Raw genomic sequence first — 57,671 nt, 5'->3', positions numbered from 1 at the left:
GCCGCCCTCCAGGCCAACGCCCTGGCCGTCGCCGCCTACCTGGGCTTCGCCGCGCTGTGGGCCGTCTGGGTGGTGCGCGCCGCCCGGGGCCGGCCGCCGCGGCCCGGACCGGGACCGGTCCACCTGTGGTCGCTGGGCGCGCTGCTGCTGGTCTTCACCGTTGTCCGGAACCTGCCGTTCGGTGGCTGGCTCCACCCTTGATCACCCCGCGAAATCCCAGGTAATGGGACCGGCGTCAACCGGATGCGTGGCCCCCGCCCTGCTGCGGATACCATCGGGAGAGGCCGTGAAGAAGTAAACCGTCTGGAAGGGGGCCGCTCGCGTGAGTGTGCTCGACGAGATCATCGACGGAGTCCGTGCCGACCTCGCGGAGCGGCAGGCGCGCGTCAGCCTCGACGAGCTCAAGGAGCGCGCGGCCAAGGCACCCGCCGCCCGGGACGGGCTCGCCGCGCTCAAGGGCGACGGCGTCAAGGTGATCTGCGAGGTCAAGCGCTCCAGCCCGTCCAAGGGCGCGCTGGCCGCGATCGCCGACCCGGCCGCGCTCGCCGCGGACTACGAGGCGGGCGGCGCCGCCGTCATCTCGGTCCTCACCGAGCAGCGCCGCTTCGGCGGCTCGCTGGCCGACCTGGAGGCCGTCCGCGCCCGCGTGGACATCCCCGTGCTGCGCAAGGACTTCATCGTCACCTCGTACCAGCTCTGGGAGGCCCGCGCGTACGGCGCCGACCTGGCGCTGCTGATCGTCGCCGCCCTGGAGCAGTCGGCCCTGGAGTCGCTGATCGAGCGCGCCGAGTCCATCGGCCTGACCCCGCTGGTCGAGGTGCACGACGAGGACGAGGTGGACCGCGCGGTCGAGGCCGGCGCCAAGGTCATCGGGGTCAACGCCCGCAACCTCAAGACGCTGGAGGTCGACCGCGGCACCTTCGAGCGCGTCGCCCCGGAGATCCCCGAGGGCCTGGTGAAGGTCGCCGAGTCCGGCGTCCGCGGCCCCCACGACCTGATCGCCTACGCCAACGAGGGCGCCGACGCCGTCCTGGTCGGCGAGTCCCTGGTGACCGGCAAGGACCCCAAGACCGCCGTCGCCGACCTGGTCGCCGCCGGCACCCACCCCGCACTGCGGCACGGCCGGGGCTGATCCCGCTAGGCTTGGCCCGATGCCCCTGCCGACGACCCCGACCACGCCCCGGGACCCGTACGCCCGCCTCGCGCGCGGCTGCCGCCCCCGGGGCTGCCGCGCGCCCGCGCGCCGGGTCCACGGCCGCCGGGTCCGCTACGTCATCGGCGACGAGCCGGGTCAGGTGAACGGGATGCGATGGCCTCGGCGCCTCCTCGGGGGCGCGGGGCTGCAGTGAAGGTGCGACTCCGTCGCGTGGGCGTGACCCGCCACGACGGAGCCGCGGTCGCCCGACCACCCCGCCCCCACGGCGATCCGTGTCTCCCTACACACTCACCGTGAGGTACACCCATGCCCAGCCAGTTCTTCCTCCCCGACCCGGAGGGCCAGGTCCCGAGCCCCGAGGGCTACTTCGGGGCGTACGGCGGCAAGTTCATCCCCGAAGCGCTCGTCGCCGCCGTGGACGAGGTCGCCGTCGAGTACGACAAGGCCAAGTCGGACCCGGAGTTCGCCCGCGAACTCGACGACCTGCTGGTCCACTACACCGGCCGCCCCTCGGCGCTCACCGAGGTCCCCCGGTTCGCGGCGCACGCCGGCGGCGCCCGCGTCTTCCTCAAGCGCGAGGACCTCAACCACACCGGCTCCCACAAGATCAACAACGTGCTGGGCCAGGCCCTGCTGACCCGGCGCATGGGCAAGACCCGGGTGATCGCCGAGACCGGCGCCGGCCAGCACGGCGTGGCCACCGCCACCGCCTGCGCCCTGTTCGGCCTGGACTGCACGATCTACATGGGCGAGGTCGACACCCGGCGGCAGGCCCTCAACGTCGCCCGGATGCGGATGCTCGGCGCCGAGGTCGTCGCCGTGAAGTCCGGCAGCCGCACCCTGAAGGACGCCATCAACGAGGCGTTCCGCGACTGGGTCGCCAACGTCGACCACACCCACTACCTGTTCGGTACCGTCGCCGGCCCGCACCCCTTCCCCGCGATGGTCCGCGACTTCCACCGCGTCATCGGCGTCGAGGCCCGCCGCCAGGTGCTGGAACAGGCCGGCCGGCTCCCGGACGCCGCGATCGCCTGCGTCGGCGGCGGCTCCAACGCCATCGGCCTCTTCCACGCCTTCATCCCCGACGCGTCCGTCCGCCTGATCGGCTGCGAACCGGCCGGGCACGGCATCGAGACCGGCGAGCACGCGGCCACCCTCTCCGCGGGCGAACCCGGCATCCTGCACGGCTCCCGCTCCTACGTCCTCCAGGACGACGAGGGCCAGATCACCGAGCCGTACTCCATCTCGGCCGGCCTGGACTACCCGGGCATCGGCCCCGAGCACTCCTACCTCAAGGACTCCGGCCGCGGCGAGTACCGCGCGGTCACCGACGCCGCCGCGATGGAGGCGCTGCGCCTGCTGTCGCGCACCGAGGGCATCATCCCGGCCATCGAGTCCGCGCACGCCCTCGCGGGCGCCCTGGAGGTCGGCCGGGAACTGGGCGAGGACGGGCTGATCGTCGTCAACCTCTCCGGCCGCGGCGACAAGGACATGGACACCGCCGCCCGCTACTTCGGGCTGTACGACACCGACGCCGAGGTCGCCGAGAACGCCTCCGGCAGCGCCGAGATCGAGGGGGACGCCAAGTGAGCGGGAACGTACGGCTGCTGGACGACACCCTCGCCGCCGCCAAGGCCGAGGGCCGCGCCGCCCTCATCGCCTACCTCCCGGCCGGCTTCCCGACCGTCGACGGCGGCATCGAGGCCGTCAAGGCCGCCCTGGACGGCGGCGCCGACATCGTCGAGGTCGGCCTGCCGCACAGCGACCCCGTGCTGGACGGCCCGGTCATCCAGACCGCCGACGACATCGCCCTGCGCGGCGGCGTGAAGATCGCCGACGTGCTGCGCACGGTCCGTGAGGCGCACGCGGCCACCGGCAAGCCGGTGCTGGTGATGACGTACTGGAACCCCATCGACCGCTACGGCGTCGAGCGGTTCACCGCCGAGCTGGCCGAGGCCGGCGGCGCCGGCTGCATCCTGCCCGACCTGCCGGTGCAGGAGTCGGCGCTGTGGCGCGAGCACGCCGAGAAGCACGGGCTGGCCACCGTCTTCGTGGTCGCGCCCAGCAGCAAGGACGGGCGGCTCGCCGAGATCACCGCGGCCGGCAGCGGCTTCGTCTACGCCGCCTCCCTGATGGGCGTCACCGGCACCCGGGAGACGGTCAGCTCGCAGGCCGAGGACCTGGTCCGGCGCACCCGCGCCACCACCGACCTGCCGGTCTGCGTCGGGCTCGGCGTCTCCAACCCCCGGCAGGCCGCCGAGGTCGCCGCCTTCGCCGACGGCGTGATCGTCGGCTCGGCCTTCGTCAAGCGGATGCTGGACGCCCCCGACCACGCCGCCGCCGTCGAGGGCGTCCGCGCGCTCGCCGGGGAGCTGGCGAAGGGCGTGCGCGGAACCGCGTAACCCGAACGGGTGGACCTGGGGCCGGGGAGGCGCGGTGCGCCTCCCCGGTTCGTTCTGCGGGGTGTGAGCGAGAAGAACCGTGAGGGAAAGCGCACCGCCCGCGAGCAACTGGCGGTCGAGCGTGAGAAGCACAAGCGCGCGGAGAAGCGGCGGCGCGCACTGATCGTCGGCACCGCCGTCGCCGGCGTCCTGGCGCTCGCCGCGGTGATCGGCGTGATCGCGGCGAGCGCGGGCAAGGACGAGGGCGGCGGCGAGGCGTCCGGCCCGGCCGTCGCGCCCTCGGGCGCCCAGGGCAAGGACGCACTGGCGATCCCGGTCGGCAAGGAGAGCGCCAGGTCCACGCTCACCGTCTGGGAGGACTTCCGCTGCCCGGCCTGCAAGGGCTTCGAGCAGGCGTACCGCTCGACCATCCACAAGCTGACCGAGGCCGGACAGCTCAAGGTCGAGTACCACCTGGCCACCATCATCGACGGCAACATGGGCGGCAGCGGCTCCCGCACCGCCGCCAACGCCGCGGCCTGCGCCCAGGACGCCGGGAAGTTCACCGCCTACCACGACGTGCTCTACGACCACCAGCCCGCCGAGACCGACGACGCCTTCGCCGACGAGGACAAGCTGATCGAGCTGGCCGGCAAGGTCGAGGGCCTCACCACCCCGCGGTTCCGCCGCTGCGTCACCGAGAGCACGCACGGCACCTGGGTGGAGAAGTCCGACGCCGCCTTCCAGAAGGGCGACTTCCAGGGCACCCCGACCGTCCTGCTGGACGGCAAGAGCATCTACGGGGACCGCTCGATGACCCCCGCGAAACTGGAGCAGATGGTGCGGGAGGCCAACGCGTAGCCGCCCCGCCGGCCCCGCCTGTTATGCACCCGTAGCCGGGCTGCCCGGCGCGGGCCCGGCCGGGCACGGTAGCGTCGACCCTGCCATGGAACTTGCCTACATCCCCAGCCCGTCGCGCGGAGTGCTGCACCTCGGCCCCGTTCCGCTGCGCGGCTACGCCCTCTGCATCATCATCGGCGTCTTCGTCGCCGTCTGGTACGGCAACAAGCGCTGGGTCGCGCGCGGCGGCCGGGCCGGCACGGTGGCCGACATCGCGGTCTGGGCCGTTCCCTTCGGCCTGATCGGCGGCCGGCTCTACCACGTCGTCACCGACTACGAGCTGTACTTCGGGGACGGCCGGAACTGGGTGGACGCCTTCAAGATCTGGGAGGGCGGCCTCGGCATCTGGGGCGCGATCGCGCTCGGCGCGCTGGGCGCCTGGATCGGCGCCCGGCGCCGGGGCATCCCGATGCCCGCGTACGCCGACGCCGTCGCCCCCGGCATCGCCTTCGCCCAGGCCATCGGCCGCTGGGGCAACTGGTTCAACCAGGAGCTGTACGGGCGGGCCACCGATCTGCCGTGGGCGCTGAAGATCACCTCGTCGGACGGCGGCCGGGTCCCCGGCACCTACCACCCGACGTTCCTGTACGAGTCCCTGTGGTGCGTCGGCGTCGCGCTGCTGGTGATCTGGGCCGACCGGCGCTTCACGCTGGGGCACGGCCGGGCGTTCGCGCTGTACGTCGCCGCGTACTGCGCGGGCCGCTTCTGGATCGAGTACATGCGCGTCGACGACGCCCACCACATCCTCGGCCTGCGGCTGAACAACTGGACCGCGCTGGTGGTGTTCCTGCTGGCGGTCACGTACATCGTGCTGTCGGCGCGGAAGCGGCCGGGGCGCGAGGCGGTGGTCGAGCCGGGGGCGGACGCCGACTCCGGTGCCGGGGAGGCCGGCTCCGACGCGGGGGAGACCGCGGTGGAGGAGCCCGCGGAGGCCGCGTCCGCCGAGGGCGAGCATGCTGACGGCGAGCCCGCCGGGGACGCCGTCGGCGAGGGCGATATCAAGGACGGGGCCGGGTCGGCGAAGAAGAGCTGACCGGCACCGCGCACGCGTGTCGGCGAGGGCGTCCGGAGCACTGCTCCGGGCGCCCTCGGCGTGTGCGTCAGGGCCGCCGGGACCGGGAGAGCGTGCGCTGGGCCGCCGCGACCACCGCCGCGTCGATGAACCGGCCGTCCGGCAGCGCCTGCGCCCCCTGCTCCCGGGCCGCCGCCTTCAGTACCGTCTCCGCTTCCTCCAGCTCCGCGGCGGTGGGCCGGTAGGCCCGCTCGATCACCGGCAACTGCCGCGGGTGGATCGCCGCCCGGCCGAGGAAACCCAGGGCGCGGCCGTGCGCGCAGGAGGCGGCGAGGCCCGCCAGGTCGCGGGTGTCGGGATGGACGGACTGGCAGGGCGGGGCCAGTCCCGCCGCCCGCGCCGCGACGATCACCCGGGAGCGCGACCAGTCCAGGCCGGTGTCGCCGGCCACCCCCAGGTCGGCGCAGAGATCGGCCTCGCCCAGGGCGATGCCGCGCAGCGACGGGTGGGCGGCGGCGATCGGGTACGCCCGCTCCACCGCGAGCGCCGACTCCAGCAGGGCGTACAGCGGGGGGCCGCCGGTGGCGTCGGCGACCGCGCCGATCTGCTCGGGCGAGGTCACCTTCGGCAGCCGCAGCCCCGACAGGCCGGGCAGCCCGGCCACCGCCTTCAGATCGGCCGCCGCCCAGGCGCCGCCCAGGGCGTTCACCCGGACGTGCACCGGCAGCAACTGCGGCCCGGACAGCAGCTCGGCGGTGGCCGCGCGGGCGTACTCCTTGCGGTCGGGGGCGACCGCGTCCTCCAGGTCGATCACCACCACGTCGGCGCCGGCCGCCAGCGCCTTGGCGACCACGTGCGGCCGGTCCCCGGGGGCGTACAGCCAGGTCAGCGGCGGCGGTGTCATACGGCGCCCGCCTCGCGCAGCAGTTTCAGATCGCCCGGGGTGAGGCCCAGCTCGGCGAGGACCTCCTCGGTGTCGGCGCCGTGCGGGCGGCCCGTCCAGCGGATCGCGCCGGGCGTCGCGGAGAGCCGGAAGAGCACGTTCTGCATCCGGATCGGGCCCAGCTCGGGGTCCTCGACGGTGGTGACGGTGTCCAGCGCCCGGTACTGCGGGTCGGCCAGCACGTCCCGTACGTCCTGCACCGGGGCGACCGCGGCCTCGGCCGCCTCGAAGGCGGCGAGCACCTCGGCGCGGGGGCGGCGGGCGATCCAGTCGCCGACCGCCGGGTCCAGGACGTCGGCGTGCCGGGCCCGGCCGGCGCCGGTGGCGAACCAGGGCTCGTCGATCAGCTCGGGGCGGCCCACCAGGCGCATCACCCGCTCGGCGACCGACTGCGCGGAGGTGGAGACGGCGACCCAGGTGCCGTCGGCGGTGCGGTAGGTGTTGCGCGGGGCGTTGTTCGCGGAGCGGTTGCCGGTGCGGGGCTGGACCAGGCCGAGCTGGTCGTACCAGAGGGGCTGGGGGCCCAGCACGGTCAGGATCGGCTCGATGATCGCCAGGTCGACCACCTGGCCCTCGCCGGTGCGGTCCCGGGCGGCCAGCGCGGTCAGTACCGCGTACGCCGTGGCCAGGGCGGCGATGGAGTCGGCGAGGCCGAACGGCGGCAGGGTCGGCGGCGCGTCCGGTTCGCCGGTGACCGCGGCGAACCCGCTCAGCGCCTCGGCGAGGGTGCCGAAGCCGGGGCGGTGCGCGTGCGGCCCGAACTGGCCGAAGCCGGTGACGCGGGTGAGGACCAGCCGGGGGTTGGCCTCGCGCAGGTCGTCCCAGCCGAGCCGCCAGCGTTCCAGGGTGCCGGGGCGGAAGTTCTCGACGACCACGTCGGCGGTGGCGGCCAGGCGCAGCAGGGTGTCGCGTCCGCCGGGCTTGGACAGGTCGAGGGTGATGGTCCGCTTGTTGCGGCCGAGCAGTTTCCACCACAGGCCGACGCCGTCCTTGGCCGGGCCGTGGCCCCGGGCCGGGTCGGGGCGCAGGGGGTGCTCGACCTTGACGACCTCGGCGCCGAAGTCGCCGAGCAGGGTGGCCGCGAGGGGTCCGGCGAAGAGGGTGGCGAGGTCCAGGACGCGCAGGCCGGTGAGGGGGGCGGCGGTGTCGGTCATGGGCGGGTGGCTTCCCGGTGGGTGAGGTGGGCGAGGGCGTCGAAGCCGGTGCCGTCGAGGCCGGCGACGGAGGTGGCGAGGCGGTTCTTGAGCGGGGCCGTCCAGTGGTCGCCCAGCGCGGCGGGGTCGCCGGTGAGCAGGGCGGCGACGCTGCCGGCCGCCGCCCCGGCGGAGTCGGTGTCCCAGCCGCCGGATACCGCGCGGCGGATGGAGCCGGTGAAGTCGCCGCCGGCGTGGGTGAGGGCGGCGGCGATCAGGGCGGTGTTGGGGATCGCGTGCACCCAGTGGTGGGTGGGGGAGTGCACGGCGTGCAGGGCGTCCACGACGGTGTCGAAGTCGTCGTGGGCGGCGGCCAGGTCCAGGGCGTCGCGGACGGCGCGGGCCAGCCGGGAGCCGGGCGGCACGACGGTGAGGCCGGTGCGCAGACAGGCGTGGACGTCGTGGGTGCCGGTGGCGGCGGTGGCGATGACGGCGGCGGTGAACATCGCCGCGTAGACGCCGTTGGCGGTGTGGGTGAGGGTCGCGTCCCGGTGGGCCTGGGCCGCGGCGGCGGCCGGGTCGCCGGGGTTGGTCCAGCCGTGCACGTCGGCGCGGATCAGGGCGCCGATCCACTCGCGGAAGGGGTTGCGGTGCCGGGCGGTGTCCGGGGGGTCGAGGCCGGCGAGGAGGTTGCGGTAGGCGACGCGTTCGGCGGTGAAGGTGCGGCCCGCCGGCAGTTCGTCCAGCCAGAGGCGGGCCACGTCGGCGGTGCGGAAGGCGCGGCCGTGCCGCTGGAGGAGCAGCAGGTTGAGCAGGGGGTAGTTCAGGTCGTCGTCCTCGGGCATCCCGTCGATGTTCTCGGCGAGGGAGGTGCCCGCCGAGCGGCGGTTCCAGGGGTGCGCGGCGGCCAGCTCCGGGGGCACGCCGCGGGCGGTGAAGTACCTGGTCAGGGGCCAGTTGCCGGTGGCGCGGGCGAGGCGGCGGATGCCGTCCAGGGGGAGTTTCTCCACGGGTTTGCCGAGCAGGCAGCCGACCGCCCGGCCGAGCCAGGCGGCCTCCAGGCGGCGCGGACCGAGCGGCTCGCCGGGCGGGAGCGGGGCGGGCCAGTCCGGGCAGCGGGCCCGGATGTCCGCCAGGCCGGTCGGCTCGTCCGCCGCCAGCGGGCTGGGCAGCCCGGCGAGTTCGTCGAGCAGCTCCTCGGCGAGCGACCGCAGGTACGGGGAGGCCGGCTCGGGGGAGGCGCCGGCGCGGGCGGGTGCCTCCCCGCCACCGGCGGCCCGCCAGCGCCGGGCGACCGCCGTCGCGTCCCGGCCGTCCTGCGCGGCCTGCCGCAGCTCGTGCCCGACCAGATCCTCGGGCTGCACCCAGGTCAGCCGGAGCATGGGTGACCTCCGGTCCGGCGGGGCGCCCGCAGGGGGACGGCGGGGTGGTGCGGGACGTGGTGGGCGGGGACGGCGGGGCGGTCCCGGGTCAGGCGGGGCACTGGTCGCCTCCCACCTCGGCGAACGCCCGTTCGTGTGCGCGTCGCCGGTGCACGTCCCGGGTGAAGACCTCCCGGGCCACCTCGGTGAGGGTGGCCGCGGGCGCCCACAGGTCCAGGCGGCTGGCCTCCGCGACCGTCTTCGCCCACTCCTCGGGGACCGGTGAACCCAGCGCCCCGGTCAGCGCGCCGGCCATGGTGGCGATGGAGTCGCAGTCCCGGCCGTAGTTCACCGCGCCCAGCACGGCGTGCCGGTGGTCGCCGCGGGCGACGATCACCATGCCGAGCGCGACGGGCAGTTCCTCGATCGCGTGCAGCCGCGACGGGCGACGGGCGCCCAGCGACGGGGCGCGGTAGTCCGGGCCCACCGTGTCGTACGGGGCGACCGCCGCCCGCAGCGGCGCCAGCGCCGACTCGAACTCCGTATGCCCCGCGGCGACTTCGCAGACCCGTTCGATGGCCGCGCGGGTGCCGTCCTTCGCCAGCGCCAGGGCGGCCGCGACCACCGAGTCCGGTGTCGCGCCGGGCGCGCAGGCCGCAGCGACCGCCGCCGCGAAGACCCCGGCCGCCTCCCGTCCGTACGACGACTGGTGCGCGCCCGCGAGGTCCAGCGCCTCGGCGTACGCGCCCGCCGGGTGGGCCGCGTTGACCAGGCCGACCGGGGCCATGTACATCGCCGCGCCGCAGTTGACGACGTTGCCGACGCCGGCCTCGCGCGGGTCGGCGTGGCCGTAGTGCAGCCGCGTGACGAGCCACTTCTCGGCGAGGAAGATCCGCTGGAGGGGCAGCGCCTCGGCCTCCAGCTCCGGGATCCAGCGCGGGGTGGTCATCAGGTCGGGCACCAGGTGCTCCGCGACCGCGTACGCGTCGAGGTGGTCGCGGACGGTGGCGTACACCCTGATCAGGGCGTGTGTCATGAGGGTGTCGTCGGTGACGTGCCCGTCGCCCTTGTGGTACGGGGCGAGGGGGCGGGCGGTGCGCCAGGCGTCGCCGTGCCAGGGACCGACGACGCCGGACACCCGGCCGCCGTGGCGTTCCAGGATCTGTTCGGGGGAGTAGCCCTCGACCGGGCCGCCGAGGGCGTCGCCGACCGCGGCGCCGACCAGGGCGCCGGTGATCCGTTCCGCGAGGGTGGCCGCTGCCGTCGAGGTCATGGTCCGCTGGGTCCTTCCGGTCGGGGCAACTGGGCGGCGGCGAGCAGCGCGGCGAGTTCCACCAGGTCGGTGCCGGTGAGCTGGGGCAGCACACAGCCGGAGAGGGTGCGGCAGGCGTCCCGCCAGGGCGCGGGGACGGCGGCGGCGCCGCCGAGCGCGCCGGTGAGGGCGCCCGCCAGGGCCGGGGCGGAGTCCGCGACCCGGGACAGACAGGCCGCCGCCGGGACCGCCTCCGCGAGCCGGCCGCCGGCGGCGGTGGCCAGGGCGAGGGCGACCGGGACGGTCTCGGCGGCGGCGATGCCGTAGCTGTAGACGTGGTCGACGATCTGGTGTTCCAGGAGCGGCACCAGGGCGAAGGTGCTGCCGGCGGTCGCCGCGAGGTCCAGCGCCTGGCGGGCGTTGCGGCCGATCTCCGTGCCCTCGGGCAGCTCGGCGAGCGCGGCGCGGACGCAGGCGTGCACGTCGGCGCCGGCGAGGGCGCGGGACAGCGCCGCCGCCATCGCCCGCGCGCCGTGCACGCCGTCGCCGTCCTGGGTGTAGCGGGCGTCGAACTCGGCGAGGTCCGCGGCGGTGTCCGGGTCGCCGGGGTGGGCGACGGCGAGGACACAGGCCCGGACGCAGGCGGCGTCGTCGAAGTAGTGCGGGTTGTCGTGACCGGTGGCGGGCGGGCGCAGCCCGGTGGCCAGGTTGCCGAGCCCGGCCCGCACGGAGATCCGGGCGCGCAGCGGCAGGACGGCCGACTCCACCTCGGGGGCGCGCTCCGCGGCGGCGGCGACCTCGGCGGCGACGGCGTTCCAGGTCAGGTCGATGGCCGCGCGCATCCGGCGCTCCCGGCCCAGGTCGCCGAGCGCCTCGTCGTCCCCGGCCCGCAGCACCGCCTCGGCGGCGAACACCGCCCACTCCGCGTCGTCGGAGGGCCCCAGCCGCAGCGGCTCCGGCGGCTGGTTCAGGGCGATGGGCACGGGCAGCGTGGTCGTCGCGTTCTGCTCCGCGAAGGTGTCCAGCTCCCGGGTCAGCCGCCGGGTCCACTCCGGCATCCGCGCGGCCCGGTGCCGCGCGGCCGGCCACCCGGCGGCGTCCCCGGCGGCCAGCCCGAGCAGGAGCCCCTCGATGCGGTGGTGGGCGGGACGGGGGTCGGCGGTGGGTGCGGACTCGGCCGCGTCTTCGCGTTTCGCCGCGCGTCCGGCCCCGCACGCGGGCGCGGGCGGCGGCGCCGCCACCGGCATGCCGGTGTACGCCGCCGTCGTGGGGAAGGCCGGAGCGGTACCCGGCGGGACCGGTGCGGCGACCGGGCCGGCGTACGCAGTCGGGGCCGGCCGGGGACGGGTCATCGGCGGGTCTCCGCCGGGTCGGGGGCGGGTGGGGTGAGCAGGTCCGCGAGGTCCAGGACGTGGTGGCCGGCCATGGCGGGCAGACAGGTGCCGCGGGCCGGGCCGATGGCCGCCGCCCAGGCGGCCGGGATCGCCGCGGCGCCGCGCGTCGCCCCGGCCAGCGCGCCCGCGACCGCCGCCGTCGTGTCGGCGTCGCGGCCCATGTTGACGGCGGTGAGCACGGCGTCCGCGAAGTCGCCGCCGGCCGCCGCGTACGCCCCGAAGGCGAGGGCGACCGCCTCGGGCGCCAGGTCGGTCCAGGGGTAGCCGCCGACCACCACCGCGGAGCGGACCGCGCGTTCGCCGCGGTGGGCGGCGGTCACCGCGCGGCGCAGCGACCGGGCGGTCCAGGAGTCGTCCGGGACGACGGCCAGCGCGGCGGCCACCACCGCGACCACCGGCGCCCCGGCCATCGCCGCCGCGACCCCCGCCGCCACCGCCTGGCCGCCGTAGAGGCCCTCGCCGTCGTGGCTGACCGAGCCGTCGACGGCGGCCAGCCGGGCCGCCTCGGCCGGGCGGCCCGCCGCGAACACCCCGTGGGGCGCCGCGCGCATGGCCAGCCCGTCGCTCCAGGCGTGCCGGTGCTGTGCGGAGATCGGCGCGGCCAGGCCCCGGCGCAGGTTCTCCAGGGTGCCGCGTTCGCTGAAGCCGGCGCCCCGGAACGGGCCCTCGTCGCGGTCGGCGATCCACTCGTGCCAGGCCGCCTCCACATGGGCCGGGGTGAGCCCCGCGCCGTGCCGGGCGAGCAGCAGCCCGGAGAAGATCGCGTACTCCGTGTCGTCGGTGCCGGCGGGCCGGTCGGCCACGTATCCGGTGATGCGGCCCCAGCGAGCGCGGATCTCCGAGGGCCTCAGGTTCTCGGCCGGGGCCCCGAGGGCGTCCCCGACGGCGAGGCCGAGCAGTGCGCCGCGCGCCCGTTCGCGGAGTGCGGCCGTGTTCCGGGGCGCGGTCGACGCGGTCGCTGTCATGCGGCCTCCTCTCCCTCGGCGGAACTGTCCCCGGTGCGCGGCCCGCCGCAGCCTGACCGGCCGCAGCATCACCCGGTCGACATATGTGCGGGCATGATCACGGATGAGCAAATCGGCGCAAAGCCGCAGGTTAGCCCAGCCTTTCCTTGCTGGCGCGAAGGGAATGGGCGGCGTACATTCGATGTTGTCGAGAAGTGGAATACGTCTAAAGAAGCTGAAGAAGCTGCTGGGGGAGCCTCCATGGCCATCATCGAGACCGAAGCGGCGCTGCACGAGGCGCACCGCGACAACCACACCCACCGGGATGTCAACGGCGGCTGGCTGCGCCCCGCGGTCTTCGGCGCGATGGACGGCCTGGTCTCCAACCTCGCCCTGATGACCGGTGTCGCGGGCGGCGCCGTCAGCCAGCAGACCGTGGTGCTGAGCGGACTGGCGGGCCTGGCCGCCGGCGCCTTCTCCATGGCCGCCGGCGAGTACACCTCCGTCGCCTCCCAGCGCGAGCTGGTCGAGGCCGAACTGGACGTCGAGCGCCGCGAGCTGCGCAGGCACCCGGCGGACGAGGAGGCCGAGCTGGCCGCCCTCTACCAGGCGCGCGGCGTCGAGCCCGGCCTGGCCCGCGAGGTGGCCCGCCAGTTGTCCCGGGACCCGGAGCGGGCGCTGGAGATACACGCCCGCGAGGAACTGGGCATCGACCCCTCCGACCTGCCCTCGCCGCTCGTCGCGGCCGTCTCCTCGTTCGGCTCCTTCGCGCTGGGCGCCGTCCTGCCGGTGCTGCCCTATCTGCTCGGCGCGACCGCGCTGTGGCCCGCGGTGCTGGTGGCGCTCGCGGGGCTGTTCCTGTCCGGCGCGGTGGTGGCGAAGGTGACGGCGCGCAGTTGGTGGTTCAGCGGACTGCGGCAGTTGGTGCTGGGCGGCGCGGCGGCCGGTGTGACGTACCTCCTGGGCAACCTGTTCGGAACGGCCGTAGGATAGCCCGGCCCGGACTTATGCGAGGGACCGCATAAGTACCCGTTACTCGTTGGTTTCGAGGGCGTGACCGCCGGGCATGAGCCGTAAGCGCTGCGGGCAACGGGGCCCGTGGCGTACCCGCGGGGCGGGCGAAGACGCCCCTCCCGCCCTTCCGGACCGACGGGCATCGATCTGTCCGCCGAGGTCCCCAGAGCCTTCCACCGCCGGGCGCGGAACCCCCGTCGCGACCCCCGCGGTGTCCGCATGTTGGAACGAAGTATCCGGTTCCCGAGAACCGCTCCATCATGTAACCTGCACGAAATTTTGTAGCCACGCAGAGGGCCAGCGTCGTCCCTCGGCACATGTACATATGCCAGATGACGACGACGGGAGAGCCGATGCGTACGCCGCGCCAGCCGTCCCAGCACTCCGCGAATGGCCGAAACTGGTCGTTCATGGATGCTCGCCCTGCTGCGCAGGGTATGTACGACCCCCGCAACGAGCACGACGCCTGCGGCGTCGGCTTCGTCGCCACTCTCACCGGCGAGGCGTCCCATACGCTGGTCGACCAGGCCCTCACCGTGCTGCGCAACCTGGAGCACCGGGGTGCCACCGGCTCCGAGCCCGACTCGGGCGACGGCGCGGGCATCCTCTCCCAGGTGCCGGACGCCTTCTTCCGCGAGGTGGCCGGATTCGAGCTGCCCGCCGCCGGCGGCTACGCGGTCGGCATCGCCTTCCTCCCGCAGGACGGCACCGAGGACGCCGTCTCGCGCATCGAGACGATCGCGTCCGAGGAGGGCCTGACCGTCCTCGGCTGGCGCGAGGTCCCGGTCGCCCCCGGGCTGCTCGGCGCCACCGCCCGCTCGACCATGCCGGTCTTCCGCCAGCTCTTCGTCACCGACGGGGCCTTGGAGGGCATCGCCCTGGACCGCCGGGCGTTCGTGCTGCGCAAGCGCGCCGAGCGCGAGGCCGGGGTCTACTTCCCGTCGCTGTCCGCGCGGACCATCGTCTACAAGGGCATGCTCACCACCGGCCAGTTGGAGCCCTTCTTCCCGGACCTGTCCGACCGCCGGTTCGCCTCCGCGATCGCGCTGGTGCACTCCCGGTTCTCCACCAACACCTTCCCGTCCTGGCCGCTCGCCCACCCGTACCGCTTCGTCGCCCACAACGGCGAGATCAACACGGTCAAGGGCAACCGCAACTGGATGGCGGCCCGCGAGTCCCAGCTCGTCTCCGACCTCTTCGGCGACCAGGAGAAGATCGACCGGATCTTCCCGATCTGCACCCCCGACGCCTCCGACTCCGCCTCCTTCGACGAGGTCCTGGAGCTGCTCCACCTCGGCGGGCGGTCGCTGCCGCACTCCGTGCTGATGATGATCCCGGAGGCGTGGGAGAACCACGACTCCATGGACCCGGCCCGCCGCGCCTTCTACCAGTTCCACTCCACGATGATGGAGCCCTGGGACGGCCCGGCCTGCGTCACCTTCACCGACGGCACCCAGGTCGGCGCGGTCCTCGACCGCAACGGCCTGCGCCCCGGCCGCTACTGGGTCACCGACGACGGCCTGGTCGTCCTCGGCTCCGAGGTCGGCGTCCTCGACATCGACCCCGCCAAGGTCGTCCGCAAGGGCCGCCTCCAGCCCGGCCGCATGTTCCTGGTGGACACCGCCGAGCACCGCATCATCGAGGACGACGAGATCAAGGCCGCCCTCGCCGCGGAGAAGCCGTACGCCGACTGGCTGCAGGCCGGCGAGATCGAGCTGTCCGACCTGCCCGAGCGCGAGCACATCGTGCACACCCACGCCTCGGTCACCCGCCGCCAGCAGACCTTCGGGTACACCGAGGAGGAGCTGCGCGTCATCCTGGCGCCGATGGCCAAGGCCGGCGCCGAGCCGATCGGCTCCATGGGCACCGACTCCCCGATCGCCGCGCTCTCCGAGCGGCCCCGGCTGCTGTTCGACTACTTCACCCAGCTCTTCGCCCAGGTCACCAACCCGCCGCTGGACGCCATCCGCGAGGAACTGGTCACCTCCCTGCGCTCCTCGCTGGGCCCCCAGGGCAACCTGCTGGAGCCGACCGCCGCCTCCTGCCGGACCGTCGTGCTGCCCTTCCCGGTGATCGACAACGACGAGCTGGCCAAGCTCATCCACATCAACGCCGACGGCGACATGCCCGGCTTCAAGGCCGCCACCCTCTCCGGCCTGTACCGGGTGCACGGCGGCGGCGAGGCCCTCGCCGCCCGCATCGAGGAGATCTGCGCCGAGGCCGACGCCGCCATCGACAACGGCGCCCGGCTGATCGTCCTCTCCGACCGGCACTCCGACGCCGAGCACGCCCCGATCCCGTCGCTGCTGCTCACCGCGGCCGTCCACCACCACCTCATCCGCACCAAGCAGCGCACCCAGGTGGGCCTGCTGGTCGAGGCCGGCGACGTCCGCGAGGTCCACCACGTCGCCCTGCTCATCGGCTACGGCGCCGCCGCCGTCAACCCCTACCTGGCGATGGAGTCCGTCGAGGACCTGGTCCGGGCCGGCACCTTCCTGCCCGGCATCGAACCAGAGAAGGCCATCAAGAACCTGATCTACGCCCTCGGCAAGGGCGTGCTGAAGGTCATGTCCAAGATGGGCATCTCCACCGTCGCCTCCTACCGCGGCGCCCAGGTCTTCGAGGCCGTCGGCCTGGACGAGCACTTCGTCGCCAAGTACTTCAACGGCACCGCCACCAAGATCGGCGGCGTCGGCATCGACGTCATCGCCCAGGAGGTCGCCGCCCGGCACGCCAAGGCGTACCCGGCCAGCGGCATCGCGCCCGCGCACCGGGCGCTGGAGATCGGCGGCGAGTACCAGTGGCGCCGCGAGGGCGAGCCGCACCTGTTCGACCCGGAGACGGTCTTCCGCCTCCAGCACTCCACCCGCTCCGGCAAGTACGAGATCTTCAAGAAGTACACCGAGCGCGTCAACGAGCAGTCCGAGCGGCTGATGACGCTGCGCGGCCTGTTCGGCTTCAAGTCCGACCGGCAGCCGATCCCGCTCGACGAGGTCGAGCCGGTCTCCGAGATCGTCAAGCGGTTCTCCACCGGCGCCATGTCGTACGGCTCCATCTCCCAGGAGGCGCACGAGACCCTCGCCATCGCCATGAACCAGTTGGGCGGCAAGTCCAACACCGGCGAGGGCGGCGAGGACCCCGAGCGCCTGTACGACCCGGCCCGCCGCTCCTCGATCAAGCAGGTCGCCTCCGGCCGCTTCGGCGTCACCTCCGAGTACCTGGTCAACGCGGACGACATCCAGATCAAGATGGCCCAGGGCGCCAAGCCCGGCGAGGGCGGCCAGTTGCCCGGCCACAAGGTCTACCCGTGGGTCGCCAAGACCCGGCACTCCACGCCGGGCGTCGGCCTGATCTCGCCGCCGCCGCACCACGACATCTACTCCATCGAGGACCTAGCCCAGCTCATCCACGACCTGAAGAACGCCAACCCCCAGGCGCGCATCCACGTCAAGCTGGTCTCCGAGGTCGGCGTCGGCACCGTCGCCGCGGGCGTCTCCAAGGCCCACGCGGACGTCGTGCTCATCTCCGGTCACGACGGCGGCACCGGCGCCTCCCCGCTCACCTCGCTCAAGCACGCGGGCGGCCCCTGGGAGCTGGGCCTGGCCGAGACCCAGCAGACCCTGCTGCTCAACGGCCTGCGCGACCGGATCGTCGTGCAGACCGACGGCCAGCTCAAGACCGGCCGCGACGTGGTCATCGCCGCGCTGCTCGGCGCCGAGGAGTTCGGCTTCGCCACCGCGCCGCTCGTCGTCTCCGGCTGCGTCATGATGCGCGTCTGCCACCTCGACACCTGCCCGGTCGGCATCGCCACCCAGAACCCGGTGCTGCGCGACCGCTTCTCCGGCAAGGCCGAGTACGTGGTGAACTTCTTCAAGTTCATCGCCGAGGAGGTCCGCGAGATCCTCGCCGAGCTGGGCTTCCGCTCCATCGAGGAGGCCGTCGGCCACGCCGAGGCCCTCGACGTCACCCGCGCGGTGAACCACTGGAAGGCGCAGGGCCTGGACCTGGCCCCGCTGTTCCACGTGCCCGAGCTGCCCGAGGGCGCGGTCCGCCACCAGGTCACCGTCCAGGACCACGGCCTGGAGAAGGCGCTCGACAACGAGCTGATCAAGCTCGCCGCCGACGCGCTCGCCGCCTCCGGCGCCACCGAGGCCCAGCCGGTGCGCGCCCAGGTCCCGATCCGCAACATCAACCGCACGGTCGGCACCATGCTCGGCCACGAGGTGACCAAGAAGTTCGGCGGCGCGGGCCTGCCCGACGACACCATCGACATCACCTTCACCGGCTCCGCCGGCCAGTCCTTCGGCGCCTTCGTCCCCCGCGGCGTCACCCTGCGCCTGGAGGGCGACGCCAACGACTATGTCGGCAAGGGCCTGTCCGGCGGCCGGATCATCGTCCGCCCGGACCGCGGCGCCGACCACCTCGCCGAGTACTCCACCATCGCCGGCAACACCATCGGCTACGGCGCCACCGGCGGCGAGATGTTCCTGCGCGGCAAGGTCGGCGAGCGGTTCTGCGTCCGCAACTCCGGCGCGACCGTCGTCGCCGAGGGCGTCGGCGACCACGGCTGCGAGTACATGACCGGCGGCCACGCCGTCGTCCTCGGCGAGACCGGACGCAACTTCGCGGCCGGCATGTCCGGCGGTGTCGCCTACGTCATCGACCTCGACCGGGACAACGTCAACGCCGGCAACCTGGACGCCGTACGCGCCCTGGACGACGCCGACAAGCAGTGGCTGCACGACGTGGTGCGCCGCCACGCCGAGGAGACCGGGTCCACCGTCGCCGGCAAGCTGCTCGCCGACTGGCCCGCCTCCGCCGAACGCTTCACGAAGATCATCCCCAGCACCTACCAGGCCGTGCTCGCCGCCAAGGACGCCGCCGAGCGAGCCGGACTCTCCGAGTCCGAGACCCACGAGAAGATGATGGAGGCGGCGATCAATGGCTGACCCGAAGGGCTTTCTGAACCACGGCCGCGAGGTCGCCGCGTCCCGCCCCGTCGAGGAGCGCGTGCGGGACTGGAACGAGGTCTACGTCCCCGGCTCCCTGCTGCCGATCATCAGCAAGCAGGCCAGCCGCTGCATGGACTGCGGCATCCCGTTCTGCCACAACGGCTGCCCGCTGGGGAACCTGATCCCCGAGTGGAACGACTACGCCTACCGCGAGGACTGGTCCGCCGCCTCCGAGCGGCTGCACGCCACCAACAACTTCCCCGAGTTCACCGGCCGGCTCTGCCCGGCGCCCTGCGAGTCGGCGTGCGTGCTCGGCATCAACCAGCCGCCGGTGACCATCAAGAACGTCGAGGTCTCCATCATCGACAAGGCGTGGGAGACCGGGGACGTCGCCCCCCAGATCCCCGAACGCCTGTCCGGCAAGACGGTCGCGGTGATCGGCTCCGGCCCCGCCGGACTCGCCGCCGCCCAGCAGCTCACCCGGGCCGGCCACACCGTCGCCGTCTACGAGCGCGCCGACCGCATCGGCGGGCTGCTGCGGTACGGCATCCCCGAGTTCAAGATGGAGAAGCGGCACATCAACCGCCGTATCGAGCAGATGCGCGCGGAGGGCACCCGGTTCCGCACCGGCGTCGAGATCGGCCGCGACCTGAAGGCCACCGACCTGAAGAAGCGCTACGACGCCGTCGTCATCGCCGTCGGCTCGACCACCGCCCGCGACCTGCCGGTCCCCGGCCGCGAACTCAAGGGCGTCCACCAGGCGATGGAGTACCTGCCGCTGGCCAACAAGGTCCAGGAGGGCGACTACGTCACCTCCCCGATCTCGGCCGAGGGCAAGCACGTCGTCGTCATCGGCGGCGGCGACACCGGCGCCGACTGCGTGGGCACCGCCCACCGCCAGGGCGCCGCCTCGGTGACGCAACTGGAGATCATGCCCCGCCCGGGCGACGAGCGGAACCCGCTCACCCAGCCCTGGCCGACCTTCCCCATGCTCTACAAGGTCACCTCGGCCCACGAGGAGGGCGGCGAGCGGATCTACTCCGTCTCCACCACCCACTTCGAGGGCGACGAGGACGGCAACGTCCAGTGGCTGCACATGACCGAGGTCGAGTTCACCGACGGCAAGCTGGTCCAGAAGCCCGGCACCGAGCGGAAGATCCCGGCCCAGTTGGTCACCCTCGCCATGGGCTTCACCGGCCCCGACAAGGACAACGGCCTCATCGAGCAGTTCGGCCTGGAGCTGGACGCGCGCGGCAACATCGCCCGCGACGCCGACTTCCAGACCAACGTGCCCGGCGTGTTCGTCGCCGGTGACGCCGGCCGCGGCCAGTCGCTCATCGTCTGGGCGATCGCCGAGGGCCGCTCCGCCGCCAAGGGCGTCGACCGCTACCTGACCGGCGCCAGCGACCTGCCCGCCCCGATCCGCCCGACCGACCGCGCCCTCGCGGTCTGACACACCCCCGACTGTCCCGTACAACGGCGTACGGAACACCGGACGGCGCCCGCCCCCTGTCCCCGACCGGACGACGGGGCGGGCGCCGTCGCACCACCCCGCCGGCCGGTGTCACGTGTCGCACTCCAGCACCGTCCGGCACAGCCCGCACCGCGCCCGCACCCGCCCCCGCACCGGCACCCGGATCCGCTGATGACAGGTCGGACACGGGAACGACACCCGCAGCGGCCCCCGCCCGTCCGGCGTGAACGCGTACGGCACGTCCCCGGCCGGCCCGGCGCCGCGGTCCTGGGCGTGCCGCCGGTCGCGCGCGTAGCGCCGCCGGCCCGCCCAGCCCGCCGCCGTCAGCGGCGGCTGCCGCCCGTCCAGCAGCGCCCGCTCCCGCCCCCGCACATACGCCGTGTACGCCTGCGGACTGGTGAACCACACCGACGGGTCCTCATCGAACACCAGCGCCCGCTTGGCCAGCACGTACCCGAACTCCTCCGGCGTCAGATACCCCAGCTTCTGCGAGGACGCCGCGTCCTCCCGGTAGGCGTCCAGCAGCAGCCAGCCCGCGCCCAGGTACGTCGTCACCGTGTCCGTCAGGATCTCGTTGTCCCGCACCCCCGGGAAGGACAGCCCCAGCCGGTGCAGATACACATGCGTCACCTCGTGCGCCAGGGCCGCGCCGATGTCCCGGCGATGGGTACGGAACCGGTCGTTCAGCTCCACGAAGTACTCCGGGCCCGCCGTCAGCTCCACGTTCGCCGCGTGGGACATCTCCCGGAAGGAGACGATCAGCCGGGCGTCCGGCAGCCGGTAGTGCCGCACCAGCTCCCGCGCCACCCGCTGCGCCCCCAGATGCAGGTCGTCGGTGTCGCAGAACGCCACGTCCGCCGGGGCCACGCTCACCGGGAAGGTCCGCACGCTGTCGTACGACAGTCGCCGGTACAGCGCGGTGACGGCGGCCCGCACCGTCTCCAGGTGGGGGTAGCCGTGCTCGACCGGTCCGTCGTTCGCCACGCCGCCACCCCCGGGACGTCTGCACCCGACTCCACTGTACGGCGGCGCCGAAGGACCGTCGCCGGTCCGTGAGACGGTACTCCCCGCCCCGCGGCCCGGCCCGTAGGCTGACCCGTCATGACCACCAGCAACACCGGTACCGATGCCGTCGACCCGGCCGTCCGCGAGGAACTCGCCCGGCTCCGCGAGAGCATCGACAACATCGACGCGGCCGTCGTCCACATGCTCGCCGAGCGCTTCAAGTGCACCCAGCAGGTCGGCCACCTCAAGGCCCGCCACCAGTTGCCGCCCGCCGACCCCGACCGCGAGGCCCGCCAGATCGCCCGGCTGCGCGCCCTGGCCGAGAGCGCCCGGCTCGACCCGGCGTTCGCCGAGAAGTTCCTCAACTTCATCATCGCCGAGGTGATCAGACACCACGAGCGGATCGCCGAGGACACCGGCCACGCGACGGGCCCCGCACCGCACTGATCCGGCCGCCGCCGCCCGCCCGGACGGCAGGGGGGAGTGACACCGGCGCGTGCGCGGGGCATGCTGCGCTGTGCACCCCCCAAGCCGGCCGGCGGGCAGCCGTCGCCGGTTCCTCGCCACCCGTACGGGTCGTGCACGAGGGAGGCTCATCGGGCCATGCCGCCGGATGCCGGGATACTCATCGTCGACGACCACGAGGACACCCTCTACGCCCTGGAGAGCGCCCTCACCCCGCTGGGCTACCGCCTGACCCGGGCCACCAGCGGCGACCAGGCGCTCAAGCAGGTGCTGCGCGGCCACGTCGGACTGCTCCTGCTGGACGTGCGGATGCCCGGCGTCGGCGGCCTCGACGTGGTCCGCTACATGCGCAAGGTCGCCCAGACCCAGCACATCCCGGTGCTCCTGCTCACCGGCTACGGCATCGACCACCACCTGAGCACCGCCGCCTTCCAGTTGGGCGTCGCCGACCTCATCGCCAAACCCGTGGACCCCTGGATCCTGCGCACCAAGGTCCGCTACCTCTACGACACCCACCAGCGCCGCCTCGCCCTCGAACGGGAACTGCGCGACCTGCGCGCCCGCGCACACGCCCAGGACGCGCCCCGCCCCGGCCTGCCCCACCCCGACGCGCCCGCCCCACCGGAGCGGCACGGGGCGCAAGGCGGGGCGCACGCGCCGGAACGCGCCGGGGAACGCATCGCAGAGTGCGCCGGAAAACGCCCCGGGGAGCGCGAACAACTGCACCGGGGCCGGACATAACCCCCGTACCGGACCCCGCCCCTGTGCCGCGCCCACCGCATCGGGCAGCATGGCCCGCATGTCCGTACTGACGCGCGACGAAGCGCAGACCCGTGCCCAGCTCCTCGATGTCCAGCACTACGCGATCGCCCTCGATCTCACCGGCGACGACGACACCTTCGACTCCCGTACCACCATCCGGTTCACGGCACGGGCCGGCACGGACACCTTCGTCGAACTCAAGCCCGCCGCACTGCACTCCGCCACTCTCGACGGACAGCCCCTCGACCCCGGCACCCTCGACGGCAACCGGCTGCCGCTCAAGGGCCTCACCGCCGGCGAGCACGAGCTGAGCGTCCACGCCGCCATGCGCTACTCCCGCACCGGCGAGGGCATGCACCGCTTCACCGACCCCGCCGACGGCGAGACCTACCTTTACACCCAGATGTTCATGGACGACGTCCAGCGCGTCTTCGCCGCCTTCGACCAGCCCGACCTCAAGGCCGTCTTCGACCTCACCGTCAAGGCCCCCGAAGGCTGGACCGTCCTCGCCAACGGCATCACCGAGCCCACCGGCGACGGCCACTGGACCGCCGCCCCCACCCCCCGGATCTCCACCTACCTCGTCGCCGTCGCCGCCGGGCCCTGGCACTCCGTGCGCACCGAGCACCGCGGCCTGCCCTTCGGCCTGCACTGCCGCCGCTCCCTCGCCCCCCACCTGGACGCCGACGCCGAGGAGATCCTCGACATCACCCGCGCCTGCTTCGACCGCTACCACGAGAAGTTCGACGAGCCCTACCCCTTCGACTCCTACGACCAGGCGTTCGTCCCCGAGTTCAACGCCGGCGCCATGGAGAACCCCGGCCTGGTCACCTTCCGCGACGAGTTCGTCTACCGCTCCGCCGTCACCGACACCGAACGCCAGACCCGCGCCATGGTCATCGCCCACGAGATGGCCCACATGTGGTTCGGCGACCTCGTCACCCTCACCTGGTGGGACGACATCTGGCTCAACGAGTCCTTCGCCGAGTACATGGGCTACCAGACCACCGCCGAGGCCACCCGCTTCACCGGTTCCTGGACCGAGTTCGGCGTCACCCGCAAGTCCTGGGGCTACGACGCCGACCAGCGCCCCTCCACCCACCCCGTCGCCCCCGAGGCCGTCCCCGACACCGCCTCCGCCCTGCTCAACTTCGACGGCATCTCCTACGCCAAGGGCGCCTCCGCCCTGCGCCAACTGGTGGCCTGGCTCGGCGAGAAGGACTTCCTGGCCGGCATCAACATCCACTTCTCCCGGCACCGGTTCGGCAACGCCGCCCTCGCCGACTTCCTCGACTCCCTGGCCGCCGCCACCGACCGCGACGTGCACGCCTGGGCCGACGCCTGGCTGCGCACCACCGGCGTCGACACCCTCACCGCGGCCGTCGACGCCCGCCCCGGCGCCTGGACCCTCGCCCTGCACCGCGACGGCAGCCGCCCGCACCGCGCCACCATCGGCGTCTACGACCGCGACCTCAACGACGGCCGCACCCTCGTCCTGCGCGAACGCTACGAGACGGACGTCCCCCAGGCCGCCCCCGAGACCCGCCCCGGCACCCGCCCCGCCCTCGTCCTGCCCAACGACCTCGACCACACCTACGCCAAGATCCGCCTGGACGAGCACTCCCTGGAGACCGCCCTGCGCGGCCTGTCCCAGCTCCCCGACGCCCTCACCCGCACCGTGGTGTGGAACGCCCTGCGCGACATGGTCCGCGACGGCGAACTCGCCCCCGGCGACTACCTGGCCACCGCCACCGCCCACCTCCCCGAGGAGACCGACCTCGCCCTCGTCCAGGGCGTCCTCGCCTTCGCCGGCACCCACATCGCCGACCGCTACCTCACCCCCGGACAGCGGCCCGCCGCCCTCGCCGACCTCACCGGCCTCTGCCGCGACATCGTCCGCCGCACCGAGGACGGCGACCACCCCGGGCTCCGCCTGATCGCCGTACGCCACCGCATCGCCACCGCCACCCGCCCCGACACCATCGCCGCCTGGCTCGCCGACGGCACCGTCCCCGGCGGCCCCGAACTCGACCCCGAACTGCGCTGGCGCATCCTCACCCGGCTCGCCGTCCTCGGCGCCACCGACGAGGCCGCCATCGCCGCCGAACTCGTCCGCGACCCCAGCGCCGCCGGCCGGGAAGGCGCCGCCCGCTGCCGCGCCGCCCTGCCCGACCCCGAGGCCAAGGCCCGCGCCTGGGCGGCCATGTTCGACTCCGACGACCTGTCCAACTACCTGTTCACCGCCACCGCCCAGGGCTTCTGGCAGCCGGAACAGGCCGACCTGGTACGCGCGTACGTCCCCCGGTACTTCACCGACGCCGTCGCCGTCGCCGCCCGCCGCGGCCCCGCCATCGCCGACGCGGCCGGCCGCTGGGCGTTCCCCGCCCACGCCGTCGACCCCGACACCCTCCGCCTCGGCGAGGAGTGCCTGCGCGACGCCGACCCCGTCCCGTCCCTGCGCCGCCGCCTCACCGACGAACTGGACGACCTGCGCCGCGCACTGCGGGTACGGGAGGCGCACGGGGAGTGACTTCTGCCGCGCGGGGCGGCTGCGGGTGATCGGTGGTCGCTCGCGCAGTTCCCCGCGCCCCTCGGGGGGCGCGGGCGTCCCGCGTGGGAGCTCGCCCGGCGGAATCCCCGTACGGGGAGTGACTCCTGCCGCGCGGGGCGGCTGCGGGTGATCGGTGGTCGCTCGCGCAGTTCCCCGCGCCCCTCGGGGCGCGCGGGCGACCCGCGTAGGAGACCGCCCGGCGGAAGCTCCCGCACGGGGAGTGACCCGGGAGCCCGCCCGGCGGAAGCTCCGCACGGGGAGTGACCCCCCGCCGCGCGGGGCGGCCGCGGGTGATCCGTGGTCGCTCGGGCGGTTCCCCGCGCGCCTCAGGGGGCGCGGGCGACCCGCACGGGAGCCCGCCCGGCGGAAACCGGCCGAAGCCTACACCCCCTCCGACACATTTTCCCCGCACGACAGTGCCCCCATTCGGGTACCGCTCGTTGGGCCTTCCGGACGCGGCCCCCGTCCCGCGCCCGGGAGGAACCCATGAGTGCCCCGCCACCCCTCGCCTCGGGCCCCGACGGCCCCGACGCCCTGCGGCCCCTGCTCGACACCGTCCTCGACGCCCTGCGCACCGGCACGGCCGCCCGCCGCGGCCCGCTCCCGGCCGGCGGCCCGCACACCGTCGCCGCACAGCTCCGCCACGCCCTCGGCGACATCCTCCCCGACCACGGCGACCCCGACGCCCTGCGCACCCTCGTCACCGCCCTCGCCGCCGGCGCCGCCGACCCCGCCCACCCCCTGTGCGCCGGCCACCTGCACGGACCGCCGCTCGCCGTCGCCACCGCCGCCGACCTCGCCGCCAGCGCCCTCAACCCCTCCCTCGACTCCTGGGACCAGGCCCCCGCCGCCTCCGCCCTGGAAGCCCTCGTCACCCGCGCCCTCGCCCACGAGACCGGCGCCGCCGACGCCCTCGTCACCACCGGCGGCACCGAATCCAACCAGCTCGCCGTCCTCCTCGCCCGCGAGGACCACGGACCCGGCCTGCGCCTCGTGCACGGCACCAACGCCCACCACTCGCTGCCCCGCGCCGCCTGGCTCTACGGCCTGCCCGACCCCGTCACCGTCCCCGCCCCGGCCGGCCGCCTCGACCCCGACGCCCTCGACCACGCCCTGCGCGACACCCCCGGCCCCCACCTCGTCGCCGCCACCGCCGGCACCACCGACGCCGGCCTCATCGACCCGCTGCCCGAGATCGCCGCCCGCTGCGCCGCCCACGGCGCCCGGCTGCACATCGACGCGGCCTACGGCGGCGGCCTGCTGTTCAGCGCCCGGCACCGGACCCGCCTCACCGGCCTCGACACCGCCGACACCGTCGCCCTCGACCTGCACAAGACCGGCTGGCAGCCCATCGCCGCCGGCCTCCTCACCGTCCGCGACCCCGCCCGCCTCACCGCCCTGCGCCAGCGCGCCGACTACCTCAGCGCCGCCGACGACACCGACGCCGGCCTGCCCGACCTGCTCGGCCGCTCCCCGCGCACCAGCCGCCGCCCCGACATCCTCAAGATCGCCGTCACCCTCAAGACCCTCGGCCGCACCGGACTCGGCGCCCTCATCGACCGCGTCTGCGACCTCGCCCAGGACCTCGCCGCCCGCGTCACCGCCCGCCCCGGCCTCCACCTGCACGCCCCGCCCGCCCTCAGCACCGTCCTGTTCCGGCCCGCCGGCGCCCCCGACCCCACCGTCGCCGCCGTCCGCCGGACCCTGCTCACCGAAGGACACGCCGTCCTCGGCCGGGCCCGCCTCGACGGCCGCCTCTGGCTCAAGGCCACCCTCCTCAACCCGCACACCCGGCCCGAGGACCTGGCCGCCCTCCTCGACCTCGTGGAAGGACACACCCCCCGATGAACGACGACACCCCCCGCGACCTGGTCGGCATCGGCATCGGCCCGTTCAACCTCTCCCTGGCCGCCCTCGCCCACCCCCTCGACGGCCTCGACACCGTCTTCTACGACCAGCGCCCCGCCTTCCACTGGCACCCCGGCCTGCTCATCGACGGCGCCCGCCTCCAGGTCCCCTTCCTCGCCGACCTCGTCACCCTCGCCGACCCCGCCAGCCCCTGGAGCTTCCTCAACTACCTCAAAGAACGCGAACGCCTCTACCCCTTCTACTTCGCCGAACGCTTCCACATCCAGCGCGCCGAGTACGACGCCTACTGCCGCTGGGTCGCCGAGCACCTCCCCGCCCTCCGCTTCGGCCACCGGGTCGACGCCGTCCGCTTCCACCCCGACCGCGCCCTGTTCGAGGTCGACCACACCCGCCTCCACCCCGACGGCCGGCCCGGGACCCCCGGCCGCACCCACACCCGCCACCTCGTCCTCGGCACCGGCACCGAGCCCCACGTCCCCGACCCGCTGCGGCCCCTCGTCGACAACCCCGCCGTCCCCGTCCTGCACGCCGCCGACTACCTCGACCACCGCGCCGACCTGCTCACCGCCGGCCACGTCACCGTCATCGGCACCGGCCAGTCCGGCGCCGAGATCTTCCTCGACCTGCTCCGCCACCGCCCGGCCGGCCGCGAACGCCTGCACTGGCTCGGCCGCACCCCCGCCCTCGCCCCCATGGAGTACTCCAAACTCGGCCTGGAGCACTTCACCCCCGACTACACCCGCTACTTCCACGCCCTGCCCGGACCCGTCCGCGACCGCCTCGTCCCCGCCCAGTGGCAGCTCCACAAGGCCGTCGACGCCGGCACCCTTGCCGCCATCCACGACGAGCTCTACCGCCGCACCCTGCACGGAAGCTGGCCCGACACCGTCCTCACCCCCGGCGTCCTGGTCCGCACCGCCGGCCGCGTCACCACCACCAAGGTCGAACTCCACCTCGAACACACCGAACAGAACACCCGCACCCGCCTCACCACCGACGCCGTCGTCCTCGCCACCGGCTACCGCGAACGCCCCCTCGACCGCCTCCTCGCCGGCCTCGACCCCTACCTCCGCCGCGACCACCACGGCCGCCCCCGCGTCGACCACCGCTTCCGCCTCGTCCTCGACCCCCGGATCAAGGCCGCCGGCTGCCAGATCTTCGTCCAGAACGCCGAGACCCACACCCACGGCGTCGGCACCCCCGACCTCGGCCTCGCCGCCTGGCGCAGCGCCACCATCCTCAACACCCTCACCGGCACCGAGCCCTACCCCCTGCCCCGCCGCACCGCCTTCACCACCTTCGGCCTCGAACAGCCCCCGCCCCAGACGCCGACCGCCCGCGAGGCACGCGTCCTCACCCCGCTCGCGGACGGCATCTGAAACGGCTCACCCCCGGCCCACCGGCTAGAACACCGGCACACCGTCCCGCGTCAACCGCCAGTCCACCGACGCGAAGTCCGCCGGATCCAGCACCCCCTTCGCCGTCACCCACTCCGCGATCCGGGTCCGGATCTCCGTCGACTCCGACCACACCTCCGGCGCCGACGCCACATGCGGAAACGCCCCACCGCCATTGGCCCGGTAGTTGTTCACCGCCAGCACGAACCGCTGCCCGTCGTCCAGCGGCACACCCCCGTACGCCAGATTCCGGATCCGCGACCCGGCCGGCCGCGCGATGTCGATCTCGTACGTCAGCCCCGACACATAGTCGTAGTTGTAGTCCGGCCGGCCACCCGCGTTCGTCAACCTCTCCACGTCCACCGCCGCCCCCACCGGGACCTGCGCGTAGTACTCCGCCGAGTACTCCAGGTACGCCCGCACCTGCGCACCCGTCAGCACCTTCGCCACCAGCGTGTTGTCGTACACGTACAGACCCGACAGATCCCGGATCGTCACCTCGCCCGCCGGAATCTCGGAGGTCCGCGAGAACGGCGACGCCTGCGCCAGCACCGGCAGCGCCGCGTACTCCGTACCCGCCAGCGCCGCCCGGACCACGTCCTCCTGCACCTTCGTGATCAGGTCGATCACCGGCGCGTCCGTGTACCGCGCGGCCACCGTCGTCAGCGTCTCGGTCGCCGTGCCCACGACCTGATTGACGTACGCCACCACCTTCGCGTGCTCCTCCGACAGCAGCCTGGTGATCCGCGGGTCGTCCTCGACCGCCGCCGAGTCCCGCAGCGACGCCCGCACCGACTCGACCCGCCACCGCCCCTTCTCGAACACCAGCGAGAAGTCGAACAGCGTCAGCCGCTCCGCGTAGCACAGCGGCTCCGACAGCACCACCGTCCGCCCCGTCTCCTCATTGACCACCTTCAACTCCGCGATCTCCTGGTGCGCGTGACCCACCAGGATCGCGTCGATGCCCGGCACCCGGCGGGCCACCTCCGCCGCCGCGTTCTCCACGTACGGCACCTGGTCGCCGTACGACGACGTCCCCGACGTCCCCGAGTGCGCCGACACCACCACCACGTCCGCGCCCATCGACCGCAGCTTCGGCACCCACTTCGCCGCCTGCTCCTCCAGCCCCGGGAACGCCAGCCTGCCCTGCACCAACGCCTTGTCCCAGATCGCGATGCCGGGATTGGTCAACCCCAGCACCGCCACCTTCACCGGCGGCGCCCCCGGCACCCGGAACGTCTTCATGAAGTACGGCGGGAAGGCCGGCCGCAGCGTCCTCGCGTCCACCGCGTTCGCGCCCAGCAGCGGGAAACGGCACTGCTCCTCGAACTTCCGCAGCGTCTCGATCCCGTAGTTGAACTCGTGGTTGCCCAGCGCCACCGCGTCGTACCCGATCGCGTTCATCGCCCGCGCCATCGGATGCACCGGCCCGCCCTCGGCGGTGATCGGGTCCACCTTCGCGTAGTAGTACGTCAACGGCGTGCCCTGAATCGTGTCACCGGCGTCCAGCAGCAGCGTGTTCTCCCGGCCCCGCTCCGCACGGACCTGGTTCACCAGCGTGGAGATCCGCGCCAGGCCCTGCGCGTTGCCCGCGCCGTCGGTGTACTCCGCGTCCTTGAAGTAGTCCCAGTTGAAGACGTGCCCGTGCAGATCGGTCGTGCCCAGCACCGTCAGCGCGTACCGCTTCGCCTTCCGGCCCCCGGGACCGGAGCGCGCCTCGGCCGCCGGCGCCGCCGCCGCACCCGCCAGCGCCACCCCCGCCCCCGTCACGGCGGACCTGTGCAGAAACTTCCGGCGGTTCAACGGCATGACTGACTCTCCTCGACGACGGACATCACGACCCGCATGGGTAACGCGCGTAGATTCTGGCCGCCGCGGACCACCGGCGACAGACCCCCCAGGTTGCGATCCGGTGACGCGACCCCCGGACGCCCCGGCGACCCGCCCCCCGGCCCACCCGTTCGAATCCCGTCAAAAGGGCTTCACCCAAAGGACGTTGGGGCGACACGCGCCCCCGAATCTCTACCCGCCGGTAAGTCATAGGCTCGTCCCATGCGCCGAGCCAGAATCGTCTGCACCCTGGGACCCGCCACCGACTCCTACGACCGGATCAAAGCACTGGTCGAGGCCGGCATGGACATCGCCCGCTGCAACCTCAGCCACGGCGACCACGCCGAACACGAGGAGCGCTACCGGCGCGTCCGCAAGGCATCCGACGAGACCGGCCGCAGCGTCGGCCTCCTCGCCGACCTCCAGGGCCCCAAGATCCGGCTCGGCACCTTCACCGAAGGACCCGTACTCCTCGAACCCGGCGACGACTTCACCCTCACCGTCGAAGAAGGCGCCGAGGGCGACCGCACCGGCTGCGGCACCACCTACGCCGGCCTCGCCGCCGACGTCACCCCCGGCGAACGCGTCCTCGTCGACGACGGCAAGGTCTGCCTGGAGGTCACCGCCGTCGACGGCCCCCGCGTCCGCACCCGCGTCGTCGAGGGCGGCATGGTCTCCGACCACAAGGGCCTCAACCTCCCCGGCGTCGCGGTCTCCGTCCCCGCCCTCGCCAAGAAGGACGAGGACGACCTGCGCTGGGCCCTGCGCACCGGCTTCGACGTCATCGCCCTCTCCTTCGTCCGCAGCGGACGCGACATCCTCGACGTCCACCGCGTCATGGACGAGGAGGGCCGCCGCCTCCCCGTCATCGCCAAGATCGAGAAACCCCAGGCGGTCGAGGACATCGAGGACATCGTCGCCGCCTTCGACGGCATCATGATCGCCCGCGGTGACCTCGGCGTCGAAATGCCGCTGGAACAGGTCCCCATCGTCCAGAAACGCGCCGTCAAACTCGCCAAACGGAACGCCAAACCGGTCATCGTCGCCACCCAGATGCTCGACTCGATGATCGACAACGCCCGGCCGACCCGCGCGGAAGCCTCCGACGTCGCCAACGCCGTGCTCGACGGCACCGACGCCGTGATGCTCTCCGGCGAGACCAGCGTCGGCAAGCACCCCGTCGACACCGTCCGCACCATGGCCCGCATCATCGAGGCGGCGGAGGAGGACCTCCTGGCCGCCGGGCTCCCGCCGCTCACCGACCGCACCAAACCCCGCACCCAGGGCGGCGCGGTCGCCCGCGCCGCGGCCGAGATCGGCGACTTCCTCGGCGCCAAGTACCTGGTCGCCTTCACCCAGTCCGGCGACACCGCCCGCCGCCTCTCCCGCTACCGCTCACCCATCCCGCTGCTCGCCTTCACCCCCGTCCCCTCCACCCGCTCCCAGCTCAACCTCACCTGGGGCGTGGAGACCTTCCTCGGCCCGCACGTCGACTCCACCGACGCGATGGTCGCCCAGGTCGACGAACTCCTCCTCCGCTACGGGCGGTGCCGCCCGGGGGACACCGTGATCATCACGGCGGGCTCCCCGCCCGGGATGCCGGGCACGACCAACCTGGTCCGGGTGCACCGGATCGGCGAGGACTGATCAGCACTTCGGCCCCACATGCGCATCCATGAGAGCGACGGAGGCTTTGCGGGCGACGGAGATGTTGTAGGGGTTTCCGTGGCGTGTGCAGTGGGTCCACTCGATGCCGAGCGTGTCGAGGGTGTCGGTGTAGAGGCGGCGGATGTCGTCGGACACGTTGGTGAAGAAGTACCGCGGATACTCGTAGCGCTTCCGCTCGCCGCCGACGAGCCGGGTCGTCCAGTTGGTGATCCGGCAGCCGTCGGAGTGGATCAGCCCCCGGACGAACTCCCAGGGGTGGGCGTCGACGATCGTCTGCTGCCAGGGTTCGAGAACGATCCGCCGCTCGTGCTTCTTGCCGGGGCCGTGCTGCGGGAAGAGGCAGTGCAGGTGCTTCGAGTAGACCTTCACGTTGTGGCAGCCGGTCCGCCGCACGCGGCAGACCGAGTTGTCCGGGAAGACAGCCCGCATCGCGTTCTCGCAGTCGTCCATGAGCCCCGGCCATGAGTCCGAGCAGGTGATCATGAGATTGGGTACGCGGTGTGCCGAGTAGTGGCTGATGTGCCCGTCGCCGAGGTAGAGGCCCAGCAGGTAGCTGTACGCGGGCTCGTCCAGTCCCCGCCCGTCGCACCTCGGGCAGGGCGGATCGGGCCTGCCCGGACACGCGCCTCGCTCGGCGAGGTCCCTGTGCTTCCAGTAGCCGACCGTGCCCAGGGGCACGTTCAGTTGCCGGGCGACAGCGGAGTTCGGTACACCGCCGCGCAGCAGGTCGAGGGCCCTCTGTCGTACTTCGACGCCGTGGAAGATCATGCGACCAGGGTGGGCCGCCGGGCGTGAGGGCGTACACCGAAAAGCGGAAGATCACGCGAACGTGACCTTCCGCTTTGTGTCTGTGTGCCCGGTGTGGGATTCGAACCCACATGCCCAAAGGGCACGGCATTTTGAGTGCCGCGAGTCTGACCAGTTCCTCCAACCGGGCTGGCCGGGTAACCGCTGAGAAGTGTACCGGGTCCTCGTCCGTCACCGCCTCTGGGTAGGCTGCATAGGCAGCAGTACTGCCCGGCCCGTAACAAGGAGCCCACGTGACCGCCCCCGAGTCGCCCCAGCCCGTCGACGTGCCCGATGACGACAAGTCGCACGTGCCTCCGCTGACGACCCGTGTCGTCATCGCCGAGGACGAGGCGCTCATCCGGCTGGATCTGAAAGAGATGCTGGAGGAGGAGGGGTACTCCGTCGTCGGCGAGGCCGGTGACGGTGAGCAGGCCGTCGAGCTGGCCCGTGAGCACCGGCCCGACCTGGTGATCCTGGACGTGAAGATGCCGAAGCTGGACGGCATCTCGGCGGCCGAGAAGATCGCCGAGGAGCGCATCGCCCCCGTCCTGATGCTGACCGCGTTCTCGCAGCGCGACCTGGTGGAGCGGGCTCGGGACGCCGGTGCGATGGCGTACCTGGTCAAGCCGTTCAGCAAGAGCGACGTCGTCCCGGCGATCGAGATGGCCGTCTCGCGGTTCACCGAGCTGAAGGAGCTGGAGAAGGAGGTCGCGGACCTCTCCCAGCGGCTGGAGACCCGCAAGCTGGTGGACCGCGCCAAGTCCATCCTGCAGACGGAGTACGGGCTGACCGAGCCGGCCGCCTTCCGGTGGATCCAGAAGACCTCGATGGACCGGCGGATGTCGATGCAGCAGGTCGCCCAGGCCGTGATCCAGGACGCCGAGGAGAAGAAGGCGCCCAAGGGCTGACCCGGCGGGCGGCACGAGCGGCCCGCGTCCCCCCGCCGCGGCGGGAGGGCGCGGGCCGCTGCCGTGCGGGTTCAGTCCTCGCCGAGGTACGCCTTGCGGACCGACTCGTCGTGGAGGAGGTCCTGCCCGGAGCCGGACAGGACGATGTTGCCGACCTCCATGACGTGGCCGTGGTCGGCCAGGGAGAGCGCGGCCTGGGCGTTCTGCTCGACCAGGAGGATGGTCGTGCCCTGGGACTTCAGTTCCGCGATGGTCGACATGATCTTCTGCATCATGATCGGGGAGAGGCCCATGGAGGGTTCGTCGAGCATGAGCAGTTTGGGGCGGGACATCAGGGCCCTGCCCATGGCGAGCATCTGCTGCTCGCCGCCGGAGAGGGTGCCGGCGGCCTGCTTGCGGCGTTCCCCGAGGATGGGGAAGAGGTCGTAGGCGCGCTGGATGTCCTGCTCGATGCCGGCCTTGTCGTTGCGGAGGAAGGCGCCGAGGCGGAGGTTGTCCTCGATGGTCATGCGGGGGAAGATGTGCCGGCCCTCGGGGGAGTGGGCGAGGCCGAGGGAGACGATCTGGTGGGCGGGGACCTTCTTCAGTGACCGGCCGTCGAAGCGTATCTGTCCGCCGACGGGCCTGAGCAGGCCGGACAGGGTGCGCAGGGTGGTGGTCTTGCCGGCGCCGTTGGTGCCGATGAGGGTGACGACCTCGCCGGCGTCGACGGTGAACGAGATGCCCTTGACGGCTTCGATCTTGCCGTAGGCGACGCGGAGGTCCTCGACCTCGAGCAGCGCGGTCATCGGTCGGTCTCCTTGTTCTGCTGTCCGGCCGCGGGGTCGGGGTCCGCCGGTGTGCCGGGGTCGGCCGGGGTGCCGGCGTGGGTCCCGGCGTGGGCTTCGGCGGCTTCCACTTCGGCGGCTTCGGCGGCGCCGGGGTCGTTGTCCAGGGGTTCGCCGAGGTAGGCGGCGACGACGCGGTCGTCGCCCTGGACGGTGGCGCTGTCGCCTTCGACGAGTTTCTCGCCCTGGACGAGGACGGCGACGCGGTCGCAGAGGTTGAAGATGAACCGCATGTCGTGCTCGATGACGAGGACGGCGATGCCCTGGTCGCGGATGGCGAAGACGAGTTCTTCGGTGGCGCGGGTCTCCTGGGGGTTCATGCCGGCGGTGGGCTCGTCGAGGAGGAGCAGGCCGGGTTCGCTGGCGAGGGCGCGGGCGATCTCGAGTTTGCGCTGTTCGCCGTAGGGGAGGTTGCGCGCGAGGTGGTCGGCCTTGGCGGCGAGGCCGACGAAGTCGAGGAGTTCCATGGCGCGGGCGCGGGAGGCTTTCTCGGCGCGGTGGAAGCCGGGGCCGCGCAGGACGGCGGACCAGAAGCCTTCTTTGGTGCGGGTGTGGCGGCCGACGAGGACGTTCTCCAGGACGGTCATGTTGGCGAAGAGGCGGATGTTCTGGAAGGTGCGGGCGATGCCGGCGGCGGTGACCTTGAAGGATTTGGGCGGCAGGAGCTGGCCCTGGTAGCGGACCTCGCCCTCGGTGGGGGTGTAGAGGCCGGTGAGGCAGTTGAAGAAGGTGGTCTTGCCGGCGCCGTTGGGGCCGATGAGTCCGACGATCTCGCCGCTGTTGACGGTGAGGTCGACGCCGCGGACGGCGGTGAGGCCGCCGAAGCGCATGGTGACGCCGCGGGCGTCGAGGACGGTCCGGCCGGGGGTGGTGGCGCCGGGGGCGTTGCCCTGGGTGGTGGTGTCGGTGGTCATGGTGGTCAGGCCCCTGTCTTGCCGAGGACTGCGGGCGCGTCGGCCTCTTCGTGGAATTCGAGCTGGCGGCGGCGGTTGGGGACGAGGCCCTCGGGGCGGAAGCGCATCAGCAGCACGAGGGCGAGTCCGAAGGCGAAGAGCTGGTAGTCGCCGAGGAACTGGAGTTTGTTGGGGATGAGGAAGAGCAGTGCGGCGCCGATGAGGGGTCCGCCGATGGTGCCCATGCCGCCGAGGACGACGGCGGCGAGGAGGAAGGCGGAGTTGGGCGGGGTGGTGCCGGCGAAGAGGTACTGCTCGGGGGTGACGGTGTAGGTGACGTGGGCCTGGACGGTGCCGGCGAGGCCGGCCAGGGAGGCGCCGACGGCGAAGGCGATGAGTTTGACGCGGAAGCCGTTGATGCCCATGGCGAGGGCGGCGGTCTCGTCCTCGCGGATGGCGACCCAGGCGCGGCCGATGCGGGAGTCGCCGCTGCGCCGGAAGACGAGGACGACGACGGCGGTGATGAGCAGCATCAGGAAGAAGTAGTTGGCGAAGCGGCCGATGGTGACGCCGGCGACGTCGTGGTGGGTGCCGAAGTCGAAGCCGAGGATGTCCAGGTCGGGGATGCCGGCGATGCCGTTGGAGCCGTTGGTGACGTCGGGTCCGGAGGTGCCGTCGAGGTTGTTGGCGGTGATGCGGAAGATCTCGCCGAAGCCGAGGGTGACGATGGCGAGGTAGTCGCCGCGCAGCCGGAGGGTGGGGGCGCCGATGAGGACGCCGAAGACGAGGGAGGCGGCGGCGCCGACGAGGACGGCGGCCCAGAAGGGGAAGTGCACGTCGAAGGGGGAGCTCTGGGAGCCGGAGACCAGGGAGGCGGCGTAGGCGCCGACGCCGAGGAAGGCGACGTATCCGAGGTCGAGGAGGCCGGCGAGGCCGACGACGATGTTCAGGCCGAGGGCGACGGTGGCGAAGATGAGGATGTAGACGCCGAGGGTGGCGTACTGGTCGTCGGTCTGGGTGAAGGGGAAGCAGGCGGCGGCGACGAAGGCGCCGCAGATGGTGATGTTCTGGTGCCGGGCGGTGATCTCGGTGACCTGGGCGATCAGTCCGGAGCGGTGCAGGGCGGCGAAGCCGAGGCCGGCGGTGATGAGGAAGCCGACGAAGAGTTCGTCGTACTCGGTGCCGATGCCGTAGGTGAAGACGGTCAGGGCGACGCCGAGGACGGCGACGATGACGAGGATCTCGGCCCAGGAGGGCAGGGTGGGGGCGGGGCGGGGGGTGCCGGGGGCGAAGGCGGCCCGGACGGTCCCCCAGCGCTGGGCGGTGGTGTGCCGGAACCGTTCCCAGGAGGTGCTGTCGGGGTCGAAGGGGTCGGGGTCGGGGTGGCGGAAGGGCAGGGCGAGGGCGCCGAGGAAGGCGATGAGGGTGGCGGCGGCGGCGAGGTAGCCGCCGGGTTCGAGGTTGACGACGCCGCCGAGCTGGGCGCTGATCGCGATGACCGTGTACCAGGTGGTGGCGAGGGTGGCGAGGGCGGCGAACTTGACGGCCGGGTCGGCGCCGGCGGGGGCGAGCCAGCGCAGGCCCTTGACGCCGTAGGAGGCGAGGCCGAGGAGGGCGGTGAGGGCGCCGCCGATGAGGGCGAGGACCTGGAGGCCGCCGGGGTAGCCGTAGACGGTGAGGTCGCCGGGGAAGGCGGAGGTCCAGGTCCAGGCGAGGAAGGTGGAGACGACGGTGAGGGCGCCGCCGCCGGTGGCGAGGGCGCGGCCGAGGTGCGGGGGTATGCCGATGAGGCCGGTGGCGCCGCCGGGGGTGGCGGGGCTGGGGGTCTTCGGGGTGGTGGTCTGTGTGGTCATCGGTGTCACGCCCTGTCCGCAACGCGTTCGCCGAGCAGGCCCTGGGGCCTGAGCAGCAGTACGAGGATGAGGAGGATGAAGGCCCAGACGTCGGCCCAGGACTGGCTGCCGAACTGGTCCAGGCCGGGGACGTCGGCGATGTAGGCGGCGGCGAGGGTCTCGGCGACGCCGAGGACGACGCCGCCGATCATGGCGCCGTAGATGTTGCCGATGCCGCCGAGGACGGCGGCGGTGAACGCCTTGAGGCCGAGGATGAAGCCCATCCGGAAGTCGATCTGGCCGTATTTGAGGCCGTTGGCGACGGCTCCGACGGCGGCGAAGAGGGCGCCGAGGGCGAAGGCGATGACGATGATGCGGTCGGTGTTGACGCCCATCAGGCGGGCGGTGTCCGGGTCCTGGGCGGTGGCCTGCATGCCGCGTCCGGTGCGGGTGCGCATCACGAAGTAGGCGAGGAAGGCCATGCTGACCGGGGCGGCGATGAGGAGGAAGATGTCGCCGGTCTGGATGGTGACGTCGCCGAGGTGGAAGGGGCCGCCGTCGATCTGGGGGAAGGTCCGCGCGGATTTCGCGTCGGGGTACCAGGCCCAGACCGCCTGCTGGAGGGCGAGGGAGAGGCCGATGGCGGTGATGAGGGGGGCGAGGCGGGGGGCGCCGCGCAGTGGACGGTAGGCGAACCGTTCCGCTCCGACGGCGACGGTGACGGCGACGATCATGGCGCCGATCAGCATCAGCGGCAGGGCGATCCACATGGAGGTGCCGTCGGGCAGGATGTAGACGTAGACCGTGAGTGCGCCGAAGGCGCCGGTCATGAAGATCTCGCCGTGGGCGAAGTTGATGAGCTGGACGATGCCGTAGACCATTGTGTAGCCGATGGCGATCAGCCCGTACATGGATCCCAGTAGCAGGCCGTTGACCAACTGCTGCGGCAGTTCGTTCACCGCATGTCCTCCGTGACTTTCGGGCGTTCGACGGATGTGGCCGGATGCGAGTCCGCGCGGGGCGCCTGTGAACAGCGCCCCGCGCGGTTTGGTGGGCTGTGGTGCGGGCTGGGTCAGCCGGTGTAGGTGCCGGACTTGACGGCCTTGAAGGCCCCGTTCTCGACGGCGTACACGGTGAGCTGCTTGTTGGTGGCGTCACCGAACTCGTCGAAGGAGACCTTGCCGGTCACTCCGTCGAAGGAGACGTTCTGCATGGCCTCGGTGACCTTGGCGCGGGCGTCGTCGGGGAGCTTTCCGCCGTTGTCGTCGACGACCTTCTTGACGGCCTCGATGATGGCCCAGGCGGAGTCGTAGGAGTAGCCGCCGTAGGCCGCGTAGTCCTCCTTGTAGCCGGCGGCCTTGTAGTCGGCGACGAACTTCTTGGCGGAGTCGAGTTCTTCGACGGGCGCGCCGACGGAGGTGGCGAGGTCGCCGTCGCTGCCGGCGCCGGCGAGCTTGATGAAGGTGTCGTCCTTGATGCCGTCGCCGCCGACGAGCGGGATCTTCGCTCCGGCTTCCTTGATCTGCTTGCTGAGCGGGCCGGCCTGCGGGTACTCGCCGCCGTAGTAGACGACGTCGGCGCCGGAGTTCTTGACCTTGGTGGCGACCGAGGAGAAGTCCTTGGTGTCGGGGTTGATGTGCTCGGTGCCGACGACCTTGCCGCCGAGCTTCTTGAATTCCTCGGTGAAGGTGCCGGCCAGGCCCGCGCCGTAGGTCTTCTTGTCGTCGATGACGAAGACCTTCTTCTTCTTGGCGTCGTTGTAGACGTACTGGGCGGCGAACGGGCCCTGGATGGCGTCGGTGGTGGCGGTGCGGAAGTAGGACTTGTACGGGCGGACCTTCTTGGTGCGCCAGTCCGGGCCCTGGGTGAGGGAGGGGCCGGTGTTGGCCGGGGAGACCTCGACGAGCCGGGCGCTGTCGAAGACCTTCTGCATCGACTCGCCGACGCTGGAGTTGAGCGGGCCGACGACGCCGAGGACGGACTTGTCGGCGACGAGCTTGGCGGCGTTCTGCTGGCCGACGGAGGGCTGGCCCTGGTCGTCGAGGGCTTCGATCTTGAAGGTGACGCCGTCGACGTACTTCTGCTTGTTGGCGGTCTTGGCGGCGAGGTCGGCCGAGTTCTTGATGCCGAGGCCCAGTGCGGTCAGGTCGCCGGTCAGCGGGGCGTCGACGCCGATGACGACGGTGGTGCCGTCGCCGCTGCCGGAGTCCGAGCCGCCGTCGTCGTCGCGCGAACCGCAGGCGGTGAGGGTGAGCGCTCCCGCCGCCAGAGCGGCGGTGATGGCGATGAGCGAACGTTGACGCACGATCAGTCCTTTCCCTGGCGCGGCCGCGTCCCCGTGGAGACGGCCGAGTCGAACGCTGGGCCGACGTGGCAATCGGACGGCGCGGTGACTGGCCGTGACTCTAAGCGGGTGCGGGGAACGCGGAGGAGGGTCTGACAAAGGCTGTGACGCTCTTGTTATGACACGGGGTAATGCAGAGCGGTACTGGCGGGGAAGAAGGGCAGAATTCCGGCCGATTCGCCCGGTCCGCATGCTGAGAACTCGCAGGACCGGGCGGCAGTGTTCAGGTGTGTCAGGGCTTTTTGGTGATTACCGGATTCTGTTGCCGCAGGCGACCTGAAGGGCTTCGGAGAGGTGCTGCGCATACCGCGGACCCAGGATGAAGCTGTGGACTTGTATTGCGCGCGTATTACGCAGTGTTACGTCGAGGAAAGGGAGTCCGGGATTCCGGGGCGCTTTATCGCATTCCGTCACCCGCAGCGTGACGGTGATCCGGCGGACGGAATGCGGTTTTGTCTGGAAAGGTGCCGCCGGGGACGAGGCCACGGAGAGGCCGGCGTAGGGCTGGCCGAGACGGGTCACGGTGACGGGCGGGCCGGAGCGCACGCTGAGCGCCACCGCGAAGCTGAACCCCGGGCCGGCGGTGGCGGTGCGGGGGGTGGCCACCGGGTCCAGGTAGACGAGGTCGACCGCCTGGGAGGGGTACGGCGGCGGGGTGTCGGGCCGGGACTCGGGCCGGCCGGCGTACAGGTAGCCGACGCCGGCCAGGACGGCGAGGGCCGCGGCGGTGGCGAGGACGGTACGGCGGCGGCGGGCGAGGCGCCCCGGGGGGCCGGGCGGCGCAGGCGGCGGGCCGTGGGCGAGGGTGCCCTCGCCCGCCTCGACGGGGCCGGTGCCGCTCATCCCCAGGGCCCCGCGGTCGGACCGCCGTCCCGGTAGGCGCGGGCGCATCCGGCGTGCACTCGTCGGTCGATCAACTCCCGCGCGGGCCCCGGCCCTTGACGGGCCTTCACCTGCCGGGCCTCTTCGAGGACCGCGCGCAGGATGTCGTACTGGCGGTTGGAGAGCCCCATCGACTGGTAGTCCCCGTAGGAGTCGCCGTCCAGCAACCGCCGCGCCCAGTAGGCGACGGCGCGCTCGCAGAGCCGCTCGGGCCGTACGGCCGTGGTGGAGGGGGTGGGCGTCGGTGCGGGACCGCCGTCCGGTGCCGGGGCGCCGCAGCCCGTGGCCGCCGCGCAGACCGCCAGCGTCAGCCCGGCCACCAGCACCCCCGCCCCCGGCCAGGGGGCCGCTCCCCGTCCCATGCCCCGACGCTAGGGCGTCGGGGGGCGGGGAGCAATGCGCGCGGCACCGGTCCGTGGCCCCGGACCGCGGTCAGCCGGCCGTGCCGCCCTGGGCCGCCGCGGCCAGGTCCGCGTCCCGCAGCAGACAGGTCAGCCGGGCCGTGCACACCCGCCGGTCCTGCTCGTCGGTGATCACGATCTCGTACGTCGCCGTGGTCCGGCCCCGGTGCACCGGCGTGGCCACCCCGGTCACCAGGCCGGAGCGGACCCCGCGGTGATGCGTGCAGTTCAGGTCGACCCCGACGGCGATCTTCGAGCTGCCGCCGTGCAGCATCGAGCCGACCGATCCGAGGGTCTCGGCCAGCACGGCCGAGGCGCCGCCGTGCAGCAGCCCGTACGGCTGGGTGTTGCCCTCCACCGGCATGGTGCCGACCACGCGGTCCGCCGACGCCTCCAGGATCTGGACGCCCATCCGGGTGCCGAGGTGTCCCGCGGAGAACAGGGCGGGCAGGTCGACGCCGAGCGCGGCGTACTCGTCGACGACGTCCTGCGGGAACTGCACCTGATGCTGCTCGCCCATGGGCCCGGCTCCGTTCGTTCTGGTCGGCACGGCACTGTACGCACTGAGCAAACGCTCAGTCGGTCGCCGATTGTTCCAGACGGACCACCACGGACTTGCTGGCCGGGGTGTTGCTGGTGTCCGCGGTGGCGTCCAGCGGCACCAGGACGTTGGTCTCCGGGTAGTACGCCGCCGCGCATCCCCGGGCGGTCGGGTAGTGCACCACCCGGAAGCCGGGCGCCCGCCGCTCCACCCCGTCCCGCCACTCGCCGACCAGGTCGACGTACGTGCCGTCGGCGACCCCGAGCCGCGCCGCGTCCTCGGGGTTCACCAGGACCACCCGGCGGCCGTTCCTGATCCCCCGGTAGCGGTCGTCCAGGCCGTAGATGGTGGTGTTGTACTGGTCGTGCGAGCGCAGCGTCTGGAGCAGCAGCCGGCCCTCGGGCAGCTCGGGGTACTCCACCGGCGCGGCGGTGAAGTTGGCCTTGCCGGTGGCGGTCGGGAAGCGCCGCTCGTCGCGCGGGGCGTGCGGGAGGGCGAAGCCGCCGGGGCGGGCCACGCGCGCGTTGAAGTCCTGGAAGCCGGGGATCACGCGCGCGATGCGGTCGCGGACGGCCGCGTAGTCCTGCTCGAACTCCTCCCAGGGCGTCGCGCTGCGCCCGCCCAGGACGCGGCGGGCCAGCCGGCAGACGATGGCCGGCTCCGACAGCAGGTGCGGGCTCGCGGGCTCCAGGCGGCCGCGCGAGGCGTGCACCATGCCCATGGAGTCCTCCACGGTGACGAACTGCTCGCCGCTCGCCTGGACGTCGCGTTCGGTGCGGCCGAGGGTGGGCAGGATCAGCGCCCGCGCGCCCGTGACCACGTGCGAGCGGTTCAGCTTCGTCGACACGTGGACCGTGAGCCGGGCGCGCCGCATGGCGGCCTCGGTGACGTCGGTGTCGGGGGAGGCGGAGACGAAGTTGCCGCCCATGGCGAAGAACACCTTGGCCTCGCCGTCGCGCAGCGCGCGGATGGCCCGGACGACGTCGTAGCCGTGCTCGCGCGGCGGGGCGAAGCCGAACTCCCGCTCCAGGGCGTCCAGGAAGGCGGGCGCGGGGCGCTCGAAGATGCCCATCGTGCGGTCGCCCTGGACGTTGGAGTGGCCGCGCACCGGGCAGACGCCGGCGCCCTCGCGGCCGATGTTGCCGCGCAGCAGCAGGAAGTTGACGACCTCGCGGATGGTGGGCACGGAGTGCTTGTGCTGGGTCAGGCCCATCGCCCAGCACACGATGGTGCGCCGGGAGGCGAGGACCATCTCCAGGGCGCGCTCGATCTCCGCGCGGGTGAGGCCGGTCGCGGCGAGCGTCTCCTCCCAGTCGGCGGCCCGGGCGGCCTCGGCGAACTCCGCGAAGCCGTGGGTGTGCTCGCGGACGAACGCCTCGTCGACCGCGCCGTCCGTGTCCAGGATCAGCTTGTTCAGCAGCCGGAACAGGGCCTGGTCGCCGCCGATGCGGATCTGCAGGAACAGGTCGGTCAGGGCGGTGCCCGCGGTGAGCCCCTTGGGGGTCTGCGGGTTCTTGAAGCGCTCCAGACCGGCCTCGGGCAGCGGATTGACGCTGATGATCTGCGCGCCGCCGGCCTTGGCCCGCTCCAGGGCGGAGAGCATCCGCGGGTGGTTGGTGCCCGGGTTCTGCCCGGCGACGATGATCAGGTCGGCCTTGTGCAGGTCCTCCAGCAGGACGCTGCCCTTGCCGACGCCGATCGTCTCCGACAGCGCCGAGCCGGACGACTCGTGGCACATGTTGGAGCAGTCCGGCAGGTTGTTGGTGCCCAGCTCGCGGGCGAACAACTGGTACAGGAACGCCGCCTCGTTGCTGGTGCGTCCCGAGGTGTAGAAGACCGCCTGGTCGGGGGAGTCCAGGGCGGCGAGCTCCTCCGCGACGATGTCGAAGGCGCGCTCCCAGGTGACCGGCTCGTAGTGGGTGCCGCCCTCCGGCAGGTACACGGGGTGGGTGAGCCGGCCCTGCTGGCCGAGCCAGTAGCCGCTGCGGCCGGCCAGGTCGGCGACCGGGTGCGCGGCGAAGAACTCGGGGGTGACCCGGCGCAGGGTGGCCTCCTCGGCGACCGCCTTGGCCCCGTTCTCGCAGAACTCCGCGGTGTGCCGGTGCTCCGGCTCCGGCCAGGCGCAGCCGGGGCAGTCGAAGCCGTCCTTCTGGTTGACGCTCAGCAGGGTCAGCGCGGTCCGTTTCACGCCCATCTGCCGCCGCGCGATCCGCAGGGTGTGGCCGATGGCCGGGACGCCCGCCGCCGCGTGCTGCGGCTCGGTGACCCGCGGCGCGTCCTGGACCGGATCGCTCTGGGGCGGCTTCGCGGCCATCGCGCACTCTCCTTCGCGTACGTGTGAGGTACGTCTCCGATCCTCGCACGCGTCACGGACAACGCGCCCCTGAGGGGCGCGGGGAACTGCGCGACCGGCCACGACGCACCCGCACTCGCACGACGCCGCACCTCCGCCACGGCGAGCGCGGACCCGCTGCCCGCCCGCGCCACCGCCGGCCCGGCCGGTCGCGGAACACGCCCCTGAGGGGCGCGGGGAACTGCGCGACCGGCCACGACGCACCCGCACTCGCACGACGCCGCACCCCCGTCACGGCGAGCGCGGACCCGCTGCCCGCCCGCGCCACCGCCGGCCCGGCCGGCTGGGCGGTCGCGGAGCGCGCCCTGGGGGGGCGCGGGGAACTGCGCGACCAGCCACGACGCACCCGCACCCGCACGACGCCGCCCCCCCCCCCGCCACGGCGAGCGCGGACCCGACTGTCAGTGGCACGTGGCAGGATCGGAGACGTGGCAGAAACAGCATCGAAGACGACCGACACCCCCACCGGCGGCAGCCGCCCGCGCCTGATGCTCATGGACGGGCACTCACTGGCGTACCGCGCGTTCTTCGCGCTGCCCGCGGAGAACTTCACCACCGCGACCGGCCAGCCGACCAACGCGATCTACGGCTTCGCCTCGATGCTGGCCAACACGCTGCGTGACGAGGAGCCCACGCACTTCGCGGTGGCCTTCGACGTCTCCCGCAAGACCTGGCGCAGCGAGGAGTTCACCGAGTACAAGGCGAACCGCTCCAAGACCCCCGACGAGTTCAAGGGCCAGGTCGAGCTGATCGGCGAGCTGCTCGACGCCATGCGCGTGCCGCGCTTCGCCGTGGCGGGCTTCGAGGCGGACGACGTGATCGCCACCCTCGCCACCGAGGCCGAGGCCGAGGGCTTCGACGTGCTGATCGTCACCGGCGACCGGGACTCCTTCCAACTGGTCAGCGAGCACACCACCGTGCTGTACCCGACCAAGGGCGTCTCCGAGCTGACCCGCTTCACCCCGGAGAAGGTCTTCGAGAAGTACGGCCTGACGCCCGCCCAGTACCCCGACTTCGCGGCGCTGCGCGGCGACCCGTCGGACAACCTGCCGGGCATCCCCGGCGTCGGCGAGAAGACCGCCGCGAAGTGGATCAACCAGTTCGGGTCCTTCGCGGAGCTGGTCGAGCGCGCCGACGAGGTCAAGGGCAAGGCCGGGCAGAACCTCCGCGAGCACCTGGAGTCCGTCAAGCTCAACCGCCGCCTCACCGAGCTGGAGCGCCGGGTCGAGCTGCCCAGCCGCGTCACCGACCTGGAGCGGACCGCGTACGACCGCAAGGGCGTCGCGATGATCCTGGACACCCTGGAGATCCGCAACCCCTCGCTGCGCGAGCGCCTGTACGCCGTCGACCCCGGCGCGCAGGAGGCCGAGGCCACCCCGGTCGTCGCCGACGGCGTCGAACTGGACGGCACCGTGCTCGGCACCGGCGAGCTGGCCCCCTGGCTCGCCGAGCACGGCACCGGGCCGCTCGGCGTGGCCACCGTCGACACCTGGGCGCTGGGCACCGGCTCGGTCGCCGAGGTCGCGCTCGCCGCCGCCGGCGGGCCCGCCGCCTGGTTCGACCCGTCCCAGTCCGACGAGGCCGACGAGGCGGCCTGGGTGGCCTGGCTCGCCGACCCCGACCGGCCCAAGGTCTTCCACAACGCCAAGGGCGCGATGCGGGTCTTCGCCGAGCACGGCTGGCGGGTGGCCGGCGTCACCATGGACACCGCGCTCGCCGCGTACCTGGTCAAGCCGGGCCGCCGCTCCTTCGACCTGGACGCGCTGTCCCTGGAGTACCTGCACCGCGAGCTGGCCCCGGCCGCCGCGGCCGACGGCCAGTTGGCGTTCGGCGCGGACGACGGTGCCGAGGCCGAGGCGCTGATGGTGCAGGCCCGCGCCATCCTCGACCTGGGCGAGGCGTTCGAGACCCGGCTCCAGGAGGTCGGCGCCGCGGACCTGCTGCGCGACATGGAGCTGCCCACCTCCGCGCTGCTGGCCCGGATGGAGCGGCACGGCATCGCGGCCGACCGCGAGCACCTCCAGGCCATGGAGCAGATGTTCGCCGGGGCGGTGCAGCAGGCGGTGAAGGAGGCCCACGCGGCGGCGGGGCACGAGTTCAACCTGGGCTCGCCCAAGCAGCTCCAGGAGGTCCTCTTCGGCGAGCTGAACCTGCCCAAGACCAAGAAGACCAAGACCGGCTACACCACCGACGCCGACGCCCTGGCCTGGCTGGCCGGCCAGACGGAGAACGAACTGCCGGTGATCATGCTCCGGCACCGCGAGCAGGCCAAGCTCCGCGTGACCGTCGAGGGCCTGATCAAGACGATCGCCGCGGACGGCCGTATCCACACCACGTTCAACCAGACGGTCGCCGCGACCGGCCGCCTGTCCTCCACCGACCCCAACCTGCAGAACATCCCGGTCCGCACCGACGAGGGCCGGGCCATCCGCCGGGGCTTCGTGGTCGGCAAGGGCTACGAGTCGCTGATGACCGCCGACTACAGCCAGATCGAGCTGCGCGTGATGGCCCACTTGTCGGAGGACGCGGGCCTGATCGAGGCGTTCACCTCCGGCGAGGACCTGCACACCACCGCCGCCGCGCAAGTCTTCTCCGTCGAGCCCGGCGCGGTCGACGCGGAGATGCGCCGCAAGATCAAGGCCATGTCGTACGGCCTGGCGTACGGGCTGTCGGCCTTCGGCCTCTCCCAGCAGTTGAACATCGAGGCGGCCGAGGCGCGCGGCCTGATGGAGGCGTACTTCGAGCGGTTCGGCGGCGTACGCGACTATCTGCGCCGGGTCGTCGACGAGGCACGGGCGACCGGATACACGGCGACCCTGTTCGGCCGCCGCCGCTATCTGCCCGACCTCAACAGCGACAACCGCCAGCGCCGCGAGGCCGCCGAGCGCATGGCGCTCAACGCCCCCATCCAGGGCACGGCGGCGGACATCGTCAAGATCGCCATGCTCAACGTGGACCGGGCCCTGCGCGAGGCGGACCTCAAGTCCCGGATGCTCCTCCAGGTCCACGACGAGATCGTCCTGGAGATCGCCCCCGGCGAACGCGACCGCGCGGAGGAACTGGTCCGCCGCGAGATGGCCGCCGCGGTGAGCCTCCGCGTCCCGCTCGGCGTCTCGGTCGGCGCGGGACGGGACTGGGAGTCGGCGGCACACTAGCGGGGCCGGCCTCGCGGCGCCGGGCGATCGGCCGCCCGGCGCCGGTGCCGCCGTGACCGAGGGCACCGGGAGACGCGCCGCCGGTCCCACCGGGAAACGCCCCCCGCTCTCCCGCCGGTCCGGGGCGGGCCCCGACGCGGCACCCGCCCCGGCGGGAACGCCCCGACGCGGCACCTGCCCCGGCGGGAACGCCCCGACGCGGCACCCGCCCGTCCGGAACGCTCCGTTGCCGCACCCGCCCGTCGGCAACGCCCCGACGCCGCACCCGCCCGCCGGAAACGCCCGAGGCCGCACCACGCCCCGCGGCGACCGTCACTCAGGTGGCCCCCGCGGACACGCCCCCGTCCGTGTCTCCGCCCAGGATGCGAGGCATGGGTATACGCATGCTCCACCACCGGACGTCACCGGCCCGGGCAAGCACCGCCGGTCCCGCCCGCGTGCCGCCGGGGCCCGTCCCGGCCGTCGCGCCGGACGCCGGCACCGGCCGCGTCCCCACCACCGTCACCGCGACCGTCACCACCGCGCTGCGCCGCACCACGGCCGGCCTGCGCCGGACGCTCACCCGCCGCAACCGCGTGCGCCGGAGCGGCCCGACCGCCACGCCCCCGCCCGAGACCCCCGTCCGGCACCTCTGGACCGGCCTGGCCCGTGGCTGCCTGGCCCTCGCCCACCGCCTGCTGCCGCGCACCACGCCCACCCGCACGGGCACCGCGCCCGCGGCGCCCGCCCGCATCTCACCCGCCGGGGATTCCGCCTCCTGACCGGCAACCGGCCCCGCGCGCCGGGCAGATGGCGCAAGCGCCCCGCCGCGTCCTTGCACTGCCGGGAACCAGCCACTAGCGTCCCGTGTCCGCAGGGCCGTTCCGGCACGTGAGCAACAGGTGAATATGAGGCGTGAACGGGTGTTCGGGGGCCTGGAGTTGCCGTAGGGTGCCGAGGGCCCATCGTGTCGGGGTGTACGTCGGAGAACGTCCTCACGCCGGTCGAGGGCAACCAACGAAGCGGATGGATCGTCCCACAAGGACGACCACAGCAGGCGTCGAGGGACGCACCGACGTCCACGGGAGGGGTTCAACTCTATGGCGGCGCATTTCGGCAGGAGGCTGCGCAAGGGCGCGGTGACCACCACCGTGGCGGCGGTCGCGGTAGCGGCCCTGTCCGCGTCCCAGGCTCCGGACGTCACGGCGGACGCCCGCGACAGACAGTCCGCCGCCGACGCCACCTCCGCGCCCGACGCGGTCGCCGAAGACAACGCCACCGGCAACTCGCCGTACTACACCGACCTGCCGCCGCTCAAGAGCCCCAACCCGGCACCCACCATCGGCACCCCGGTCGCCCGGGGCCCGGCCGAGGCGGGCATCCCCGCGACCGTCCTCGACGCCTACAAGAAGGCCGAGGCCGCGCTGCGCGAGGCCAAGCCGAGCTGCAACCTGCCCTGGCAACTCCTCGCCGCCATCGGCAAGGTGGAGTCCGGCCAGGCCCGCGGCGGCCGCGTGGACGCCGACGGCACCACCGTCAGCCCGATCATCGGCCCCCAGCTCGACGGCAACGGCTTCGCCCTTATCAAGGACACCGACAACGGCGTCTACGACGGCAACAGCAGCTACGACAACGCCGTCGGCCCCATGCAGTTCATCCCGTCCACCTGGGCGTGGGCCGGCCGCGACGGCAACGGCGACGGCAAGGCGGACCCCAACAACGTCTACGACGCCGCCCTCGCCGCCGGCCACTACCTGTGCCGCAACGGCTGGGACCTGTCCACCCAGGCCGACCTGAACCGGGCGATCCTCAGCTACAACAACTCGCAGGACTACCTGAACACCGTCCTGTCCTGGCTGGAGTACTACCGCAAGGGCAGCCACGAGATCCCGGACGGCACCGGCTCGCTGCCGGAGGACCGCAGCGACGGCGGCGCCGGTGCGACCACACCGAGCCCCGTGGTCCAGACGCCCGCCAAGACCACGCCCCCCGCCAAGCAGCCCGAGCCCGACAAGCCGGCGCGACCGACCAAGCCCACCGGGCCCACCAAGCCCACGGACCCCGGCACGCAGCCGCCGAAGCCCGGGGACAGCACCCCGCCCGGCTCCGGTTCCCCGACGCCGACCCCGCCGCCCAGCGGCACGCCGACCCCCACCGAGACCGTGGCCCGCCTGGAGAACGCCGGCACCGGCACGCTCACCGCGGTCGCCGGGGAGACGTTCGCCGAGCGGATCACCGCCCGCGCCGAGACGAAGACCGGCCAGGGCGTCGGCAAGGTCCGGGTCCGCTTCACCGTCCTCGGCGGCACCGACGCCGTCTTCGCCACCGGCGAGAACGTCGCCACGGCCGTCACCGACAGCTCCGGCGTGGCCGTCGCCCCCGCGCTGCGGGCCGGCAAGAAGACCGGCGACTTCACCGTCCGCGCCACCGTCGTCGGCCGGACGCTCCCCGGCGTCGACTACCGGGCGAAGGTCACCGCGCCGATCGCCGACGCCGTCCTCGGCGACACCGCCCTGTCCGCTACGGCGGGCGGCGAGTTCGCCGAGCAGGTACAGGTCCGGGCCACCTACAAGGGCGCCGCCGCGGACGGCGTCGCGGTCACCGCCACGCTCATCAAGTCGCCCACCGACCCCGTCGAGAATGACAAGGGCCCCTACTTCAAGAACGCCGACGGCGACCCCGTCCGCACCCTCACCGGCCTGGAGACCGACGCCGCCGGCCGGCTCACCCTGCCCGAGCTGTACGCGGACGACACCCCCGGCGAGTACGTCCTGCGCATCACCACCGCGGGCGGCGCCACCCTCGACATCACCCTCACGGTGAAGGAGGCCGAGCCCGCCGCTCCGGCCGAGTAGGCCCCGGAGGTACGACCACGGCGGCGCCCCCTCAGCAGGAGGCGCCGCCGTCGTCGTTCAGCGCCGCGACCGGGCGTTGGTGTGCCGGGTGGGCTCGGCCGTGGCGGGGTCCTCGGGCCACGGATGCCTGGGGTACCGGCCGCGCAGCTCCGCGCGGACGCCCCGGTAGCCGTCCCGCCAGAAGGAGGCCAGGTCGGCGGTGACCGCGGCCGGGCGGCCGGCGGGGGAGAGCAGGTGCACCAGCAGCGGCACCCCGGCGACCTCGGGTGACCGCTGGAGGCCGAACATCTCCTGGAGCTTGACCGCGAGCACCGGCTGCTCCGGGTTCCCGTAGTCGATCCGGATTCTGGACCCACTGGGTACGGTGATCCGCTCCGGGGCCAGCTCCGCCAGGCGCGCCGCGTCCCCGGTGGACCAGGGCAGCAGCCGGGTCAGCGCCTGACCGGCGTCCAGGCGGCCCAGGTCGGCGCGGCGCCGGGCGCGGCTCAGCTCCGGCTCCAGCCATTCCTCCACGCGCGCGTGGAGGGCGTCGTCGGAGACGTCCGGCCAGGGCGCGCCGAGGTGCCGGTGCAGGAAGGCGAGCCGCTGCCGCAGCCCGGCCGCCTCCGCCGACCACCGCAGCAGCCCGAAGCCCTCCTGCCGCAGCCCCTCCAGCAGGGCGGCGCGTACGAGGCCGGGGTCGGCGTCGCGCAGGGGGCGCACCGCCAGTTCGACGGCCCCGAGCCGTTCCACCCGCCGGGCCACCACGTCGCCGTCGGCCCAGCGGACCTCGTCGCGCTCGGTCAGCAGGGCGCCCGCCGCGCGCCGGGCCAGGTCCTCGTCGACGGCCGCGCCGAGCCGTACGCGCGCGTGCCCCTTGCCCAGGGGCCGGTCGGCCACGGCGACGGCGATCCAGGGCGCCCCGTGCAGGGCGGAGTCCTCGGACAGCTCGGCCCGGGTCCCGGACACCATGAGGTACGAGCCGCCGTCCTTCCTGGCCACCCGCTCCGGGAACGCCAGCGCGGCGACGGCCCCGGCCCGCCGCTCGTCGCCGGGCCCGTCGGGGGCGGCCGGGCGGGAGACCCCTTCGGCGACGCCCCGCAGCCGCCGGACCTCCGCCCGCCACCGGGCCGCGAAGGCGTCGTCCCCACGCCGGGCCGTCCGCAGCACGGCGGCCAGATCGTCCCCGTACGACCGCGGCAGATCCTCGCCGAGCAGCGCGACGACCTCGGCGTCCCCCGAGTCCAGCAGCGCCCGCCCCAGCCGCGGATGCACCCCCAGTCGGGCCAGCCGCACGCCCCGCTCGGTGGCGCGGCCGGCGGAGTCGACCGCGCCGATCGCCGACAGCACCTCCCGCGCCGCCGCCATCGCCCCGCCCGGCGGCGGGTCCAGCAGCGCCAGCCCGGAGGCGTCCGGATCGCCCCAGCAGGCCGCCTGGAGCGCGAACGCCGTCAGGTCGGCCACCTGGATCTCGGGCGCCGGAAAACGCGGCAGACGGGCGTCCTCGGCCTCCGTCCAGCACCGGTACACCGTGCCCGGCGCCTCCCGCCCCGCCCGCCCGGCCCGCTGCCGCCCGGCCGCCCGCGAGGCCCGTACCGTCGTCAGCGCGCTCAGCCCCCGCGCGTGGTCCACCCGGGGCTCGCGCGCCAGCCCGGAGTCGACCACCACCCGCACCCCGGGCACCGTCAGCGACGACTCCGCCACCGAGGTCGCCAGCACCACCCGGCGCCGCTCCCCGGCGCTCAGCACCGCGTCCTGCACGGCCGCCGGGGCCCGCCCGTGCACCTGGAGCACGTCCGCCCCGGCCAGGTCGCCGAGCTGCCCCGCGACCCGGGCGATCTCGCCGACCCCGGGCAGGAAGCACAGCACGTCGCCGTCCCGCTCGGCCAGCGCCCGCCGCACCACCGAGGCCACGTGCGCGAGCAGCGCCGGGTCGACCCGCGTCCCGTGCGGCGCCCGGACCGGCCGGGCCGGCGGCGCCCACACCACCTCCACCGGGTACGACGCTCCGCGCGCCTCGACCACCGGCGCCCCGCCCAGCAAGTCCGCCCAGCCCTGCGCGTCGGTCGTCGCCGACGCGGCCACCAGGCGGAGCTCGGGCCGGAGCGCCTGGCGCACGTCCCAGAGGAACGCCGCCGCCGTGTCCGCGTCCAGGTGCCGCTCGTGGCACTCGTCGAGCACCACCACGTCCACCCCGGCCAGCTCCTGGTCCCGCTGGAGGCGCTGGAGCAGCACACCGGTCGTGACGACCTCCACGCGCGTGTGCCGCCCGACGACCCGTTCCCCGCGCACGGTGTACCCGACGCTTCCGCCGGGCTTCTCGCCCAGCAGCCAGGCCATCCGCCGGGCCGCCGCCCGGGCCGCGATCCGCCGGGGCTCGGCCACCACCACGCGCCGCGCGGGCGCCTCGCCCACCAGTCCGGCCAGCACCAGCGGCACCAGCGTGGTCTTGCCGGTGCCGGGCGGCGCGACCAGCACCGCCGTGCCGTGCGCCCCCAGGGCGTCGGCCAGGGCGGGCAGGGCCTCGCGGACCGGCAGGGCGTCCAGGGCGTCGTACCGGATCACGCGCTCAGTCCCGTACGCAGACGAAGATCGCCGTCCCCGGGATCAGACGGCCGCGCAGCGGGGACCAGCCGCCCCACTCGGAGCTGTTCCAGGCCGGCCACTCCGGCTCCACCAGGTCGACCAGGGTCAGGCCCGCCGCGACGACGTCCCGGACCCGGTCGCCGAGCGTGCGGTGGTGCTCGACGTACACCGCGCGGCCCTCCTCGTCCTGCTCGACGTAGGGCGTGCGGTCGAAGTAGGACGAGGCGACGCTCAGCCCCTCCGGTCCCGGCTCGTCGGGGAAGGCCCAGCGGATCGGGTGCGTCACGGAGAACACGAACCGCCCGCCCGGCCGCAGCACCCGCCGCACCTCGCGCAGCACCCCGCGCGGATCGGCCACGAAGGGCAGCGCCCCGTACGCCGAGCAGGCCAGGTCGAAGGAGCCGTCCGCGAAGGGCAGCGCCCCCGCGTCGGCGCACACCAGGGGGAACGATCCGCCGATGCGCAGGGCGTGCTGCAACTGGCGGTGCGAGAGGTCCAGGGCCACCGGACGCGCCCCCTGGGCGGCCAGCCAGCGCGAGCACTGGGCGGCGCCCGCGCCGATCTCCAGCACCGCCCGGCCCTTCAGTTCCTCGGGCGGGCCGAGCAGCTCGGCCTCCACCTCGTCCAGGCCCTCCGGGCCCCACACGAAGCGGTCGTCACCGAGGAAGGTGCCGTGCTCCACCTGGTACTCGTCCGCGTTGCGGTCCCACCAGCCCCGGTTGGCGCGGACGCTCTCCGTCACGCCTGCCGCACGTCGGGTGGCCTCGGGTTCGGGACCTTCGGGCTCTTGGATGATCGGCTCCTTCGTACTACTCTGCGGCAATTCGGTACAGCCGTGTCCCACGGATGTCACCAGGGGGCGCCCGCGGGGCGCGCGTGGCCTCGGGAGACACGATTTGTGCCGGGTATGCGGCGATCCGCCCCGGGTGTGCGGCTTCGCGCATTGACCCTGCCCGGCTGCCCCCGTATGCTACAAGTTGCGCTGCGGGCCTGCGCACCTCAGACGTAGCAGGCTGCGCTCGCATCTGTTGTATGTCCCCTCGGTTGTCGAGGCGCCATACCGGGCGACCGGTGGGGCGCTTCCTTGGCTGTCCGGCTTCTGCAGAGCGAAACGGGCTCCGGCGTAGCAGTACCTACGACTTCAATGTCCGTACCGGAGCCCTTTCCCACATGACGAGCAGCACCGAGACCACCGCCACCACCCCGCAGGTAGCGGTCAACGACATCGGTAACGAGGAAGCCTTCCTCGCCGCGATCGACGAGACGATCAAGTACTTCAACGACGGCGACATCGTCGACGGCGTCATCGTGAAGGTCGACCGGGACGAGGTCCTGCTCGACATCGGTTACAAGACCGAAGGTGTGATCCCGAGCCGCGAGCTCTCGATCAAGCACGACGTCGACCCGAACGAGGTCGTCGCCGTCGGCGACGAGATCGAGGCCCTCGTCCTTCAGAAGGAGGACAAGGAAGGCCGCCTGATCCTCTCGAAGAAGCGCGCCCAGTATGAGCGTGCCTGGGGCACCATCGAGAAGATCAAGGAAGAGGACGGGATCGTCACCGGTACCGTCATCGAGGTCGTCAAGGGTGGTCTCATCCTCGACATCGGCCTCCGTGGCTTCCTCCCGGCCTCCCTGGTCGAGATGCGCCGCGTCCGCGACCTCCAGCCCTACGTGGGCAAGGAGCTCGAGGCCAAGATCATCGAGCTGGACAAGAACCGCAACAACGTGGTCCTGTCCCGCCGTGCCTGGCTGGAGCAGACCCAGTCCGAGGTCCGCCAGACCTTCCTCACCACCCTCCAGAAGGGCCAGGTGCGGTCCGGCGTCGTCTCCTCGATCGTCAACTTCGGTGCCTTCGTGGACCTGGGTGGCGTCGACGGTCTGGTCCACGTCTCCGAGCTGTCCTGGAAGCACATCGACCACCCCTCCGAGGTCGTCGAGGTCGGCCAGGAAGTCACCGTCGAGGTCCTCGACGTGGACATGGACCGCGAGCGCGTCTCCCTGTCGCTGAAGGCGACCCAGGAAGACCCGTGGCAGCAGTTCGCCCGCACCCACCAGATCGGCCAGGTCGTGCCCGGCAAGGTCACGAAGCTGGTTCCGTTCGGTGCGTTCGTCCGCGTGGACGAGGGCATCGAGGGTCTGGTCCACATCTCCGAGCTGGCCGAGCGCCACGTGGAGATCCCGGAGCAGGTCGTCCAGGTCAACGACGAGATCTTCGTCAAGGTCATCGACATCGACCTCGAGCGCCGCCGCATCAGCCTCTCGCTGAAGCAGGCCAACGAGTCCTTCGGTGCCGACCCGACGGCGGTCGAGTTCGACCCGACCCTGTACGGCATGGCCGCGTCCTACGACGACCAGGGCAACTACATCTACCCCGAGGGCTTCGACCCGGAGACCAACGACTGGCTGCCGGGCTACGAGAAGCAGCGCGAGGAGTGGGAGCGCCAGTACGCCGAGGCGCAGTCCCGCTTCGAGCAGCACCAGCAGCAGGTCATCAAGTCCCGCGAGGCGGACGCCCAGGCGGCCGCCGAGGGCGGCGAGGCCGCGGCTCCGGCCGCGTCCGGCGGTGGCGGCGGCGGTTCGTACTCGTCCGAGGGCGGCGACAACTCCGGCGCCCTGGCGTCGGACGAGGCGCTGGCCGCGCTGCGCGAGAAGCTGGCCGGCGGCCAGAGCTGACGCTCTGCCCGGCCCGTATCGAGCGGACCCGAGGAAGGCCCCGTTCCCCTGGAGGGAGCGGGGCCTTCCCGCGTCCGGCACCGCCTTCCCCACGGCGTCGCCACCGGTCCCACCCGTGCGCCGGGGAGCCGGCGAGGTACGGCCGCACGCGCGCGTGCCCGCTCCGATCCGCGTCCTCCAAGGGGCACCGGCGGGAATGCCCGCGCCGCCGCGGACGTTCGACCAGGGGGAAGACGAGGAGGACCCCCACAGTGCCTGATCCGCAGGGTTTGTACGCATGGGAGCCGAAGGGCCTGGCCGTCGTCGACATGGCGCTCGCCCAGGAGTCGGCCGGCCTTGTCATGCTCTACCACTTCGACGGTTACATCGACGCCGGCGAGACCGGCGACCAGATCGTCGACCAACTGCTCGACTCGCTGCCGCACCAGGTCGTCGCCCGCTTCGACCACGACCGGCTCGTGGACTACCGGGCCCGTCGCCCGCTGCTCACGTTCAAGCGCGACCACTGGGACGACTACGAGGTACCCGGCATCGAGGTGCGCGTCGTCCAGGACGCCACCGGAGCGCCCTTCCTGCTGCTGTCCGGCCCCGAGCCGGACGTCGAGTGGGAGCGCTTCGCCGCCGCCGTGACCCAGATCGTGGAGCGGCTCGGCGTCCGCCTCTCCGTGAACTTCCACGGCATCCCGATGGGCGTCCCGCACACCCGCCCCGTCGGCATCACCCCGCACGGCAACCGCACCGACCTCGTCCCCGGCCACCGCAGCCCCTTCGAGGAGGCGCAGGTCCCCGGCAGCGCCGAGGCGCTCGTCGAGTACCGGCTCGCCCAGGCCGGTCACGACGTCCTGGGCGTCGCCGCGCACGTGCCGCACTACATCGCCCGCTCCGCCTACCCGGACGCGGCGCTGACCGTCCTGGAGGCCATCACCGGGGCGACCGGACTGGTCCTGCCCGGGGTCGCGCACTCCCTGCGCACCGAGGCGCACCGCACCCAGACGGAGATCGACCGGCAGATCCAGGAGGGCGACGAGGAGCTGACCGCGCTCGTCCAGGGCCTGGAGCACCAGTACGACGCCGCCGCGGGCGCCGAGACCCGGGGCAACATGCTCGCCGAGCCCGTCGAGATCCCCTCGGCCGACGAGATCGGCCGCGAGTTCGAACGCTTCCTGGCCGAACGGGAGGGCGACGGCTGATCCGTTAGGCTGTCGCGGGACCGCGCCCGGCGGATCCGGCCACGTCCGGTGGCCGCGGCGGGTCCGGCGGCTCCGGTCCGCGGTGTCGGAGCCGGCCAGTCGTCCCCGCCGCCGCGGGGACCCGTGACGGTGGAGGTGCGGTCGTGCTGTCCGTGGGCCTGACCGGCGGCATCGGCGCCGGCAAGAGCGAGGTGTCGCGGCTGCTCGTCGAGTGCGGGGCCGTACTGATCGACGCGGACCGCATCGCACGCGAGGTGGTCGAGCCGGGGACGCCCGGCCTCGCCGCGGTCGTCGCGGCCTTCGGCGACGAGGTGCTCGCCGCCGACGGCAGCCTGGACCGGCCCAAGCTGGGCTCGATCGTCTTCGCCGACCAGGAGAAACTCGGCGTACTCAACTCGATCGTGCACCCCCTGGTACGCGACCGCTCCCGCGAGCTGGAGGAGGCCGCCGCCGCGGACGCCGTCGTCGTCCACGACGTCCCGCTGCTCACCGAGAACGGCCTCGCACCGCTGTACGACCTCGTGATCGTCGTCGACGCCGACCCCGCCACCCAGCTCGACCGGCTGGTCCGGCTGCGCGGCATGCCCGAGCAGGACGCCCGCGCGCGGATGGCCGCCCAGGCGACGCGCGAGCAGCGCCGGGCGATCGCGGACATCGTCATCGACAACGACGTACCGCTGGAAGACCTCCGGCGCCGCGTCAAGGAGGTCTGGGCCGAGCTGGCCCGCAGGGCGCAGACGCCCCGCTGAGCACCCCGGACGCCCCGCGCGCTTCAGGAATAGCGGCCCCCGCGCGCGCGTTGAACGGTTGCAGTGAGGGAAGGACTCAGCCGTGCCCGAAACCAGCGGATCGACCGGACGCACGCCGGAGACGGACGTGATCGACTTCCGTGCCGCCGAGCAGTTGCTGGCCGCGCGGGACCCGCGGGGCGCGGTGAAACTGCTCGACAGCGTGATCGCCGCGCACCCGGAGAACACCGCCGCGCGGCTGCTGCGCGCGCGTGCCTTCTTCGCCGCCGCGCAACTGCGACCCGCCGAGCTGGAGTTCACCGTCGTCCTGGAACGCGAGCCGGACAACGCCTACGCGCACTTCGCGCTCGGCCGCACCTATGAGCGGCAGAACCGTCCCGACCAGGCCAGACGCCACTTCCGCCTGGCCGCCGCCCTCGACCCGAACCCGCAGTACCTGCGACGGGCGGGGTTCGGCGGCTGACGGGCCGTGCCGGGGAGGGGCGGGGAGGGGGCGGAGCGTCGCGCTGACCGCTGACCGCTGACCGCCGATCGCCGATTGGCGGGGCTCGGATTCGCCGTTTTGTCGTCGGTGGTCACGGACGGTGGTCACGGTCGGTGGTCGTGGGGGCCGGGGCCGAGACCGGGACCGGGGCCGGGACCTCGGCCGGGACCTGGGCCGTCGTCCGGTGGCTGGTACGGGGGGATGTCCGGGCCGGGCTGGTAGTGCGGGCCCTGCCGCAGCCGGTGCAGGATCACCGTCAGGTCGACCGTGATGATCAGCCACAGGACTCCGCAGGCCACCGCCCAGCCGGTCCGCCCGGTGAGGGCGAACGCCGTCGTCCCGAAGACCGCCCAGACCAGACCCCACAAGGTCAGCCAGAATCGTGCCCGCAGCGCACTGCGCGCGGTCGTCGGCTCACTGCCCGTACGCATCACGATCACCGCTTCTGCGTCTCCGCGCTCCCTCATCACGAACGTACCCGCCCGTCGGGACGTTCACCAGGAGAGTCCCTCTGCCCCCCTGCCCATGGAGCATCGGGCGGCCGTTCGGGCGCCGTTCACTCGTTCGAGTGATGGGGGGGAGGGATGGGAACGGCGGGGCGGGAGCGGGCCGTTGGACGGGCATGGAACGGAAAATGCGACCAGGACATCAGGGCACCGGCCCCGGGGCCATCACCCCGGACGGTTGCGCGGTCGAGCTGTATGCGCGGCTTCCGGCCGGTACCGAGCCGGACATCATCGCCGCCGCCGTGCCCCCGGGGGCGCACATCCTGGAGCTGGGCTGCGGCG

At 73.2% G+C, this 57,671-nt stretch carries 45 protein-coding genes, 1 tRNA gene and 1 pseudogene (2 of these 47 cut by a window edge); 25 read left to right on the top strand and 22 right to left on the bottom strand.

Annotated elements, in window-relative coordinates:
• The 7 genes from IE316_RS32765 to lgt form a co-directional block, all read left to right on the top strand.
• A protein-coding gene (locus IE316_RS32765; protein WP_190208210.1) for a DUF2752 domain-containing protein crosses the window boundary here: on the top strand, positions 1 to 201 show its end. The gene continues 252 nt to the left of window position 1, outside the view; the window shows 201 of its 453 coding nt (coding positions 253-453); its start codon lies beyond the left edge, outside the window; its stop codon occupies positions 199 to 201.
• 121 nt (positions 202 to 322) lie between these two features.
• The gene (gene trpC, locus IE316_RS32760; protein ID WP_190208186.1) at positions 323 to 1,132 is read left to right on the top strand and encodes an indole-3-glycerol phosphate synthase TrpC; all 810 of its coding nucleotides are present in this window, start codon (positions 323 to 325) and stop codon (positions 1,130 to 1,132) included.
• A 19-nt stretch (positions 1,133 to 1,151) separates the two neighbouring features.
• Positions 1,152 to 1,349 carry a tryptophan biosynthesis modulator TrpM gene (trpM, locus tag IE316_RS32755; protein ID WP_190208185.1) on the top strand — a complete coding sequence of 66 codons (198 nt, stop codon included), beginning with the start codon at positions 1,152 to 1,154 and terminating at the stop codon, positions 1,347 to 1,349.
• A 113-nt stretch (positions 1,350 to 1,462) separates the two neighbouring features.
• A complete protein-coding gene (trpB, locus tag IE316_RS32750; RefSeq protein WP_190208184.1) occupies positions 1,463 to 2,746 on the top strand; it encodes a tryptophan synthase subunit beta in 1,284 nt (427 codons plus the stop codon).
• On the top strand, positions 2,743 to 3,558 hold the full coding sequence (gene trpA / locus IE316_RS32745) for a tryptophan synthase subunit alpha (protein WP_190208183.1): 816 nt from the start codon (positions 2,743 to 2,745) through the stop codon (positions 3,556 to 3,558). Before trpB ends, trpA begins: the two co-directional genes overlap by 4 nt.
• A 63-nt stretch (positions 3,559 to 3,621) precedes the next feature.
• A complete protein-coding gene (locus IE316_RS32740; protein ID WP_190208182.1) occupies positions 3,622 to 4,398 on the top strand; it encodes a DsbA family protein in 777 nt (258 codons plus the stop codon).
• A gap of 85 nt (positions 4,399 to 4,483) precedes the next feature.
• Complete coding sequence (lgt, locus tag IE316_RS32735) at positions 4,484 to 5,470, top strand: prolipoprotein diacylglyceryl transferase (protein WP_190208181.1); 987 nt, start codon at positions 4,484 to 4,486, stop codon at positions 5,468 to 5,470.
• Between the two features lie 67 nt (positions 5,471 to 5,537).
• Here lgt and IE316_RS32730 read toward each other — a convergent pair whose 3' ends face one another.
• The 6 genes from IE316_RS32730 to IE316_RS32705 form a co-directional block, all read right to left on the bottom strand.
• Positions 5,538 to 6,353 carry an HpcH/HpaI aldolase/citrate lyase family protein gene (locus IE316_RS32730; protein ID WP_190208180.1) on the bottom strand — a complete coding sequence of 272 codons (816 nt, stop codon included), beginning with the start codon at positions 6,351 to 6,353 and terminating at the stop codon, positions 5,538 to 5,540.
• Positions 6,350 to 7,546 (bottom strand): CaiB/BaiF CoA transferase family protein, encoded by a 1,197-nt coding sequence (locus IE316_RS32725; protein ID WP_190208179.1) that lies wholly within the window; start codon positions 7,544 to 7,546, stop codon positions 6,350 to 6,352. The genes IE316_RS32730 and IE316_RS32725 overlap by 4 nt, the downstream gene beginning before the upstream one ends.
• The gene (locus tag IE316_RS32720; RefSeq protein ID WP_190208178.1) at positions 7,543 to 8,907 is read right to left on the bottom strand and encodes an ADP-ribosylglycohydrolase family protein; all 1,365 of its coding nucleotides are present in this window, start codon (positions 8,905 to 8,907) and stop codon (positions 7,543 to 7,545) included. The genes IE316_RS32725 and IE316_RS32720 overlap by 4 nt, the downstream gene beginning before the upstream one ends.
• An 88-nt stretch (positions 8,908 to 8,995) precedes the next feature.
• Positions 8,996 to 10,159 (bottom strand): ADP-ribosylglycohydrolase family protein, encoded by a 1,164-nt coding sequence (locus IE316_RS32715; RefSeq protein WP_190208177.1) that lies wholly within the window; start codon positions 10,157 to 10,159, stop codon positions 8,996 to 8,998.
• Positions 10,156 to 11,490, bottom strand: a complete 1,335-nt coding sequence (locus tag IE316_RS32710; RefSeq protein WP_373311381.1) for an ADP-ribosylglycohydrolase family protein — start codon at positions 11,488 to 11,490, stop codon at positions 10,156 to 10,158. Before IE316_RS32710 ends, IE316_RS32715 begins: the two co-directional genes overlap by 4 nt.
• Complete coding sequence (locus IE316_RS32705; RefSeq protein ID WP_229910647.1) at positions 11,487 to 12,497, bottom strand: ADP-ribosylglycohydrolase family protein; 1,011 nt, start codon at positions 12,495 to 12,497, stop codon at positions 11,487 to 11,489. The genes IE316_RS32710 and IE316_RS32705 overlap by 4 nt, the downstream gene beginning before the upstream one ends.
• A gap of 240 nt (positions 12,498 to 12,737) precedes the next feature.
• On the opposite strand from IE316_RS32705, the gene IE316_RS32700 reads away from it, so the two are divergent.
• From IE316_RS32700 to IE316_RS32690, 3 genes are all read left to right on the top strand, one after another.
• Positions 12,738 to 13,469, top strand: coding sequence for a VIT1/CCC1 transporter family protein (locus IE316_RS32700; protein ID WP_190208176.1), 732 nt, complete (start codon positions 12,738 to 12,740; stop codon positions 13,467 to 13,469).
• Between the two features lie 458 nt (positions 13,470 to 13,927).
• Positions 13,928 to 18,439 (top strand): glutamate synthase large subunit, encoded by a 4,512-nt coding sequence (gene gltB / locus IE316_RS32695; RefSeq protein ID WP_190208175.1) that lies wholly within the window; start codon positions 13,928 to 13,930, stop codon positions 18,437 to 18,439.
• Positions 18,432 to 19,895, top strand: a complete 1,464-nt coding sequence (locus tag IE316_RS32690; RefSeq protein WP_190208174.1) for a glutamate synthase subunit beta — start codon at positions 18,432 to 18,434, stop codon at positions 19,893 to 19,895. The genes gltB and IE316_RS32690 overlap by 8 nt, the downstream gene beginning before the upstream one ends.
• Before the next feature lie 111 nt (positions 19,896 to 20,006).
• On the opposite strand, the gene IE316_RS32685 is transcribed toward IE316_RS32690, so the two are convergent.
• Positions 20,007 to 20,900 carry a hypothetical protein gene (locus IE316_RS32685; protein ID WP_190208173.1) on the bottom strand — a complete coding sequence of 298 codons (894 nt, stop codon included), beginning with the start codon at positions 20,898 to 20,900 and terminating at the stop codon, positions 20,007 to 20,009.
• A gap of 117 nt (positions 20,901 to 21,017) precedes the next feature.
• Between IE316_RS32685 and IE316_RS32680 the strand changes: the two genes are divergently transcribed.
• The 5 genes from IE316_RS32680 (at position 21,018) to IE316_RS32660 (ending at position 27,947) form a co-directional block, all read left to right on the top strand.
• Complete coding sequence (locus IE316_RS32680) at positions 21,018 to 21,368, top strand: chorismate mutase (RefSeq protein WP_190208172.1); 351 nt, start codon at positions 21,018 to 21,020, stop codon at positions 21,366 to 21,368.
• A 156-nt stretch (positions 21,369 to 21,524) separates the two neighbouring features.
• Positions 21,525 to 22,127, top strand: a complete 603-nt coding sequence (locus tag IE316_RS32675; RefSeq protein ID WP_190208171.1) for a response regulator — start codon at positions 21,525 to 21,527, stop codon at positions 22,125 to 22,127.
• A 49-nt stretch (positions 22,128 to 22,176) separates the two neighbouring features.
• Entirely contained in the window at positions 22,177 to 24,678 is a 2,502-nt protein-coding gene (gene pepN / locus IE316_RS32670) for an aminopeptidase N (protein ID WP_190208170.1), read from the top strand.
• Positions 24,679 to 25,185: 507 nt separating this feature from the next.
• Positions 25,186 to 26,547, top strand: a complete 1,362-nt coding sequence (locus IE316_RS32665) for a pyridoxal phosphate-dependent decarboxylase family protein (RefSeq protein WP_190208169.1) — start codon at positions 25,186 to 25,188, stop codon at positions 26,545 to 26,547.
• Entirely contained in the window at positions 26,544 to 27,947 is a 1,404-nt protein-coding gene (locus IE316_RS32660; protein ID WP_190208168.1) for a lysine N(6)-hydroxylase/L-ornithine N(5)-oxygenase family protein, read from the top strand. The genes IE316_RS32665 and IE316_RS32660 overlap by 4 nt, the downstream gene beginning before the upstream one ends.
• A 24-nt stretch (positions 27,948 to 27,971) precedes the next feature.
• Here the strand turns inward: IE316_RS32660 and IE316_RS32655 are convergent, their stop codons facing one another.
• Positions 27,972 to 29,774 carry a bifunctional metallophosphatase/5'-nucleotidase gene (locus tag IE316_RS32655; protein ID WP_190208167.1) on the bottom strand — a complete coding sequence of 601 codons (1,803 nt, stop codon included), beginning with the start codon at positions 29,772 to 29,774 and terminating at the stop codon, positions 27,972 to 27,974.
• A 243-nt stretch (positions 29,775 to 30,017) separates the two neighbouring features.
• Here IE316_RS32655 and pyk point away from each other — a divergent pair, with 243 nt between their 5' ends.
• Complete coding sequence (pyk, locus tag IE316_RS32650) at positions 30,018 to 31,442, top strand: pyruvate kinase (RefSeq protein ID WP_190208166.1); 1,425 nt, start codon at positions 30,018 to 30,020, stop codon at positions 31,440 to 31,442.
• On the opposite strand, the gene IE316_RS32645 is transcribed toward pyk, so the two are convergent.
• Positions 31,443 to 32,231 (bottom strand): helix-turn-helix domain-containing protein, encoded by a 789-nt coding sequence (locus tag IE316_RS32645; protein WP_190208165.1) that lies wholly within the window; start codon positions 32,229 to 32,231, stop codon positions 31,443 to 31,445.
• Positions 32,232 to 32,316: 85 nt separating this feature from the next.
• Positions 32,317 to 32,400, bottom strand: a tRNA-Leu gene (locus tag IE316_RS32640).
• A 103-nt stretch (positions 32,401 to 32,503) separates the two neighbouring features.
• Between IE316_RS32640 and IE316_RS32635 the strand changes: the two genes are divergently transcribed.
• Positions 32,504 to 33,160 carry an ANTAR domain-containing response regulator gene (locus tag IE316_RS32635; RefSeq protein WP_190208164.1) on the top strand — a complete coding sequence of 219 codons (657 nt, stop codon included), beginning with the start codon at positions 32,504 to 32,506 and terminating at the stop codon, positions 33,158 to 33,160.
• A gap of 71 nt (positions 33,161 to 33,231) precedes the next feature.
• On the opposite strand, the gene IE316_RS32630 is transcribed toward IE316_RS32635, so the two are convergent.
• From IE316_RS32630 to IE316_RS32590, 9 genes are all read right to left on the bottom strand, one after another.
• On the bottom strand, positions 33,232 to 33,948 hold the full coding sequence (locus tag IE316_RS32630; protein ID WP_190208163.1) for an ABC transporter ATP-binding protein: 717 nt from the start codon (positions 33,946 to 33,948) through the stop codon (positions 33,232 to 33,234).
• Positions 33,945 to 34,901: an ABC transporter ATP-binding protein gene (locus IE316_RS32625; RefSeq protein WP_190208162.1), complete on the bottom strand. Its 957-nt coding sequence runs from the start codon at positions 34,899 to 34,901 to the stop codon at positions 33,945 to 33,947. The genes IE316_RS32630 and IE316_RS32625 overlap by 4 nt, the downstream gene beginning before the upstream one ends.
• A gap of 5 nt (positions 34,902 to 34,906) precedes the next feature.
• On the bottom strand, positions 34,907 to 36,733 hold the full coding sequence (locus tag IE316_RS32620) for a branched-chain amino acid ABC transporter permease (RefSeq protein WP_190208161.1): 1,827 nt from the start codon (positions 36,731 to 36,733) through the stop codon (positions 34,907 to 34,909).
• A gap of 5 nt (positions 36,734 to 36,738) precedes the next feature.
• The gene (locus IE316_RS32615) at positions 36,739 to 37,671 is read right to left on the bottom strand and encodes a branched-chain amino acid ABC transporter permease (RefSeq protein ID WP_190208160.1); all 933 of its coding nucleotides are present in this window, start codon (positions 37,669 to 37,671) and stop codon (positions 36,739 to 36,741) included.
• Between the two features lie 113 nt (positions 37,672 to 37,784).
• Positions 37,785 to 39,017 (bottom strand): branched-chain amino acid ABC transporter substrate-binding protein, encoded by a 1,233-nt coding sequence (locus tag IE316_RS32610; RefSeq protein ID WP_190208159.1) that lies wholly within the window; start codon positions 39,015 to 39,017, stop codon positions 37,785 to 37,787.
• Positions 39,018 to 39,305: 288 nt separating this feature from the next.
• Entirely contained in the window at positions 39,306 to 39,899 is a 594-nt protein-coding gene (locus tag IE316_RS32605; RefSeq protein ID WP_190208158.1) for a Tat pathway signal sequence domain protein, read from the bottom strand.
• Positions 39,896 to 40,300 carry a hypothetical protein gene (locus IE316_RS32600; protein ID WP_229910646.1) on the bottom strand — a complete coding sequence of 135 codons (405 nt, stop codon included), beginning with the start codon at positions 40,298 to 40,300 and terminating at the stop codon, positions 39,896 to 39,898. Before IE316_RS32600 ends, IE316_RS32605 begins: the two co-directional genes overlap by 4 nt.
• A gap of 70 nt (positions 40,301 to 40,370) precedes the next feature.
• Positions 40,371 to 40,859 carry a hotdog fold thioesterase gene (locus IE316_RS32595; RefSeq protein WP_190208157.1) on the bottom strand — a complete coding sequence of 163 codons (489 nt, stop codon included), beginning with the start codon at positions 40,857 to 40,859 and terminating at the stop codon, positions 40,371 to 40,373.
• Positions 40,860 to 40,914: 55 nt separating this feature from the next.
• Positions 40,915 to 43,194 (bottom strand): FdhF/YdeP family oxidoreductase, encoded by a 2,280-nt coding sequence (locus tag IE316_RS32590; protein ID WP_190208156.1) that lies wholly within the window; start codon positions 43,192 to 43,194, stop codon positions 40,915 to 40,917.
• A 467-nt stretch (positions 43,195 to 43,661) separates the two neighbouring features.
• Here IE316_RS32590 and polA point away from each other — a divergent pair, with 467 nt between their 5' ends.
• The 3 genes from polA to IE316_RS32575 all read left to right on the top strand — a co-directional run bounded on the left by polA (position 43,662) and on the right by IE316_RS32575 (position 49,222).
• A complete protein-coding gene (gene polA, locus IE316_RS32585; RefSeq protein ID WP_190208155.1) occupies positions 43,662 to 46,388 on the top strand; it encodes a DNA polymerase I in 2,727 nt (908 codons plus the stop codon).
• Between the two features lie 371 nt (positions 46,389 to 46,759).
• Positions 46,760 to 47,149: a hypothetical protein gene (locus IE316_RS32580; protein WP_190208154.1), complete on the top strand. Its 390-nt coding sequence runs from the start codon at positions 46,760 to 46,762 to the stop codon at positions 47,147 to 47,149.
• Between the two features lie 318 nt (positions 47,150 to 47,467).
• Complete coding sequence (locus IE316_RS32575; protein WP_190208153.1) at positions 47,468 to 49,222, top strand: lytic transglycosylase domain-containing protein; 1,755 nt, start codon at positions 47,468 to 47,470, stop codon at positions 49,220 to 49,222.
• Positions 49,223 to 49,279: 57 nt separating this feature from the next.
• Here IE316_RS32575 and hrpB read toward each other — a convergent pair whose 3' ends face one another.
• Together hrpB and IE316_RS32565 are read right to left on the bottom strand one after the other, a co-directional pair.
• Positions 49,280 to 51,766, bottom strand: a complete 2,487-nt coding sequence (gene hrpB / locus IE316_RS32570; RefSeq protein ID WP_190208152.1) for an ATP-dependent helicase HrpB — start codon at positions 51,764 to 51,766, stop codon at positions 49,280 to 49,282.
• 4 nt (positions 51,767 to 51,770) lie between these two features.
• Positions 51,771 to 52,640 carry a class I SAM-dependent methyltransferase gene (locus IE316_RS32565; RefSeq protein WP_190208151.1) on the bottom strand — a complete coding sequence of 290 codons (870 nt, stop codon included), beginning with the start codon at positions 52,638 to 52,640 and terminating at the stop codon, positions 51,771 to 51,773.
• 317 nt (positions 52,641 to 52,957) lie between these two features.
• Here IE316_RS32565 and rpsA point away from each other — a divergent pair, with 317 nt between their 5' ends.
• The 4 genes from rpsA (at position 52,958) to IE316_RS32545 (ending at position 56,862) form a co-directional block, all read left to right on the top strand.
• Complete coding sequence (gene rpsA, locus IE316_RS32560) at positions 52,958 to 54,460, top strand: 30S ribosomal protein S1 (RefSeq protein WP_190208150.1); 1,503 nt, start codon at positions 52,958 to 52,960, stop codon at positions 54,458 to 54,460.
• A gap of 251 nt (positions 54,461 to 54,711) precedes the next feature.
• On the top strand, positions 54,712 to 55,650 hold the full coding sequence (locus tag IE316_RS32555; RefSeq protein ID WP_190208149.1) for a PAC2 family protein: 939 nt from the start codon (positions 54,712 to 54,714) through the stop codon (positions 55,648 to 55,650).
• 143 nt (positions 55,651 to 55,793) lie between these two features.
• Complete coding sequence (gene coaE / locus IE316_RS32550; protein ID WP_190208148.1) at positions 55,794 to 56,399, top strand: dephospho-CoA kinase; 606 nt, start codon at positions 55,794 to 55,796, stop codon at positions 56,397 to 56,399.
• Positions 56,400 to 56,481: 82 nt separating this feature from the next.
• Complete coding sequence (locus tag IE316_RS32545; RefSeq protein WP_190208147.1) at positions 56,482 to 56,862, top strand: tetratricopeptide repeat protein; 381 nt, start codon at positions 56,482 to 56,484, stop codon at positions 56,860 to 56,862.
• A 191-nt stretch (positions 56,863 to 57,053) separates the two neighbouring features.
• On the opposite strand, the pseudogene IE316_RS32540 reads toward IE316_RS32545, so the two are convergent.
• Positions 57,054 to 57,314 (bottom strand): annotated as a pseudogene (locus tag IE316_RS32540) (DUF6343 family protein); the annotation flags it as partial.
• Positions 57,315 to 57,517: 203 nt separating this feature from the next.
• On the opposite strand from IE316_RS32540, the gene IE316_RS32535 reads away from it, so the two are divergent.
• Positions 57,518 to 57,671, top strand: partial view of a class I SAM-dependent methyltransferase gene (locus IE316_RS32535; protein ID WP_190208145.1) — the beginning only. Its footprint extends 527 nt past the window's final position; 154 of the gene's 681 nt are visible here — the first part of the coding sequence; the start codon lies at positions 57,518 to 57,520; the stop codon falls past the right edge of the window.

It is taken from the genome of Streptomyces fumanus (genome assembly GCF_014655295.1).
Classification (GTDB): Bacteria; Actinomycetota; Actinomycetes; order Streptomycetales; family Streptomycetaceae; genus Streptomyces; species Streptomyces fumanus.
This window is presented reverse-complemented; position numbering and strand designations above follow the sequence as displayed.

Coding starts and splice junctions, on each gene's coding strand:
- pepN (WP_190208170.1), top strand. CDS start 22,177: ATGGCCCGCATGTCCGTACTGACGCGCGACGAAGCGCAGACCCGTGCC.
- gltB (WP_190208175.1), top strand. CDS start 13,928: ATGTACGACCCCCGCAACGAGCACGACGCCTGCGGCGTCGGCTTCGTC.
- IE316_RS32720 (WP_190208178.1), bottom strand. CDS start 8,907: ATGCTCCGGCTGACCTGGGTGCAGCCCGAGGATCTGGTCGGGCACGAG.
- IE316_RS32630 (WP_190208163.1), bottom strand. CDS start 33,948: ATGACCGCGCTGCTCGAGGTCGAGGACCTCCGCGTCGCCTACGGCAAG.
- IE316_RS32700 (WP_190208176.1), top strand. CDS start 12,738: ATGGCCATCATCGAGACCGAAGCGGCGCTGCACGAGGCGCACCGCGAC.
- pyk (WP_190208166.1), top strand. CDS start 30,018: ATGCGCCGAGCCAGAATCGTCTGCACCCTGGGACCCGCCACCGACTCC.
- IE316_RS32660 (WP_190208168.1), top strand. CDS start 26,544: ATGAACGACGACACCCCCCGCGACCTGGTCGGCATCGGCATCGGCCCG.
- trpM (WP_190208185.1), top strand. CDS start 1,152: ATGCCCCTGCCGACGACCCCGACCACGCCCCGGGACCCGTACGCCCGC.
- IE316_RS32665 (WP_190208169.1), top strand. CDS start 25,186: ATGAGTGCCCCGCCACCCCTCGCCTCGGGCCCCGACGGCCCCGACGCC.
- IE316_RS32620 (WP_190208161.1), bottom strand. CDS start 36,733: ATGACCACACAGACCACCACCCCGAAGACCCCCAGCCCCGCCACCCCC.
- IE316_RS32725 (WP_190208179.1), bottom strand. CDS start 7,546: ATGACCGACACCGCCGCCCCCCTCACCGGCCTGCGCGTCCTGGACCTC.
- IE316_RS32710 (WP_373311381.1), bottom strand. CDS start 11,490: ATGACCCGTCCCCGGCCGGCCCCGACTGCGTACGCCGGCCCGGTCGCC.
- IE316_RS32675 (WP_190208171.1), top strand. CDS start 21,525: ATGCCGCCGGATGCCGGGATACTCATCGTCGACGACCACGAGGACACC.
- trpB (WP_190208184.1), top strand. CDS start 1,463: ATGCCCAGCCAGTTCTTCCTCCCCGACCCGGAGGGCCAGGTCCCGAGC.
- IE316_RS32730 (WP_190208180.1), bottom strand. CDS start 6,353: ATGACACCGCCGCCGCTGACCTGGCTGTACGCCCCCGGGGACCGGCCG.
- IE316_RS32590 (WP_190208156.1), bottom strand. CDS start 43,194: ATGGCCGCGAAGCCGCCCCAGAGCGATCCGGTCCAGGACGCGCCGCGG.
- lgt (WP_190208181.1), top strand. CDS start 4,484: ATGGAACTTGCCTACATCCCCAGCCCGTCGCGCGGAGTGCTGCACCTC.
- IE316_RS32575 (WP_190208153.1), top strand. CDS start 47,468: ATGGCGGCGCATTTCGGCAGGAGGCTGCGCAAGGGCGCGGTGACCACC.
- rpsA (WP_190208150.1), top strand. CDS start 52,958: ATGACGAGCAGCACCGAGACCACCGCCACCACCCCGCAGGTAGCGGTC.
- IE316_RS32705 (WP_229910647.1), bottom strand. CDS start 12,497: ATGACAGCGACCGCGTCGACCGCGCCCCGGAACACGGCCGCACTCCGC.
- IE316_RS32625 (WP_190208162.1), bottom strand. CDS start 34,901: ATGACCACCGACACCACCACCCAGGGCAACGCCCCCGGCGCCACCACC.
- IE316_RS32580 (WP_190208154.1), top strand. CDS start 46,760: ATGGGTATACGCATGCTCCACCACCGGACGTCACCGGCCCGGGCAAGC.
- IE316_RS32680 (WP_190208172.1), top strand. CDS start 21,018: ATGACCACCAGCAACACCGGTACCGATGCCGTCGACCCGGCCGTCCGC.
- IE316_RS32595 (WP_190208157.1), bottom strand. CDS start 40,859: ATGGGCGAGCAGCATCAGGTGCAGTTCCCGCAGGACGTCGTCGACGAG.
- IE316_RS32645 (WP_190208165.1), bottom strand. CDS start 32,231: ATGATCTTCCACGGCGTCGAAGTACGACAGAGGGCCCTCGACCTGCTG.
- IE316_RS32690 (WP_190208174.1), top strand. CDS start 18,432: ATGGCTGACCCGAAGGGCTTTCTGAACCACGGCCGCGAGGTCGCCGCG.
- IE316_RS32655 (WP_190208167.1), bottom strand. CDS start 29,774: ATGCCGTTGAACCGCCGGAAGTTTCTGCACAGGTCCGCCGTGACGGGG.
- IE316_RS32715 (WP_190208177.1), bottom strand. CDS start 10,159: ATGACCTCGACGGCAGCGGCCACCCTCGCGGAACGGATCACCGGCGCC.
- IE316_RS32605 (WP_190208158.1), bottom strand. CDS start 39,899: ATGAGCGGCACCGGCCCCGTCGAGGCGGGCGAGGGCACCCTCGCCCAC.
- IE316_RS32600 (WP_229910646.1), bottom strand. CDS start 40,300: ATGGGACGGGGAGCGGCCCCCTGGCCGGGGGCGGGGGTGCTGGTGGCC.